The following is a 56,761-nucleotide window of genomic DNA, read 5'->3' on the forward strand; positions in this document are numbered from 1 at the left end:
CTGCACCGCACGGTCTACGGTTCGGCCAACGCCAAGGCCCTGGAGCTGTGCAAGGAGATCAACCGCCGGGTGATCGACCGCATCTGCGACTTCGTCGCCGACGGCGTGCCCGACGGCACCTTCGCGCCGGACGCCCCCACGGCGTTCCGGATCGTCTACCACGGCGTGGACGGCCTCCTCGACGAACTGATCGCCACCGGGGCGGAGATCGACGTCGCGGATCTGACGAAGCGGACCCAGGACCTGACCCGCCGAACCCTGAGCCCTCGGCCCTGAGGGGTTCAGGATCCGCTGTGCAGATCCCGCGCCAGCAGCGCGACGTGCAGTGACACCAGGGATTCCGGCGCGCTCAGCGACACGCCCAGCAGCTGCTCGATGCGTGCCAGCTGGGCGTAGTAGGCGGTCCGGGAGAGGTGCGCCGCCGCCGCTGCCGCGGACTTGTTCCCGCCGTGGCGGCACAGCGATCGCAATGCGTCCAGCAGTCGTTCGTTGGACATGATCGGCCCGAGCTCCCGTTCCGCGAACGCGATCAGTCGCTCGTCGCCGCGCAGCAGGTGCAAGAGTCCGCGCAGCCGCACGTCGTCCAGCCGGTGGAACTCGCGGTCTCCGTCGTCGATGTGCAGCGCCGCCTCCGCGACCTGCGCGGCCTCGGTCAGCGTCCGGCGCGCCCCGGCGATCGAGCCGACGACGCTGCCGGCCGCCACCACCACTTGCAGCGACTGCGTGCCCGTGGACCGGCGGACATCCGCCGCCAAGCGGGTCAGCACGGCATCGGCGTGGGGCGTCCGCAGCGCCACCAGGGCTTGGACGGTGACGTCGTCGACGACGCCCACCAGCACCGGCAGCTTCGCCTTGCGCGCGGCGAGCGCCGTCGCCTCGGCGAGATCCCGCAGCGCCTGCTGGGTTTCCAGCGCCGGCGCGACCGTCGTCGTGGTGCGCGGGCGGACCGCGATGCCCACCAGCGGGCCGTCGAGCGGCACGCCGACGCCCGCGGACCGGGCCGCCAGATCGGCGGTATCGGCGTTGCCCGCGAGCAGTTCGGTGATCAGCGTGCGGTGCGTCTGGCGCTCCAGGCTCTCCCGGTCGCGGGTCGCCAGCCGGTTCACCGCCAGCGCCGACGCCGCCCGCTCGGCGACCACGACGTGCCGGTGCGGCGGCTCCGGCCCGAGCATCACCAGCCGCCCCCAGTCGTCGCCGCGAGCCCCGACCACGGTGGTCAGCCACCGCTGGTCCGGGTCGTAGGAGGTGCGGCCGGACTGCACCACCGAGCGGGACCGCTCCGCCCACTCCGCCAGCAGCGCCCCCGGGTCCTGACCGGCTGAGTCGTAGGCCAGCACCTGGTGGGCGAGCGTCTCCAGCACCACCGGGCGGCCGGCGATCCGCGCCGCTTCCCGCAGCACCGACGCGGGTTCGGCGCCCGAGGTGGTCAGCGCGGTGAACGTTTCGTGGATGGCGTGCGTCGCGCGCAGCTCGGCCAGCTGGGCGTCGCGGATCCGGGCGATCACCGCCTCGGTGACGGCCACGAACTTCGTCTCCTCCGACAGCGTCACCAGCGGCAGGTCGTGCCGGTGCGCCGCGTCCACCAGGGCCGTCGGCACCCGGTCGCGCCACCGGCGCACCAGCTCCACGACCAGCCCGCACGCCCCGACCGCGGCGAGCTCGTCGACGTAGCGCACCAGCTGCGCGGGCTCCTCGGGGAGCGCGATGCCGGTGGTCAGCACCAGCTCGCCGCCGCTGAGCAGCGGGGCGATGTCGGCGATCTCCGCGACGTGCACCCAGCGCACCCGCCCGTCCAGGCCGGAGGCACCGGCCACCACCCGCGGCTTGCCGCGCCGCAGGACCGGCAGCTCCAGCACCTCGGACACGGTCGGCAGCGCCAGCACGTCCGGCGAGGTCGGTTTCATCGCGGCATCCATGGTGCACAAACCGTAATGCCTGCGGCACCAGATGAGTACAGGTTGTCCGTGGAAGCGGCCGCCGCGGCCGACCAGACTGGCCGCAGCGGCACGCACGACCGCCGCGGAAGAACCGGCCGCCCTGGAGGGAAGAGGACGCTGATGACGGAATCCTTGCTGGCCAGGCACCGCGCCGCCATGCCCAGCTGGCTGGCGCTCTACTACGACGAGCCCATCGAGATCGTCGCGGGCGAGGGACGGCACGTCACCGACGCCGACGGCAACACCTACCTGGACTTCTTCGCCGGGATCCTGACCAACGCCATCGGCTACGACGTCGCCGAGATCAGCGACGCGATCCGCCGCCAGGTCGACACCGGCATCCTGCACACCTCGACGCTCTACCTGATCCGGCAGCAGGTGGAGCTGGCCGAGCGGATCGGCGAGCTGTCCGGGATGACCAACCCCAAGGTGTTCTTCACCGGCTCCGGCACCGAGGCGAACGAGACCGCGCTCATGCTCGCCACCCAGTACCGGCGCAGCAACCAGGTCCTCGCGCTGCGCAACTCCTACCACGGGCGGGCCTTCGGGACCCTCGGCGTGACCGGCAACCGCGGTTGGTCGGCCAGCTCGTTGTCGCCGGTGAAGGTCAGCTACGTGCACGGCGGCTACCGCTACCGCAGCCCGTTCCGGGACCTCTCCGACGCCGACTACATCGCCGCCTGTGTCGACGACCTGCGCGAGGTCATCGAGACCACCACCGCCGGCGACGTGGCCTGCATGATCGCCGAGCCGATCCAGGGCGTCGGCGGCTTCGCCACCCCGCCCGACGGGCTGTTCGGCGCCTTCGCCGAGGTCCTGGAGGAGTACGGGATCCTGCTGATCTCCGACGAGGTGCAGACCGGCTGGGGCCGCACCGGCGAGCACTTCTGGGGCATCCAGGCGCACGGCGTGGTGCCCGCGGCGATGACCTTCGCCAAGGGCCTGGGCAACGGGCTGGCCATCGGCGGGGTGGTCGCGGAGGCGGAGCTGATGGACTGCCTGACCGCCAACTCGATCTCCACCTTCGGCGGCAACCCGATCTCCACCGCCGGCGCCGGGGCCGCCCTGGCCTACCTGCTCGACCACGACCTGCAGGGCAACGCCGCGAAGCTCGGCGCCCAGCTGCTCGACGGCCTGCGGGCGCACGCCCAGCGGTGCCCGCTGATCGGCGACGTGCGGGGCAAGGGCTTGATGATCGGCGTCGAGCTCGTCGAACCCGGCACCCGCACGCCCGCCGCCGCGTCGGCCACGCGGGTGATGGACCTGGCGAAGCGGCACGGGCTGTTGGTAGGCAAGGGCGGGCTGCACGGGAACGTCCTGCGCCTGGCGCCGCCGATGACGCTGACCGAGGAGGAGGCGGCGCAGGCGCTGCAGATCCTCACCGAAACAATCTCGCTGGCCGAGCAGGAGCTCCACGCATGACAGAACTGATCAGGCACTGGATCGCGGGCAAGCCCGCCGACGTGGCCCCGCAGCGCAGCGGGGAGGTCTTCGACCCCGCCACCGGGCAGGTGACCAAGCGGGTCGCGTTCGCCGGGGAGTCCGATGTGGACGCCGCGGTCACGGCGGCCGCCGAGGCGCTCAAGAGCTGGCGGCGCGCGTCGCTGGCGAAGCGGTCCAACGTGCTGTTCGCCTTCCGCGAACTGCTCAACCAGCGCAAGGGCGAGCTGGCCGAGATCATCACCGCCGAGCACGGCAAGGTCGTCTCCGACGCCGCCGGCGAGGTGCAGCGCGGCTTGGAGAACGTCGAGTACGCCTGCGGCATCCCCAACCTGCTCAAGGGCGGCTTCTCGGAGAACGCCTCGACGAGCGTGGACGTGCACTCGGTGCGGCAGCCGGTGGGCGTCGTCGGGGTGATCTCGCCGTTCAACTTCCCGGCCATGGTGCCGCTGTGGTTCGTGCCGGGCGCCATCGCCTGCGGCAACGCCGTGGTGCTCAAGCCAAGCGAGAAGGACCCGTCGGCGGCGAACTTCATCGCCGGGCTGTGGCAGGAGGCCGGGCTGCCCGACGGCGTGTTCAACGTGGTGCACGGCGACAAGGTCGCGGTCGACGCGCTGCTGGCGCACCCGGTGGTGAAGGCGGTGTCGTTCGTCGGCTCCACGCCGGTGGCGCGCTACGTCTACGAGACCGGCACCGGCAACGGCAAGCGGGTGCAGGCGCTCGGCGGGGCGAAGAACCACATGGTGGTGCTGCCCGACGCCGACCTCGACCTGGCCGCGGACGCCGCGGTGTCGGCGGGGTTCGGCTCGGCGGGGGAGCGGTGCATGGCGATCTCCGCGGTCGTCGCCGTCGACCCGGTCGGCGACGAGCTCGTCGCCAAGATCGCGGAGCGGATGGCCAAGCTCAGCGTCGGCGACGGGCGCCGCGGCTGCGACATGGGCCCGCTGGTCACCGCCGCCCACCGGGACCGCGTGACGTCCTATGTGGACGCCGGTGTCGAGGCGGGTGCGGAGCTGGTGGTGGATGGGCGCGGCGTGCGGGTCGACGGCGGGGACGACGGGTTCTGGCTGGGGCCGACGCTGTTCGACCGCGTGGGCACCGACATGTCGATCTACACCGACGAGATCTTCGGCCCCGTCCTGTCGGTGCTCCGGGTGCCGGGCTACGACTCGGCGATCGAGGTGCTCAACAACAACCCGTACGGCAACGGCACGGCGGTGTTCACCGAGAACGGCGGCGCCGCGCGGCAGTTCTGCGAGGAGGTCGAGGTCGGCATGATCGGCGTGAACGTGCCGATCCCGGTGCCGGTGTCGTACTACTCGTTCGGCGGCTGGAAGGACTCGCTGTTCGGCGACGCGCACGCCTACGGCCCGGACGGCATCCAGTTCTACACCCGCACGAAGGTGGTCACCACGCGGTGGCCGGACCCGTCCCACGGCGGCGTCAACCTCGGGTTCCCGCAGAACAGCTGAAGTCGGGCCGCGCGCCCTCCCGGCAGGTGTCGTGAGTGGCAGTGGTCGCCCCGGCGGCCACGTCCACTCACGACACCTGCGCGACAACGGTGCAACAGCTGAATAAAGGAGTGGCATGTCGGAGCTGATCTACCTCAGTGCGACCGAAGCGCGCGCGTTGTTCGCCAAGCGCGCGTTATCACCGGTGGAGCTGCTGCAGGCGCTGATCGAGCGCACCGAGCAGGTCGAGCCCACGGTGAACGCCTTCACCGAGCGGCTCTTCGACGAGGCCCTGGCGGCCGCCGCGCAGGCCGAGGCCCGGTACCTGGGCAAGGGGCCCGCGCCCCGGCCGCTGGAGGGGATCCCGGTCGCCGCCAAGGAGAAGCACGCCATCGCGGGCCGGTCGCTGACCGAGGGATCCTTGATCAACAAGGGCGGCGTGGCCGCCGAGAACGCCCCGGTCATCGACCGAGTCCTGGACGCGGGCGGCATCATCCACGCCCGCACCACCACGCCGGAGTTCAGCATCTCAGCGTTCACCCACACGCCGATGTGGGGCGTCACCCGCAACCCGTGGAACCCGGACTACACGCCCGGCGGCTCCTCCGGCGGGTCCGCCGCCGCGCTCGCCGCCGGAACGGCACTGCTGGCCACGGCCTCCGACATCGGCGGCTCCACCCGGATTCCCGCCGCCTTCACCGGAATCGTCGGGTTCAAGGCCCCCTACGGCCGGATTCCCGGCACTCCGCCGCTGTCGATGGACTTCTACCGCGGCGACGGCCCGCTGGCCCGCACCGTCGACGACGCGATCCTGTTCGCCAACGCGCTGATCGGCCCGGACCCGCGCGACCACACGTCGTTGCGGCCCCGCATCGCGCTGCCCACCGAGTACGAACCGGCCGCCGGGATGCGGGTGGCGCTGTGCGTGCGCCTCGGTGACTACGACGTCAAGCCCGACGTCGAGCGAAACACCCGCGCGGTCGCCGACGCGCTGGCGCAGGCCGGTGTGGTCGTGGAGGAGATCGAACTGCCCTGGACCCGCGCGGAGATCGGCCGGGCCACCGGCAAGCACTTCGGCACCATCTTCGGCGCGCTGGTCCAGGACGTCGTCGGCGACCGGCGCGACCTCGTCGCGCCCTACACCGCGGCGTTCCTGGGCTGGGCGGCGAAGGCCGCGGACCGGGGCGGCTTCCTCGACGGGCTGCGGATCGAGACCCGCATGCAGCGCGAGCTCGCCGAGGCGATGTCCGGTTTCGACGCCCTGCTGTGCCCGACCGCGGCGATTCCGGCGCTGCCGGCCGGGGACGACCTGATCGGCGAGTTCGAAGTGGACGGTCACCGCTTCGCCCGGTACTCCGACGCGACGCTGACGACCCCGTTCAACATCAACAACCGGTGTCCCGTGCTCGCGGTGCCGAGCGGCCACGGCGACAACGGCGTGCCCACCGGTGTGCAGATCGTCGGCCACACCTACGACGACGCCACGGTGTTCCGGCTGGGCAAGGAACTGGAGCGGGTCCGGCCGTGGGCGTACACGGAAAGCCACCGCCCGGCGCTCTAGCGCGACGCCGATCGCTCGGCGGAGGCGATGCCGGCCTCGCCGGGCGGATCGTCGGAACGAGTCGAGGGCCCCGCCCGGGACGATCGGCAACCGGTGATCTCCGGCGAGATCGCGGTACCCGGCGCGGGGGCTCGGGGCATCTCCTACGCTCGCGGGCATGCCCGCACTCAGTCCTCGGTCCGTCCTGGAAGGCCGCAGCACCAACCGCGCGCCGATACCGCTGATCATCGGCTTGGTCGTGTCCGGTTTCTGCCTGCTGCTGGCGCTGGCCTTCTACCTGCTGCAGGGCGGGCCGGTGAACGTGGTGATCGGCACCGCGCTGGCGCTGCCGACCGCCGTCGTGCTCATCGGTCTGATCCTGCTCATCGACCGGCTGGAGCCGGAGCCGCAGCTCAACCTGTGGCTGGCGTTCGGCTGGGGCGCCGGGGTGGCCATCATCGGCGCACTGGTCGTGAACACCGGCAGCGAGATCCTGATGGCTCCGGCGCTGGGCGCGGAGGCCGCCTCGGTGGTCACGGTGTCGATCGTCGCGCCGGTGGTCGAGGAGAGCTTCAAGGGTGCGCTGCTGCTGTACCTGCTGTGGGTGCGGCGGCACGAGATCGACGGGCCGACCGACGGCATCGTCTACGCCGGGATGTGCGGGCTGGGCTTCGCGCTGGTCGAGAACGTCCTCTACTACATGCAGGGCCTGGGCGCCGAGACCGGTGAGATCTGGGGCACGGTGCTGATCCGCGGCGTGATCGCGCCGCTGGGACACCCGATGTACACCGCGATGACCGGGCTCGGCGTCGCCTACGCCGCGACGCACCGGGGCGTGGGCCGGTTCTTCGCCGTGGTCGGCGGTTGGTGCGGGGCGGTCTTCCTGCACGCCCTGTGGAACGGCAGCCTGACGTTCGCGGGCTTCCCGGGCATGGTGGTGGCGTATCTGGTGCAGTTCCTGGTGCTGATCGCGCTGGTCGTGATCGTGGTGCTGGACCGCAAGCGGCTGGTGCACCTGATCCGCAAGTACCTGCCCGCCTACATCCCGAGCGGCCTGGTGCAGCCGCGGGACGTGCAGATGCTCGGCAGCCTCGCCGGCCGCCGGCAGGCGAGACACTGGGCGCGCGCGCAGGCGGGCGCGACCGGGGCGCGGGCGATGGGCGACTACCAGCTGGCGGCCACCGAACTCGCACTCTTGCACGCGCACGCCGAGAAGGAGACGATCCCGCCGGAGAAGTTCTTCGCCAGGCGGGAGGCGATCTTGGGGTTGATGCGGGCTGCACGGGACGCCTTCTTCCGGCGGCTGCCGCAGGCGCCTCCGCCGCCGTGGGCCCGCCAGGAGCGGTCGGGCTTCTTCGCGCCGCCCGCGCAGCTCGCGGCGGGCCAGCTGCCGGCCTACCAGCCGCGCGCCCGCAGCCGCCCGGGCCCGCAGCCGCCCGGCGGGCACCGGCCGCCGGGACGTCCGCCGCAGCCGCCGGGGCCGAACGGCCCGCGCCCCGGCGGTCCCTGGGGCCCGAGGTGAGCGTCAGATCGTGCGGATTCGCGGCCACAGCGCGGGCCACGGCTGCAACGGGTCCTGGTAGAGCGTGATCGTGTTGCCCTCCGCCACGTTCACCAGGCCCGTCTCGACCTCGCCGAGTTCCCGCGATCGTCCGAAGTGGACCGAAAGCGGGTTCCCGCTCCCGACGTAGAGCACGGAGTCGGCGGTTTCCGGTGGTGCCCCGAAGAACCAGTAGCCGCGGTGCGGGCTGTAGGCGCGGGGCAGGCCCGCTTTCCGGCCGAGGACGTCGAGCGCTCCCGCCAGGTAGTAGTTCTCGGCGACGATCGCCGTGCGGCGCTGCTGCTCGGCCGGGAGCGCTCGGTAGGCGCGGGCGACCGCTTCGGTGAGTTCGGGCCAGCCGGTTTCGTAGAGGCGGACGTAGCTCGGCAGCTCGGGATGGCGGGCCAGGAAGCCCAGCGGGTAGACCGGCAGCAGCGACAGCGGCAGGACCGCCGAGAGCAGGTAGGCGGGCCACAGCAGCTTTCCCATGCGGCGCTGCAAGCCGGTGGCCGCCGCGGCGAACAGCAGCCCGAACAGGCCCGCGACGTAGTTCGGTCGGCCGCCAGCGGCCAGGAAGAACAGGAACACCGCGATCGCGGCCCAGCCGAGGAATCGGAACGGCAGCAGCTCCGGGGCCCGCAGGAGCCGCAGGGCGCCGTAGCAGCAGCACGCGGCGCCCACCAGCAGGCCCGCGTAGAACAGTGCCGTCGGCACCATGAGCAGCCGGTCGTTCTCGTTGTTCACCGCGGTGCCCATCGCGAGGGCGGGCCAGCCGTGGCGGGCCTGCCACCACAGCGTCGGGGCCGCCGTGACCAGCGGGATCGCGGCGGCGAGCCACAGCGCCGGCCGGGCGAAGAGGGATCGCGGGCCGGTGATCGCGATGCTCACCAGCAGCGCCGCGATCAGCACGAGCACCTGGAACTTCGTCTGCACCGCCAGGGCGGTGATCAGGCCGACGCCGAGCAGCAGCCGGTCGCGGTCGACACCGCCGTGCCGGAGCCGCGCCCAGCGGGCCAGCAACCAGAGGACGGTCGTCCACTGGAGCAGCTCCATCGTGGACGCCGTGAGCCAGTGGCCGTTGAGCAGGATCCACGGCGAGAGCGGATACGCCGCTGCGGCGAGGACCTGGGCACGCCGGCTCCCGCCCAGCTCCCGCGCCATGAGCGCCGTGACGATCGCGCCGAGCGCCGTGGCGACGGCCGGGAGCAGCCGGAAGGCGAACAGGGAACCGGGGAACGCCCGGTCCAGGAACGCGGCGAGGAGCGGGACCAGCGGCTGCTGGTCCATGTACCCCCAGTCGGGGTAGTACTTCCCGGCGGCCAGGAAGTAGAGCTCGTCGGTGACGTAGTCGTAGCGGGTCGCCAGGGCGAGCAGGAGCGCGAGGGTCGACGCGGCGACGACCGGCACCGCGGCGCGGGCGAACGGCGGGAGGGCGCGGGGGATGCGGTCGGTGGTCTCCGCGGCGGCGGTGCTGGAACTCGCGCTCATCTGCCCCCCTGGCCTCGCGCGTTTCGCGACGCAGTTTAGTTGCGGCACCGGGCCGCGGTGCCGATCTCGGGTTCCCGCGCGCGGCGCGGGCACGCCTGTTCGAACCGGCGGGCAACGACGTGCCGGGATTGCCGGATTGGGCTACAAACGGGCGCATGGCGGAAAACCCGAACGACGACCTGTCCGCCCTTCAGCCGGGCCAGGTCGAGTCCAAGGACAACGGGGAGCGGTTCGGCCGCTCGGCGGGCGGGTGCCTGGTGCAGCTGCGCCGCCGGATCTCCGAGCCGGGGTTCGTCGTCACCGTGGACGCCGAGCCGCGGCCGGACGTGCCGACCGAGCTGATCACCCACGAATGGGCGGCGGCCAACGCCGCGTTCGACCGGTACATGCACGAGTACTGACGCAACAGTCCACAAAGGAATTCTGGGTTCGAGCGCAAGTCTTCCTGTCGCCCGCAGGCGCGATGACTCGCGCTGGAGGTCTTGCGGCCACACCTGAGTTGGATTCAATATACGTTCCACTTCTGCCGCTTGTTGTATCCGCGCGTGTGGTGGGCTTGGGAGTTGGAAGTTTGTCATCGGCCGCGGTGGCCGGTCGACGGTTGATCTCAGCCGGCATGGGTAAGAGCCCTTGCCCGCACCCCAGCCTGATCATCTCCATGTGGCGCGGGGTCTACCGGTAGGTGTCGGGTGGAGGCGCATTGTGAGGAAGACCATCGTTGAGATCGCAGCCTTGAAAGCTCGGCAGGCTCGCCGCCGTGCGGACTGGAATCACAAGCTCACCACCGATCTGGCCCACAACCACGGCTTGATCGCGGTAGAGGACTTGAACGTTCGCAATATGATCCGCTCGGCACGCGGCACTGTCGAACAGCCCGGCCGCAACGTCCGTCAGAAGGCCGGACTGAATCGCACGATCGTTGATCAGGGATGGTTTGAGATCCGCCGTCAGCTTGGCTACAAGACCTGTGGCCGCGGTGGTGAGCTGGTCTTGGTACCGGCCTGTGGGACTTCGCAGACCTGCTCGAAGTGTCAGGTACGGGACCCCGAATCGAGGCAAGGATGTGGCCGCTTGTTTGCTTGTGTCCGATGTGGACACACCGAGCATGCCGACCGCAATGCCGCACTCAACATCCTTGACCGAGCTCTTAGCGCCGCCGGTCGGGCGGGATCTTCCACGAGCGGTCGCGGAAGATCGCAGAGCACGCGCAGTCCACTCTGTGGGCGAGGCTCCCGCATGGGTGGTCGGTTGCGTGAACCATCCCCCTGGTCACCGAAGGGTGGCTAGGAGGAATCTCTTGCTCTCGGGCGGGAGAGGACGTCAAGGGAAGGGGGCTGTCGCGTGAGCACCCCGCTGGTGAAGCTCAGGGACGTGCGCAAGTCGTTCGGTTCGGTGGAGGTGCTGCGCGGCATCGACCTGGAGGTCGACTCCGGCGAGGTGTGCTGCATCATCGGCCCCAGCGGTTGCGGCAAGTCGACGCTGCTGCGCTGGAACGTGTCGGGTTGGCGGCCCGGGAGGACGCCTACCCGGGCCAGCTCTCCGGCGGGCAGCAGCAGCGGGTGGCGATCGCCCGGGCGCTGGCCATGCGCCCCAAGGTGATGTTGTTCGACGAGCCGACCTCGGCGCTGGACCCCGAGCTGGTCGGCGAGGTGCTGGCGACCATGCGCGACCTGGCCGCCGACGGGATGACGATGCTGCTGGTCACCCACGAGATCGGCTTCGCCCGCGAGGTCGGCACCACGCTGGTCTTCATGGACGAGGGCACCATCGTCGAACACGGCGACCCGCGCGAGATCATCGCCGCCCCGAGCCACGAACGCACCAGGTCGTTCCTGTCGAAGGTGCTGTGACCCTGCGATCTCCAGCGAGGTTTTTCCAACCTCGTTCTGCGCGGCGGTGCGGGTAGCGGAACCTCAGAGGCTCCCTGGTCTGTGGGTGCCCTGACTTATGTATGTCCAATACACGGCGTCAGGGCCGTCCTCGCCAGGAAGCCTCTGAGAACCCGCGGCGGTGCCGGTTGCAAGGGTGGGCTATGCGCCTGCGGCGCATGCGACACCCCATCGACGTGCACCTTTGCGGCCCGCAGCTGCGGGTCGACCAGGATGAAAAGCGCTCATTGAAACCGGACCTCTGATTTCCCTTGAGATCGCGGGGTCCGACCATCCGGTGCAAATTCACGGACAGGGGCCGAGAGAATGACCGCAAGCAACCTGGACGCCCAGGTCGGCATCATCGGGACCGGCACGATCGGCAGCATGCTCGCCTGGCAGCTGGCGCGCCGCGGAGTCGACGTGCTGGCCTTCGAGCAGTTCTCGCCCGGCCACGACCGCGGCGCGGTGGGCGGCGAGACGCGCCTGTTCCGGCTCGCCTACGCCGAAGGCGCGCAGTACGTGCCACTGCTGCGCGATTCGCTGCGGCTGTGGCGGGAACTCGAAGCGGAGTCGGGGGACGGCATCCTCACGCAGTGCGGCGGTCTGGCGATCGGCGACCCCGCGGAGGATTACATCTCCGGGCTGGTCGAGAGCGCCCGCGAGACCGGGGTCGCGGTCGAGGTGCTGTCGAAAGACCAAGCCGCCCAACGGTATCCGCAGCACCGGCTGTGCGACGGCGAGGTCGCGGTGCTCGACGAGCAGGCCGGTTTCCTGCGCTGCGAGCAGGCTGTGCTGAGCGCCACCCGGGTAGCGGAAGGGGCCGGGGCGGGGGTGCTGCGCTACACGGAGGTCACCAGCATCGCCGAAGACGGCGACGGCGTTCTGGTGCACACCACGGGTGGCACGCATCGGGTCGGTGAAGTCGTGGTGTGCGCGGGCTCGTGGGCATCGCGGTTCCTGCCCGGGGCGCTGGCCGCGGCGGTGGAGCCCCGGCGGGTCCTGCTCACCTGGTTCGGGGCCGAGGCCATCGACGACTACCGGCCGGAGCGCTTCCCGATCTTCATCCACCACGACGGCGGAGTGCACGTCTACGGAACGCCCACAGTGGACGGTGTCATGGTGAAGGTCGCCGGGGCGGTCACCTCGCACGTGGTGCCGGAACCGGCGGCGGTCGACCGGCGGCACAGCCTCCCCGAGATCCGCACCATCGCGAGCGCGGTCCGGCAGATGCTGCCGGGCCTGCACCCGGAGCCGGTGCGGACGGACGCGTTCACCGACCTGTTCACCACCGACGGCAAGCCGCTGGTCGGCCGCATCGGCGATGGACGGGTCGTGCTGGCCACCGGGCACTCCGGGCGCGGCTTCAAGTACGCACCCGGCATCGCCGCGGTGGTGGCCGACGCGCTGACCGGCAAGGCCGACCTGCCGGGATTCCTTGCACCGGAACGGTTCTGAGGCCGTGACCCGCGTGCAACGGGCAGCCGACAGCGGCCACCTCCTCTCGGCCCAGGGCATATTGGCCGGGCGCCGGTTCGTGCTCCGCGACGTTCGGAGCCCGAGCCGAGCGGGCCTGGCGGCCATCCCCGAGGTATCGCGGGTGCCGGTCGGGCCGGGACACCGCAGACGCCCCGCGTGCTCCGGGCATTGCGCCTGACCTGTGGAAGCGGGACCGAGCCGGCAGCGGTTTCGCCGGGGACCGGGGCGGGTAGTGCGAGGGCAGCCCAGGACCGCAGTCGAAAGGATCAGCCATGACCACTGCGCGCGACATCATGCATGCGGGGGCTCAATGCATCGGCGAGGACGAAAGCCTGTACAAGGCCGCGCAGATGATGCGTGACCTGAAGGTCGGGTCGTTGCCGATCTGCGGCCGGGACGACCGGCTGCACGGCATCATCACCGACCGCGACATCGTCCTGCGCTGCTGCGCCGAAGGCCGCGACCCCGCCGGGATGAAGGCCGGCGAGCTGGCCCAGGGCAAGCCGTACTGGGTCGACGCCGGCTCCGACGTCGGCAAGGTGCTCTCGATGATGGAGGAGCACCAGATCCGGCGGCTGCCGGTGATCGCCGAACACCGGCTGGTCGGCATGATCAGCGAGGCCGACCTCGCCCGGCACCTGACCGACGAGCAGCTGGCGCACTTCGTGGAGAGCGTCTACGCGATGAAGTGAGCTCCCCCTCACCCGGCGCCCGGTCGCGGCCGGGTGCCGGCGTTCGCCCAGCTCCGACGCGTTCCGGCCAGCGCCCCGCAGACGAGCTATTTATCCTGGTCAGTGCCCTCCCTAGGAGTTCGGCGCGAAGGGGGCGGGGATACCAGATGACCACACGCGTCTTCGTGGTCGACGACCACGACGTGATCCGGCGGGGAATCGCCGCGCTGGTGGCCGCGGAGGACGACCTGGAACTGGTCGGCGAGGCCGCGACGGTCGCCGAGGCGCTGGCCTGGGTACCGAGGGCGCAGCCGCAGGTCGCCGTCCTGGACGTGCGGCTGCCCGACGGCAACGGCGTCGAGCTGTGCCGCGAACTGCAGTCGCAACTGCCCGAGCTGCGCTGCCTGATGCTGACCTCCTTCGACGACCACGACGCCCTGATGGACGCGATCATGGCCGGTGCCGCCGGGTTCGTGCTCAAGGGCGTGGTCAGCGAGGAGCTGGTCACCGCCATCCGCACCGCCGGGGCCGGGGAGTCGCTGCTGAGCCCCAAGAAGACCGAGGCGATGCTGGCCTGGCTGCGCCGCGAGCAGGAGCAGACCGACCCGCTGCGCGAGCTGACCGCCCGCGAGCGGCAGGTGCTGGAACTGATCGGCGAGGGGCTCACCAACCGGGAGATCGCCAGCCGCATGTTCCTCGCCGAGAAGACCATCAAGAACTACGTGTCCCAGATGCTGGCGAAGCTGGCCATGCGGCACCGCAGCGAGGCCGCGGTCCTGGCCACCGAGCTGCGGCTGGACCGCGATTCGCGCGGCAAGCGCTGAGCGGGGCGGAGGCCGTCATGTCGTCACAGCCGTCGGACGTCCCGTCCGCGGAGCTCGCCCTCGCCGGGCAGGAGAGCGATGAGGTGCTGCTGACGCGCCTGCTGATCGGGCTGCGCGAGCTGCGGGACGGCAACTTCCGCCGCCGCCTGGTGTTCTCCGGCGGCGGCCTGGCGACCGAGATCGCCACGGTGTTCAACGAGCTCGCCGAGCGCAACCAGTTCCTGGTCGGCGAGCTGCAGCGGGTCGGCGTCGCCGCGGAGCAGGGCGACTGGCCGATCCCGCAGATCGACTTCGACGGCTCCTCGCAGGGCGGCTGGACGATCGCCGCGAACTCGGTGAACGGGATGATCAGCACCCTGCTGGCGCCGATGGCCGAGCTGAACCGGGTGCTGGGGGCGCTGACCCGCGGCGACCTGTCGCAGCGGATGCCGCGGCGCGCGGCGGACGCCGCGCTGCCCGGCGAGCTGGCCGGGCTCAGCGGGGCCGTCAACGACATGCTGGACCAGCTGTCGCTGTTCGCGCAGGAGATCACCAGGGTCGCGCGGGAGATCGGCACCGAGGGCAAGCTCGGCGGCCAGGCGCAGGTACCGGGCCTGGTGGGCACCTGGCGGGACCTGGCCGACGCGGTGAACGGGATGGCCGCCGACCTCACCGGCCAGCTGCGCGACATCTCGCACGTCGCGAAGGCGGTCGCCGCCGGCGACCTGACCCGCAAGATCACCGTCGAGGTCTCCGGCGAGACGCGCGAGCTCAAAGAGACCATCAACACGATGGTCGACCAGCTGTCGGCGTTCGCCGAGGAAGTCACCCGGGTGGCCCGGGAGGTGGCCAGCGAGGGCAGGCTGGGCGGTCAGGCCGAGGTGCCCGGCGCGGCCGGTACCTGGCGCGGGCTGGTCGACTCGGTGAACTTCATGGCCAACAACCTCACCGTGCAGGTCCGCAACATCGCGCAGGTCGCCACCGCGGTCGCCCAGGGCGACCTGACGCAGAAGATCGACGTCGACGCCCGCGGCGAGATCCTGCAGCTGAAGAACACCATCAACACGATGGTCGACCAGCTGTCGGCGTTCGCCGACGAGGTGACCCGGGTGGCCCGCGAGGTCGGCACCGACGGCAAGCTCGGCGGTCAGGCGCGGGTGCACGGCGTGGCGGGAACGTGGAAGGACCTCACCGACAACGTCAACATCATGGCCGACAACCTGACCATCCAGGTGCGCAACATCGCCCAGGTGACCACCGCGGTGGCGCGCGGCGACCTGTCGAAGAAGATCATGGTGGAGGCCAAGGGCGAGGTCGCCGCGCTGGCCGAGACGATCAACGGGATGGTCGAGACGCTGCGCGCGTTCGCCGAGCAGGTCACGCTCGTCGCCCGCGAGGTCGGCACCGAGGGCATCCTCGGCGGCCAGGCCAGGGTGCCCAACGTGGCGGGCACCTGGAAGGACCTCACCGACAACGTCAACATCATGGCCCGCAACCTGACCAACCAGGTGCGCAACATCGCCCAGGTGACCACCGCGGTGGCGCGCGGCGACCTGTCGAAGAAGATCGACGTGGACGCCCGCGGCGAGATCCTGGAGCTCAAGACCACCATCAACACGATGGTCGACCAGCTGTCGGCGTTCGCCGCCGAGGTCACCCGGGTGGCCCGCGAGGTCGGCACCGAGGGCAAGCTCGGCGGCCAGGCCGAGGTCGCCGACGTCTCCGGCACCTGGCGGCGGCTGACCGAGAGCGTCAACCGGCTGGCCCTCAACCTCACCACCCAGGTGCGCGCCATCGCGCAGGTCGCCACCGCGGTCACCGAGGGCGACCTGACCCGGCAGATCACCGTGGACGCCTCCGGCGAGGTCGCGGAGCTCAAGGACAACATCAACGCGATGATCAGCAACCTCAAGGAGACCACCAAGGACAACCAGGAGCAGGACTGGCTGAAGACGAACCTGGCCCGGATCTCGGCGCTGATGCAGGGCCAGCACGACCTGGACGCGCTCGCCCAGCTGATCATGACCGAGCTGGCGCCGCTGGTGTCGGCCCAGTACGGCGCGTTCTTCCTGCGGAGGGCTGGGGAGGACGGCCGCAGCATCCTGGAGCGCACCGCCGCCTACGGCCGCCCCAGCGACCGCAACGGCCGCCCGCCGCTGCGCTTCGAGCTGGGCGAGTCGCTGGTCGGGCAGGTCGCGGCCGACCGCAAGTCGATCCTGGTCAGCGACGCGCCGCCGGGCTACATCCGGATCAGCTCCGGGCTCGGCGGCAGCGCGCCCACCAACGTGGCGATCGTGCCGGTGCTGTTCGAGGGCGAGGTGCTGGCGGTCATCGAGCTGGGGTCGGTCAACACGTTCACCCCGGTGCACCTGGACCTGCTGGAACGGTTGAAGGAGACCATCGGCGTCGACGTCAACACGATCGTGGTGAACTCGCGCACCGAGGCGCTGCTGGCCGAGTCCCAGCACCTGGCGAAGGAGCTGCAGGCGCGGTCCGAGCAGCTGCAGCAGCAGCAGACCGAGCTGCAGCGCTCCAACACCGAACTGGAGGAGAAGGCGGCGCTGCTGGCCAGCCGCAACCGGGACATCGAGCTGAAGAACATCGAGATCGAGCAGGCCCGGCAGGAGCTGGAGGAGCGGGCCCGGCAGCTGTCGCAGGCGTCGGCCTACAAGTCGGAGTTCCTGGCCAACATGTCGCACGAGCTGCGCACCCCGCTGAACAGCGTGCTGATCCTCGCCAAGCTGCTGGCCGACAACATGGAGGGCAACCTGACCTCGCAGCAGGTGGACCTGGCCAAGACCGTGCACCAGGCGGGCACCGATCTGCTGCAGCTGATCAACGACGTGCTGGATCTGTCCAAAGTGGAAGCGGGGCAGATGCACCTGCTGCCGGAGGACGTCGAGCTGGCCGACCTGGCCGCGCACGTGGAGTCGCTGTACCGGCCGCTGGCGGCGGACAAGGGCCTGGACTTCCGGGTTTCCGTGGCGCCATCGGTGCAGCAGACCCTGCGCACCGACCGCAACCGGCTGGAGCAGATCGTGCGGAACCTGCTGTCCAACGCGGTCAAGTTCACCGACCGGGGCGGCGTCGAGCTGCGGATCCGCCCGGCGCAGCCCTCCGAGGTGCACACCCAGGCGCTGCGCCACGCCCGGCAGCGGCTGGCGTTCTCGGTGCGCGACACCGGGATCGGCATCCCGGCCGACAAGCTGAACCTGATCTTCGAGGCGTTCCAGCAGGTGGACGGCACGACGGTGCGCAAGTACGGCGGCACCGGCCTGGGACTGTCCATCAGCCGCGAGCTGACCACGCTGCTCGGCGGCGAACTCCAGGTGCAGAGCGAGCCCGGCGAGGGCAGCACCTTCACGCTGTACCTGCCTGTCGAGCCGCCGCTGAGCAGGCCCGCGGAGCTCGTCGAGCCGGTGGCCGAGCCGGAGCGCCTGCCGCGTCCCCACGTGCCGAGCGCGGCGGAGACCAGCCTGGACGTGTCGGCCGAGGGCATCGACCCGCCGATGCGGTCCACCGAGCTGATCCGGCAGGAGGGCCACCAGCACATGCTGCACACCGAGGAGCCGGAGGAACACGCGTCACTGCAGTTCAACGGGGAGAAGGTGCTGGTCGTCGACGACGACTACCGGAGCGTGCAGGCGATGACGCTGCTGCTGGAGCAGCACGGCCTGCAGGTGGTGCACGCGGACAACGCGCTGGCCGGGCTGAACGCCCTGCAGCAGCACGGCGACATCGTGATCGTGCTGATGGACGTGATGATGCCGGAGATGGACGGCAACGCCACCATCCGGATCATCCGGGAAATGCCGCGCCACCGGGACCTGACGATCGTCGCGATCACGGCGAAGGCGATGAAGGGCGACCGGGAGGCGAGCATCACGGCAGGCGCCAACGAGTGCCTGAGCAAGCCGGTCGACGTCGGCAGGCTCCTGGAGCTGCTGGCCGAGCACCTGCCGGCCGGCCGCGCCCCCGAGACCGGCGGCTGAGAACCCGCGGCGGTGCGAGTTGCGTAGGTGGGCTAAGCGGCTGCGCCGCTTCAAAACCCGCCCTACCGCACCAAGCCCAGCCAGGAGCTCTAGTCGACCTGCTCCGGTTCCTCGATCGTCGGCATGTCGGCGAGCTGCTCGCGGAGCCGCTGGGCCCAGGCGAGGTCGCGCGCGAACGTCGCGTCGAAGTGGTCGATGCCGTGTGGATCAGCCATGGCGGTGTCCCAACTCTGATAGCTCGCAGGCTGTTGCCGACCACCATAACCGCAGGTGGAAGACCTGCCGACGGCCCGGGGTCGCCCTACCGGGCAACGGCTGGGGCGGCTGTTGCCGGTGTGCCGCCAGGGGCGTTCCAGCGCCCCCGGCGGCCGACGAACGTCACACTTCCGGGTCTTTCGGCACTGTCGCGACCGCCACCGGTTCCTTCTTCTCCGGCGCCGCTGCGATCAGCGGGTCCTGGCGCAGCTCCCGCCACAGCGAGAGCGCCAGGGCGAGCATCACCAGCACGAACGGCGCGGCCGTGACGATCACCGTGTTCTGCAGCGCGTCGAGCCCGCCGGCGACCAGCAGCACGATCGCGGTCACGCCGGTGAGCCCGCCCCACAACGCCAGCACCGACGTCCGCGGCCGGGCGTGCCCGTCGGAGGACAGCATGCTCAGCACGAAGGTGTTGGCGTCCGCGCCCGAGACGAAGAACAGCAGCACCAGCGCCATCGCGATCAGCGACGTGATCGTCGGCCACGGCAGCGTCTCCAGCATCGCGAAGATCGCGTTGTTGGAGTCCGCCGCGGCGGCCTGCGCCACCTGCCCGCCGCGGAAGGCGTCCTCGAAGATCGCCGTACCGCCGAAGGCGGTGAACCAGAGGAAGAACACCGCGCTGGGCACGCCGAGCACGGCGATCACGAACTCGCGGATGGTGCGGCCCTTGGAGATGCGGGCCAGGAACACGCCGACGAACGCGCCCCAGGAGATCCACCAGGCGAGCATGAAGTAGGTCCAGCTCTGCATCCACTCCAGCTCGCCGAAGATCCCGGTGCGCAGGCTCATCGGGATGAAATCGCCTGCGTACTGGCCGAGCGACTCCACCAGCAGGTTGAGCACGAAACCGGTCGGCCCGAGCAGCAGCACGAAGCCGAACAGCAGCACCGCCAGGCCCATGCTGGTCTCGCTGAGGAACCGGATTCCCTTGTGCAGCCCGGTGATCGCGGAGAGGGTGAACAGCAGCGTGACGACCGCGATGATCAGGATCTGCGTGCCGGTGCCGCCCGGGATGCCGAACAGCCTGGACAGCCCGCCGTTGATCTGCAGCGCACCGAGCCCCAGCGACGTGGTCGTGCCGAACAGCGTCGCGAAGATCGCCAGCACGTCGATGGCCTTGCCGAGCGGGCCCTCGACGCGGTCGCCGAGCAGCGGCCGCAGCATCGGGCTGACCAGGCCCTTGCGGCCCTTGCGGTGGGTGGAGTAGCCGAGCGCGATGCCGAACACCGCGAAGATCGCCCAGGCGTGCAGGCCCCAGTCGAAGAACGAGTACTGCATCGCGACCACGGCCGCGTGCTTGGTGCCCGGCTGCGCCAGCCCGTGCGGCGGCGTCACGAAGTGGCTGATCGGCTCGGACACCCCGTAGGAGACCAGGCCGATGCCCATCACCGCGGCGAGGATCATGGCCAGCCAGCTCAGCGTGCTGAACTCCGGTCGGTCGGTGTCGGCGCCCAGCCGGATGCGGCCGTAGCGCGTGGTGGCCAGCACCACCAGGAAGCCCAGCATCGCCAGGCTGGCGACCAGGTAGACCCAGCCGAACGAGCCGGTGATCCAGTTCAGCGCGGCTCCGGTGACCGCGTCGAGGCTGTCGGTGAACAGGGTGGCCCAGCAGACGAACAGGGCGCAGAGCGCCACCGATGTGTAGAAGACCGCGCCCAGCCGGTTGGCCGGGGGCGTGCTGGCTCGTGCCATGAGGTCGACTCCAGTGGAAAGGTTCGGACCCGGCCCGGGCGCGCGCATCCGGCGCAGCGACCCGAGCGGGAAGAGTGAGGGGAAGCACCCCGGACGCGCGGAGCGCGTGCGACGGCGGGCGCAGAGGTGGAGGCTTTGCGGAGGCTCTTCCTGTAGGAGATCGCGGCCGGAGATCCCGTCGGACCTCGATGCTGGCGGCCCGGGCAACTGCCGCGCGGAAAAAGCCCGCCGCCGAAACGAGAACTATACCGCACCCGGGTGCGACCACAGTGGAGGCGACCGGTCGTGTGGCGGAGCACACGGCCGGTCGTCAGCGTCCCGCCACGCGCAGTCGCAGCATATATTCCTTGCGGTCCAACGGATTTCGGCCCGTCCTGGGTCGGTTCGGGATCGCGCCGCGGACCGGTTCGTAGCGGTCGAAAGTGGAATCGGGCACGCCTTCGCCGCGCGTCAGCCCCGGCAGCTGCTGCTGCAGCCCGTACACCTGCGCCGCCGGGATCTCGCCCTCCAGCAAGCACGACGAACCGCGCATCGTCGTCGTCCCGGGCGCAGCGCGTAGTCGCGCGAACACGGGCAGCACCGTGCCGAGGAACGGGTTGCCGCCCTTGCCGATCATCTCGACCGCGCCGGCGTGAGCTTCGCGGAAATGCCTTGCCGCACTTGTTCGTACGTCGCGCCGCGGCGGTCGATCTTGTTCGCGAAGATGAGCGTCGGAATGCCGAGCCGCCGCAGGGTTCGCGGCAAAGGGCAGGACCGCACGGCGATCGGTTCTCGACGTCCTGCGCGTTGTGCTCATCATCCTGCGCGCTATTGCGTGATTCGCGCAGCAATCACTATCGTGTAGCTCGCGGCACCGGCCGCGCGACGGGCGGCCGGATGTGTTCCGGCGAGCGGAAGAGCAGGTGATCATGGGATCGCGAGTCTTGGTCGTGGCCGATGACCTCAGCGGTGCCGGTGATTCCGGCGTTCCCTTCGCGTTGCGTGAAATGCGCACACTGCTGGCCCTCGACGACACCGGTGACGCGGAGGTGTTCGTCGCCGACACCGATAGCCGACACCTCGAACCGGTGCAGGCGGCCGAGCGCGTCGCGTCGGCGCTGCGCGGGCACGCCGCCGGGCGGGTGGTGTTCAAGAAGATCGACTCGACGCTGCGCGGGAACCTCGCCGCCGAGATCGGCGCGCTCGTCGAGCACGCCGACGGCGCCGGGGTGCTGCTGTGCCCGGCGTCCCCGGCGACCGGGCGCACGGTGCTGGGCGGTGTCGTCCACATCGGTGGAATCGCGTTGCACCACACCAATTCCTGGGCCGCGGAGGTGACCGATCCGCCCGTCGACATCGCCTCGGCGCTCAAGCCGCTGGCGGTGCGGCACGTGGCGCTCGCGTCGATCCGCGGCAACGCGGCGGCGCTGCGGGCGAAGCTCGCCGAACTGCTCGCCGAGGCCGACGTCGTGATCTGCGATGCCGTGGCCGAGAACGACCTCCGGGCCGTGGTGACGGCCGGGACGGCCGGCGGTCGCCTGCCGTACTGGGTGGGCTCGGCCGGGCTGGCGGATGCGCTGGCCGAGCAACTGCGGCCGGGCCGCGAGGTCGAGCCCCCGCCGCCGGTCGGCGGCCGCGTGCTGGCGGTGGTCGGCAGCGCCAACGACGTCTCGCGCGAACAGGCGGACTTCCTGGCCGAGCGGGTAGCGCACACCCGCCGATTACCGGTCCGGAACCTGCTCGACGCGAACGCCGCCGCACTGGCGCGGATGTCCGAGCAGCTGCGCGACGAGCTGGCCACCGGCGACGTCGTCGTCACCGTGGACGGCCCGGTCGACGCCGGCTCGGCCCGCCGGGTCAACACCGCCCTGGCCGAAGTCTGCGCACCGGCGTCGGAACACGCCGGGCTGCTCGTGCTCACCGGCGGCGAGACCGCCCGCGCGGTGCTCAGCAGGCGCGGCGTCACGGGCCTGCGGCTGCTCAACGAGCTGGAACCGGGCGTGGTGCTCGCGCGCACCGAGCCGCAGCCCGGCTACGTCATCACCAAGGCCGGCGGCTTCGGCACGCCGGAGACGCTGCACCGGGCCATCGCGGCGGTGCGTTCCGGAAGGGGACTCGGATGAACCTGCCCACCATTGCCGTCACGATGGGCGATGCGGCCGGCGTGGGACCCGAAGTGGTCGTGCGCGCGCTCGTGGAGCCCGAGGTGCGCGGGCTGGCCCGCTGCGTGGTGGTCGGCGACGCCGCGCGCCTGGCGAGGGCCGCCGAGATCTGCGGCGTCGACGTGCGGTTCAAGACCGTCGGCTCGCCGGCCGAGGCGACCGGCGAGGCGGGCGTGATCGACGTGCTGGACCTCGGGATCATCCCGGCGGACCTGCCGTTCGGCGAACTGTCCGAAGTGGCCGGTGAGGGCGCCTTCCGGTACGTGGCGAAGGCCGCCGAGCTGGCGATGGCCGGGGAGGTGCAGGCGATCTGCACGGCGCCGCTGAACAAGGCGGCGCTGCACGCCGCGGGGCACCGCTATCCCGGGCACACCGAACTGCTCGCCGAGCTGTGCGGCGTTCCGGAGGTGTCGATGATGCTGTCCACCGGCAAGGTGCGCGTCATCCACGTGACCACCCACATCGGGCTGGTCGACGCCATCGAGCGCATCGATCCGGGCCTGGTGGAGCGCACCGTCCGGCGCGGGCACCGCACGATGGTCGATTCCGGCATCGCGGAGCCGAAGATCGCGGTGTGCGGGATCAACCCGCACGCCGGGGAGAACGGGCTGTTCGGCCGCGGCGAGGAGGAGGAGAAGATCGTCCCGGCGCTGGAGGCCTGCCGCGCGGACGGCATCGACGCGCAGGGGCCGCTGCCCGCCGACACGGTGTTCTTCCGCGCCGGCCGGGGGGATTTCGACCTGGTGGTGGCGATGTACCACGACCAGGGGCACGGGCCGGTGAAGATCCTCGGGCTGGAGGCCGGGGTGAACATCACGGTGGGCCTGCCGGTCATCCGCACCTCGGTGGACCACGGCACCGCCTTCGACATCGCGGGCACCGGCCGGGCCGAGGCGGGCAGCCTGGTCGAGGCCCTGCGCCAAGGCGCGGCACTCGCCCGCCGCCCCTGACCTTGGTCTGTTACCAAGAACTTCCTTTTTGAAAGGATGGCGGGGTGAGCACTGATTTCGGGCAGCGGATGTCCGCGGGCCAGCGGCGCGCGTTGATCGAGCGGCTGGTGACCGAGCAGGGCGCGGTGCAGGTGGAGGAGCTCGCGGCATCCCTGGCGGTCACCCAGTCCACCATCCGCCGCGACCTCTCGCTGCTGACCGAGCAGGGCAAGCTGGCCCGCACCTACGGCGGCGCGATGCCCGCGACGGCGACCGAACCGTCGCTCGGTCAGCGCACCGCGCTGGCCACCGCGGAGAAGGACCGCATCGCGCGGTGGGCGGCGGCGCGGATCGGCCCGCCGGACACGGTGCTGCTGGACGCCGGGACGACCACCGGCCGCCTCGCCCACCACCTGCGCGACCGCGCCGGGCTGACGGTGATCACCAACGGCATCCCGGTGCTCACCGAGCTGGCCGACGCCGACGCGGTGCAGGTGATCGCGCTGGCGGGGGAGATGCGGCACATCAGCCAGGGGTTCGTCGGACCGCTGGCGGAGCTCACCCTGTCCCGGCTGACGGCCGACAAGGTCTTCCTCGGCGCGGACGGCCTCGATCCGCGGCTGGGCATCTGCGAGGCGAGCCTCCTGCAGACCCGGCTGAAGGAGCAGATGATGGCCCGCGCCCGCGAGGTCTTCGTGCTCGCCGACAGCAGCAAGCTGGGTGCGGCGCCGTTCAACGCCTGGGCCCCGCTGCCGGCGATGTGGACGCTGGTGACAGACGACGGCGCGACCGACGACGACCTGGCGCCGTTCCGGGCGTTGCCGGGTGCTGAGATCGTCGTGGTGTGAGGCGGAAGCCGCTGGTGCTGCGTCAGATGAGGAACTAGCCGAGCTCGCGGGCGACCGCTTCGGGCTCGTCGAGCATCGAGAGCACGTACGCGCCGGGCACCTGGAAGGCGGATTCCTCCTGGCCAGGGGGCAGCGCAGCACCGAGCCCCTGCTCGCCGCGGGTCGCGCCATGGCCGCGTACGTGGCGTCGCTGCCGGTGGCGGCCGCGGCGGACGGGTAGGCGCGGCCCGCGCGTCAGTCGCGGTGCAGGAAGTCCTGGATCCGCTTGCGGAGGTCCGTTCGGTCGTAGGTGTTCACCAGGGCTCCCGCCATCCGGACCGGGTCGCCGAAGAAGAAGTGCTCGTAGAGGTTCTGGCGGCCGGCGAACGACGAGGCGCTGGCGTCGAAGGCCAGCTTGAACAGGCGGACCCGCTCCGGTCCGTCGATCGCCTTGCCCTGCAAGTACTTCTGCACGTCCGCCGCCGCCGCGCCGAAGACGTCCTGCTCGCCCGGCAGCGCCATCAGGCCGCTGGCGGCGAACTTGCGGACGATCTCCGGGAACCGCTGCGATGCCTTCGGGTACCAGTTGCGGGCCGTGTTCAGCGGCGCCCACAGCGGGGTGTGCACGCCGAACTCGTTCGTCGTCGCCTGGGATTCCGCCGACTGCAGCAGGGCCTTGCCGATCTCCACCGCACCGATCACCTCGGCGATGTCCTGCTGGATGTGCTGGAAGCCGTCGATGCCGATGGCGTCGGCCAGTTCCGAGAGCAGTCCCAGGAAGAACTCGCTCTTGGCCACCGTCCGCGTCACCACCTGGTGCGTCATGTGGGTGGTCGCGCCGGTCCGCGAGTAGAAGCCGTTGCACAGCTCGGGATCGCGCAGCACGAACACCCGCTCGTAGGGCACGTGCACGTCGTCGAAGACCACGACGCAGTCGCTCTCCTCGAACCGGGACGCCAGCGGCTCGTCGAACGCGCTGCGGTTGCCGTGCAGCGGTTGGCGCGCCACGAAGCGCAGGCCCGGGGTGTCGGTGGGGATGGCGAAGGCGAACGAGTAGGGCTCGTCCTCGGGGGTGCCGCGCAGCACGGTGGACGGGAACACCAGCAGCTCGTCGGAGATCGGGGCGATGGTGGCCAGCATTCGCGCGCCGCGCACGACGATGCCGTTGTCGTCCTCGCGCACCACGTGCGCCATCAGCGCGCCGCCGCCCTGCTGGCCGCCGCTGACGCTGCGGTTGATCTGCGGCGGGATCAGCGTGTGGGTGAGCAGCAGGTCTTCCTCGCGGACCTGCCGGTAGTAGCGCTCGATGTTCTCGCCGAAGGCGGGATCGGCCTGCGCGAACCAGGATTTCGCCCGGCCGAGCGCCATCAGCGAGCTGTTCAGGTAGTCGCCGGTGCGGCCGAGCATGCCGAAGGAGTGGTTCGCCCAGGTGCGGAACGCTTCGCGCCGCCGGGCGAGGTCCGCGCCGTTCTCGGGCACCAGGAACGAGGTGCCCACCCGGTCGCCGGAGGTCGGCGACGGGTAGGTGAGCACGTCCCGGAACTCGGGGCTGACCTGCATGTCGAACAGTTCGGCGTAGCTGCGGGCGACGCCGGCGAACGCGGGGTGGTGCGGGGTGCCGCCGATGGTGGTGTCGCCGTCGATCTGGACGTGGATGCGCCGCCGCGCGAGGTCGTCGAGGTACTGCCGTCCCGAACGAGCGCCCATGGTTCCTCCAAGGTTGCGTGGGTTGCTGCCGATCTGGGCAGCGCCTGTTCTTGATCCTGGTCTGCGCTTTTCTTTTGCAGCGGCGTAGCCGCTTAGCCCACGTACGCAGCTTGCACCGCCGCGGGTTCTCAAGCGTCGTCTGGCGAGAACAGCTGGTCATACACGAGTCGGGGATCCCGGAGTTCAGGCGGCGTCTGTAACTCCCGCAGGGGGGCCGCCACCCGCACCGCTACGCGAAATGAGTTCGGAGACAGGTACTTCAGAGCAGGTGTTCCAGGCCGAGGGAGGGTTCGGCGATGGTGACGAAGCGGCCGGCCGCGAAGCCGAGCAGGTCGCCGCCGCGGTAGTCGAAGTCGACGACCTCGCCGATGTGCAACGTGTGGTCGCCCGCTTCGCAGGTCTGCCACGGGCGGCACTCGAAGTGCGCCAGCGCGTCCGCCAGTCGCGGGGCCGCCCCCGCGTCCAGCCAAGCAGGTTCCAGTTGCGGCCGCCCGGCGAAGTGCATGGCCAGCGCCTGCTGTTCCGCGCCGAGCACGTTGATGGTGAACGGCCGGCCGGGCAGCTCGCCGTGCGCCTTGGCGGCGCGCGCAACGCTCACGAGCACCAGCGGCGGGTCCATCGACACGGAGGTGAAGGAGTTGGCGGTGAAGCCGTGCCGCCCGGTCGCGCCGTCGAAGGCGACCACCGTGACGCCGGTGGCGAACCTCCCGAGGCAGGAGCGGAACCGGCGGTGGTGGACATCGCCGGGTGAACGCGCCGTTTCCGGTCTTGGCATCTCGACCACCACCTCGTGCTCGACCGCGTTTCCGAAAGCTATGCTCTACGATTGCCGTGTTCTTGTTCTATAATCGAATTCGTTGTTCTCTTTTAGAACGCTAGTGGCGTGTGAGCGGCGGCACAAGGGGTGGGCGGCTATGTTCGCCGACATGGTCGAACGGGCGAAGAACGACGGGGCGCGGTCCCAGACGCTGTCGCGCGGCATCCAGGTGCTGGAGCTGCTCGCCGCGGCGGAACGGCCGCGCAGCATCGACGAAATCGCCGCGGACCTCGGCGTGCACCGCTCGATCGTCTACCGGATCGTGCGCACCCTGGAGGATCACCGCCTGGTGGCGCGGGATTCCGCCGGGCGTTGCGCGCCGGGCGCGGGGCTGGCGGTGCTGGCGCACGGCGTCGCCCGCGACCTGCAGAGCGTCGCGGTGCCCGAACTCGCCGCCGTGGCAGCGGATTTGGCGATGACCAGCTTCGTGGTGGTGCACGACCACGGCGAGTGCATCACGCTCGTCAGCGTCGAACCCCGGCGCGCGGCCGGGACCGTGGCCGAGCACCCGGGCACCCGGCACCCGCTGGAGCACGGCGCGCCGGGGGTTGCGCTGCTCGCGCTGCTGGGGGCGGAAGGGCTGGGGGAGGACGTCGCGGCGCGCGTGGCCGAGGCCCGTCGACGGGGGTACGCGACGAGCCGTGACGAGGTGATCCCGGGCCTTTCCTCGGTGGCCGTGCCGATCCCGTCGCGCGGTGCGTGTGCGGCCGTGGCCGTGGTCTACGTGTCGAGCGACCGGGAGCCCGACGAGCTGGCGGAGCGGCTACAGGCCGCCGCGAACGCGATCGGGGCCCAGGTCGGGTGACGGCAGCGTCTTCGGCAGGCCGGGGCGGCGAAGCGCTGCGCACAGGGCCGAAGCGACCAGCGAAAGCACCGCTGCGGCCAGCAGTGCGGCCGGGGATCCCCACTGCGCGAGGACGATGGCGGCCAGACCGATGCCGACCACGCCGCTGAGCGCCTTCGCGCTGTAGACCAGCCCGTGCACCTCGGCGCTGCGCTGCTCGCCGAAGTACTCGCGGGCCAGCGCGGCGAACAGCGGGTAGAACGCGCCGCCACCGATCCCCGCCGCGGTCGCACCGGCGATCACCAGCGCGACCGATTCCTGCGAAACCGCTGCCAGCAGGAGGATCTGGCCGATGGCCTGGATCGTCACCACCCAGCGCAGCGTGCGCCGGCAGCCGATCCGGTCGGCAACCGGGATCGCCAGCGCCCGCCCGGTGCCGTTGGTCGCGACGAACGCCACGGCGGCCGGAGCGGGCGCCAGAGCCGCGGCGAACAGCACCAGGAACGCCGCGTTGAACAGCGAAACCGTTGCGGCGCAGAACAAGCACGCGGCCATCGCCGGGAGCACCGGCGTGCGCAGCGCCTCGGCCGCCGAGTACTGCCGCGCTGCCGGCGGTCTGGTGCGGGCCAGGGCCCATTCGCGGGGATCCAGGTGCGCGGGCCACCAGTGCCGCGGCGGGTCGGCCAGCGGCAAGCCGCAGCCGAGCACCGCGGCGAACAGCACGAGCGCGAAGACGTCCAGTGCCGCGGTCACGTTCCACGGCCCGGTGAGCAGGGCGAGGACGAACGGCACCGATCCGTACGCGAATGCTCCGGTGACGAACCCGACCCGGGAGGCGGCGCGCTCGGGGAACCACTTGGCCGCCGTCGAAGTGCACGCGGCGTAGACCAGCCCGGCGCCCGTGCCGCCGAGCACGGAGTACCCGGCGAGCAGGCCGGGGAAGGCGTGCGCGTGCGCCAGGCTGAGCACGCCGAGCGCGCAGAGGAAGGCGCCGGCGATCATCGCCGAGCGCGGGCCGGCGCGGTCGCGCTGCCGCAGGTGCGCCACCGGAAATCCGGCGCCCGCCTGGAAAACCGCCCATCCGGCCAGCGCCCAGAACAGGCTGTCGGTGTCGTGGCCGCCGGCGGCCAGCGCGGGAACCGCCGCGCCGTAGGCGTACTGCGTGGCTCCGACGAGGAGCATCGGCAGCCAGCACAGCCACAGCACCGTCGCGCGGGAACGCCCGATGAGCTCGCGCGGCACCTCGCCCACCCGGTACCTGCGGCCGTGGTGGTCGCGGACCTCGAGGTTCGGCGTGTGCAGGCCGATCATCGCCCACCGCCCGCTCATGCTGGCACCAGCCCCAGCCGGTGCGCCCCGGCGTAGACGTTCATGCTGGTGCCGCGCAGGAATCCGACCAGCGTCAAGCCGGATTCCGCAGCGAGGTCCACGGCCAGCGACGAGGGCGCGGAAACGGCGGCCAGCACGGGGATCCCGGCCATCACGGCCTTCTGCACCAGCTCGAAGGACGCCCGGCCGCTGACCATGAGCACCGTCGCGGACAGCGGCAACCGGTCCTCTCGCAGCGCCCAGCCGACGACCTTGTCGACCGCGTTGTGCCGCCCGACGTCCTCGCGCAGGCACAGCAGTTCGCCGCCGAGGCCGAACAGGCCGGCGGCGTGCAGGCCGCCGGTGCGGTCGAAAACCCTTTGTGCGGCGCGCAATCGGTCGGGGAGTGCGATCAGCACGGCCGGGTCCAGCGGGGCGGGATCGTCGCGGACCGGCCAGGTCGCGACGGTGCGGACCGCGTCGAGGCTCGCCTTTCCGCAGACGCCGCAGGAAGAAGTGGTGTAGAAGTTGCGCTGCAACGAGATCTCCGGCGGGGCCGTGCCGGGCGCGAGCGCCACGTCGAGCACGTTGTAGGTGTTCGCGCCGTCGCTGGTCGCGCCCGCGCAGTAGCGGATGCCCAGCAGGTCGCCGGTGCGGCGCACCGCGCCTTCGGAGACCAGGAATCCGGCCGCCAGGTCGAAGTCGTCGCCGGGCGTGCGCATGGTGATCGTCAGAGGTCGCCCGCCGAGGCGGATCTCCAGCGGTTCCTCGGTGACGAGCGTGTCCGGGCGTGCCCGGCGCGCGCCGTCGCGGAGGCTGATGACAGGTCGTCTGCTGGTCACGCGGCCCACCGGGCATCACCCATCCAGGTGCTACTGATCACATGAGCTTCACTATTCGGACAAATGACGGGATACTGTATGCACGAAAGGAGGTGCATCTGAATGCGGATACTTCGTTCCGTGCTGCGGCATTTCGCCGACCTGCCGCGCGGTTACGCGGCGGACGGGCGCATGCTGGGGCTGGCCACGTCCGCCGCGATCGATTCCAGCCGCGCGGATCGTCAGCGATCCGGCGGCGCGCGGTCCGAGCCGGCTGCCCGGGAGCGCTGAGCCGCGGGCGCCGTCATCTCGGGGCACCGCGAGGCAGCAGCCGCTCGTGCACCCACACGAACCCGATCGCGAACCCGACGCTGATCAACGCCTGGTACGCCAGGAAGGCCAGCGGCTGCGGCGGCCAGTCGAACCGCTCGTCCAGGACCAGGCGGGTGCCCACGTCCTGGACGAGCCGGGCGACCGGGAAGGCGATCGCCCAGTACAGGGCCACCGGGGCGAAAGCGCCGCCGCGCAACACGCCGTGCTCCCGCAGGGCGCTGCAGCCCGCCCCGAGCGCGGCCAGCGGCAACGCCAGCATCAGGCCGGTGACCGCGGCCCACCCCGGCGGCGCCCCGCCGGCCAGCACGAGCGTCCCGGCGAACAACCCCGCTACCGCCCCGATCACCAGGCCCGGCGCGGACGTCCGGCTGCTGAATGGCATGTCAGCTCACGACCACTCCGTACTCGACGAGGCTGTAGAACAGCATTCCGAGGTAGAACACCGCGCCGAAGCCGATGATCACGTTGCTCCACCACCGCGGCCGGATCGGGCGCGGCAGCATCCGGTTGTTCACCAGCAGCAGCACCACGCAGTAGGCGCCCATCGCGAAGGTGGACAGGAACGCGAGGACGTCCAGGATCGCGCCGGGGCCGTCCGCCGGGCCGAACAGCAGGATCAGGATGCCGAAGGCGATGACGCCCCACAGGAACGCCGCGTACAGGTGCGACATCCGGAAGCGCCGCGCGCCCGGCACGAAGTGGTAGGTCATGTCGGCCTGGCCGCGGGAGAACGAGTCGAACAGGCCCAGCGTGGCGTTCAGCCCGATCAGCGCGATGAACCCGAGGAACACCGAGCCCAGCACCGGGCCGCCCGCCGCCGAGAACGCGTCGGCCATCGCGCCCAGCGCGGCCTCCCGCTCCCCGGACTCGATCAGGTCGCGCACGCCGGGGTTCTCCCGCGCAGCGGACTGCGCCAGCACGGTGAACGAGATCGTCACCAGCATGGTGATGCCCCAGAACAGCAGCAGCGCGTCGAAGGTGACCCAGCGCCGCCAGCCCTTCCACTTGCGCATCTCGTCGGGATCGGTGGTGTCGAACATGAACCCGCGCGAGGGCATCGCTTCCTCGTCGCCCGCGTGCCGCAGGCCGCGGATGCGGGGGATGTGCACACCCATCCCGGCGCCCTTGTCGCGCAGGTGCAGCGTGTACCACATCTGCTGCATGCCGGACGGCCCGGCGAAGGCGATCGAGCCCACCACGATCGGGAACCACGACGGCGACATCGCCTCCGCCGGGAAGTACCCGAAGTGGAACATCCCGGTGATGGTGGCGGCCAGGTCCGAGAGGTCCCCGACCATCGCGGCGACCACCGCGGTGCCGACCACCAGCAGCCCGATCAGCACCGACAGCACGTTCTCCAGCAGGTTGTAGATCACCTTGGCCAGCGTGAACACCACGCCGACCAGCAGCAGGCCGACGCACGCCGACACCACCCACGGCACGCCGGTGATCTCCTCCAGCGCCGCCGCGCCCGCCGACAGGTGACCCGGCCAGATGTAGACGGCGATCGCGGTGACGAAGAAGAACCACATCACCGGCTTGGCCAGGCGCGCCGCGCCGGAGAAGATGCTCTCGCCGGTGGCCATCGCGTAGCGGGCCATCTCCAGCATCACCACGGCCTGCAGCGTGACCCCGATGAGGAACAGCCAGCGGATCTCGGGGCCGAAGACCAGCACCAGCCTGGGCCACATGTACGACTCGCCCATGCCGACCCCGAGCGCGACCAGGAACACCGTGGGGCCGAGCAGGTGGACCGACGGCGGCGACTCGGGCAGCTTGCGGATCGGCATCGGCTCCAGCCCGCCGGCCCGCCACACCTCGTCTCGTCCTATTACAGGTTCTGGATCTCTCCCGGGCGCTCTCTCAGCGTCCACATCGGACCTCCTTGCCCTGGTTGGACTTCTTCACGCCGGTGCGATGCCCGGACTCAGCCGAGGAGGCCGGCGGCTCGGGCCCACTGGTACTTGGCGCCCAGCACCGCGACGGGCTTCTCGGTCGTGTAGGGGTAGGCGACGATGCCGTGGTCGAAGAGGTATTCGGCGGCCTTCTCGACCTCCGTGTCGCCGGCCAGCGACACCACGACCGGCTTGTCGACGCCGTCGGCGCGGGCCTCCTCGGCGACCCGCGCGGCGAGTTCCGCGAACACCATCGGCGGGGTGACGATGGTGTGCCAGTAGCCGAGGACGAGCGCGTGGATGCGCGGGTCCCGCAGCCCCAGCCGGATGGTGGCCTCGTAGGTGCTCGGCGGCTCGCCGCCGGTGATGTCGATCGGGTTGCCCGCCGCCCCGAACGGCGGGATGTAGCGCCGGAACTCCTCGTCGAGGTCCGGCGGGATGTCCATCAGCCGCAGCCCGGCCGCCACGCAGGCATCCGACAACAGCACGCCGGAGCCGCCTGCGCCGGTGATGATGACGACGTTCTCGCCCTTCGGCGTGGGCAGCACCGGGATGCCGCGCGCGTACTCCAGCATCTCGTTGAGCCCGGGCGCCCGGACCACGCCGGACTGCCGCAGGATGTCGTCGTAGACCTTGTCGTTGCCCGCCAGCGCGCCGGTGTGCGAGCTCGCGGCCCGGGCACCCAGATCCGTGCGCCCGGCCTTGAGCACCACGACCGGCTTCTTCTTGGTGACCCGCTGGGCGGCCTCGACGAAGGCCCGGCCGTCCTTGAGGTCCTCCAGGTGCATCGCCACGCAGTGCGTGTTGTCGTCCTGCTCGAAGAACGTCAGCAGGTCGTCCTCGTCCACATCGGACTTGTTGCCGAGCCCGACGATCGCCGACACGCCCATCTTGGTGGTGCGGCTGAAGCCCAGGATGGCCATGCCGATGCCGCCGCTCTGCGACGTCAGGGCCACGCCGCCGCGCACGTCGTAGGGCGTGCAGAACGTCGCGCAGAGGTTCTGCGGCGTGTAGTAGTAGCCGTAGATGTTCGGCCCCAGCAACCGGATCCCGTGCTTGCGCGCGACTTCCACCACCTCCGCCTGCAGCTCGTGGTTGCCGGTCTCGGCGAAGCCGGACGGGATCAGCACGGCGGCGGCGATCTGCTTCTGCCCGCATTCCTCCAGCGCCGCGGCCACGAACTTGGCCGGCACGGTGAACACCGCGACGTCGACCTCGCCGGGCACGTCGGTGATGCTGCGGTGGGCCTTGCGGCCCAGGATCTCGTCGGCCTTCGGGTTGACCGGGTGGATCTCGCCCGCGTAGCCGCCGTTGATCAGGTTCTTCATCACCGAGTTGCCGATCTTGCCGTCCTCGTTGGAGGCGCCGATCACAGCCACGCTGCGGGGATTCATCAGCCGTTGCATCGCGTGCAGGATCTCCTCCGGCGAATGCCGGACCGGCGGGGCGCTCTCCTCGGTCGCCAGGACGATCCGCACGTCGGCGGCGGTGGCCCCGGCGGCGGTGGCGAACACCGGGTTGAGGTCGAGCTCGGCGATCTCCGGGAAGTCGTGCACCAGGTCCGAGACCCGGCGCAGCACGTCGGCCAGGGCGTCGGCGTCCACCGGCTCGCTGCCGCGCGCGCCGCGCAGCACGTCGGCGGCGGCGATGTCGTCGAGCATCGAGCGCGCCTGCTCCGCGGACAGCGGAGCGAGCCGGAACGTGACGTCCTTGAGGACCTCGACGAGCACCCCGCCGAGGCCGAACGCGACGACCTTGCCGAAGGTCGGATCGGTGGTGGCGCCGGCGATCACCTCGTGGCCGCCGACCATCTGCTGCACCTGAACTCCGGCGATCGCCGGGTTGTCGGTGAAGGCGTGCGCATTGGCGAGGATCCGCGCGTAGCCGGCGCGGACCGCCTCGTCGCCGCTGACGTCCACGAGCACGCAACCCGCGTCGGTCTTGTGCAGGATGTCCGGCGAGACGATCTTCAACGCCACCGGCCCGCCGAACTCCCGTGCCAGCGACACCGCCTCGTCGGCGCTGGTCGCGAGGCCCTCCCCGGCGGTCGGGATGCCGTAGGCGTCGCAGAGCGCCTTCGCCTCCGGTGCGGTGAGCGCCGCCCGGCCTTCCGCCCGGACCGCGTCGAGCACCTCCCGCACGCGGGCACCGTCGTAAGCCATGCTCAGATCACCCCGTTCGCCTTCAAATCGGCCAGTTCGGTTTCGCCGATGCCCAGCCGGTCCCGGAAGATCTCGGCGGTGTGCTCGCCGAGCAGCGGGGAGCGGTCGACCCGCACCGGGGAATCGGACAGCTTGATCGGGCAGCCGACGGTCTTGAACGCGCCGCGCTCCGGGTGGTCGACCGTGACGATCATGTCGTTGTCGGCCAGCGACGCGTCCTCGATGATCTCCTGGGTGGACAGGATCGGCCCGCACGGGATGTTGTGCTCGTTCAGGGCCGCCAGCACGGACCACTTGTCCAGTCCGAGCGTCCACTCCTCGATCATGCTGAACATCTTGTCCAGTTTGGACAGCCGTGCCTCCGGCGTGGCCCAGTCCGGGTCCTCGACCAGCTCGGGCCGCCCGATCAGCCGGGCGATCGGCGCCCAGCCCTGCGGCTGCACGATGACGTAGATGTAGTCGTTCGGGCCGCCGGGCTTGCAGCGCACCGCCCAGCCGGGCTGGCCGCCGCCGGAGGCGTTGCCCGAGCGCGGCACCTCGTCGCCGAAAGAGGCGTTCGGGTACTCCCGCAGCGGGCCGTGCGCGAGCCGCTGCTGGTCGCGCAGCTTGACCCGGCACAGGTTGAGCACGGCGTGCTGCATCGCCACCGAAACACGTTGCCCCCGGCCGGTTTCCGCCCGCTGCAGCAGCGCGGCGAGGATGCCGGCGACGGTGTGGATGCCGGTGCCGGAGTCGCCGATCTGCGCGCCGGTGGCCAGCGGCGGCCCGTCCTCGAAGCCGGTGGTGCTCATCGACCCGCCCATCGCCTGGGCGACGACCTCGTAGGCCTTGTAGTGCGTGTACGGGCCGTCGCCGAAGCCCTTGATGGAGGCGTAGACCAGCCGCGGGTTGATCTCGCGCAGCCGCTCCCAGGTGAAGCCCATCCGGTCGACGGTGCCGGGCCCGAAGTTCTCCACCAGCACGTCGGAGCCGGCGACCAGCTCCGCGAAGATCTCCTTGCCGCGCTCGGACTTCATGTTCAGCGTGATGCTGCGCTTGTTGCAGTTGAGCATGGTGAAGTACAGGCTGTCGGCGTCGTCGACGTCGCGCAGCTGGCGGCGGGTGATGTCGCCGGTCGGTGCCTCCAGCTTCACCACGTCGGCGCCGAGCCAGGCCAGGATTTGCGTCGCGGACGGTCCGGATTGGACATGCGTCATGTCCAGCACCCGGACACCTTCCAAAGCGCTCATGCCAAGCACCTCTTCTTGTTCCTTGAAGCGGCGAAGCCGCTTAGCCCACCCTCGCAACCGGCACCGTCGCCGGTACCGCTAAGAAAAATGAGTCTGGAAACCGTGTTTCTCACTTGTACATGGTCTGATTCATGGTTCCGGGTGCGTAGACGTCGGGGTCGACCCAGACGTTGATCAGCGACGGCAGGCCCGACTCCCTGGCTCGGCGCAGGGCCGGGCCGATCTCGTCGGGGTCGCGGACCTCTTCGCCGTAGCCGCCGAGCATCTGGGCGAACTTGCTGTACTCGACGTCGCCGAGGGTGTTGCCGACCCGGCCGCGGTCCTCGCCGTACTTGGCGATCTGGCCGTAGCGGATCTGGTTCATCGACGAGTTGTTGCCGACGATGCCCACGAACGGCAGGCCGAAGCGCACCATCGTCTCGAAGTCCCAGCCGGTGAGGCTGAACGCGCCGTCGCCGAACAGGCACACCACTTCCTGGTCGGGGCGGGCGTGCTTGGCCGCCATCGCGAACGGCACGCCGACGCCGAGGGTGCCCAGCGGGCCGGGGTCCATCCAGTGCCCGGGCGCCTTGGGCTGGACGACCTGGCCGGAGAAGGTGACGATGTCGCCGCCGTCGCCGATGTAGATCGAATCCTCGGTGAGGAACTCGTTGATCTCGTGCACCAGCCGGTACGGGTCGATGGGGGAGGCCGTGGAGTGCTGGCGCGGCAGCCGCTTCTCGTAGGCCGCGGTCTCGACCTCGCGCAGCTCCTGCACCCACCCCTTCCGGCCGCTCGCGCCGTTGTCCAGCCGCCCGGAGGTGGCCTGGGCGAGCGCGGTGAGCACCGCGTCGGCGTCTCCGACGATGCCCAGGTCGATGTCGCGGTTGCGCCCGACGGTGCGGTAGTCCAGGTCGATCTGCACCACGGTGGCCTCGGGCGAGAGCCGGCGGCCGTAGCCCATCCGGAAGTCGAACGGGGTGCCCAGGATGATGATCAGGTCGGCGTTGTCGAAGGCGTAGCGGCGGGCGAGCTGGAAGTGCAGCGGATCCCCGGGCGGCAGCGTGCCGCGTCCGGCGCCGTTGCAGAACGCGGGCAGGTTCAGCTCGCGGACCAGCTGCACCGCCGAGTCCGTCGCCCGGCAGGTCCAGGTCTGGCTGCCCAGCAGGATGCACGGCTTCTCCGCCTTGACCAGCAGGTCGGCCAGCTTCTCGACGGCGTCCGGATCGCCTGCGGAGCGGGTGGTGGCGCGGTATCCGCCAGTGCCGGGGATGCGCGCCTTCGCCAGCGGCACCGCCCCGTCGAGGATGTCGCGCGGGATCTCCAGGAACGACGGGCCGGGCGCGCCGTGGAAGCATTCCCGGAACGCCATCGACACCATGTCGGCGACGCGTTCGGTGTGCGGCACGGTGGCGGCGAACTTGGTGATCGGGTTCATCATGTCGACGTGCGGCAGGTCCTGCAGCGAGCCCATCTTGTGCTGCGACAGCGCGCCCTGGCCGCCGATGAGCAGCATCGGGCTCTCGGCGCGGAACGCGTTGGCCACGCCGGTGACCGCGTCGGTGGTGCCGGGGCCGGCGGTGACCACGGCGCACCCGGGGCGCCCGGTGATCCGCGCGTAGCCGTCGGCGGCGTGCGCGGCGACCTGCTCGTGCCGGACGTCGATCACGTCGATGCCCTCGTCGACGCAGCCGTCGTAGATGTCGATGATGTGCCCGCCGCAGAGCGTGAAGATGGTGTCCACGCCTTCGGCCTTGAGCGCCTTGGCGACGAGGTGACCGCCGGAGATCAGCTCGGTTCCGCCTGCTTGGTCGGGTGTCGTCTGGGCCATCTGCGCTCTCCTCCAAGCCGGTGCCTACGGTCGGCTCCATACTGCATACCGTATGAGGTGCTTTTCAGGCTTACCGCAGAACCGGGTGGGTGTCCATAGCCGGATCCGGCTCTCTGCGTGGCCCACCATTGTCCACAATGGAATTTTTTGGCGGAGTTCGCGCTGGTCAGGAGCTCGTCATGAGGCAGTCGGGCGCATTGTGGGATGAGGTGAGGTCGGCGCAATCTTGCCGCGAGTGTCACATACTGTATACACTGCTTGGTGATGGTCGCCCCGGAGCCGCCGCCGAACGGGCCGGCGAGCACGGGTTTCCCGCAGCGGGCAGCCGTTCGGCATCGGCTCTCCCGCTCGAAACCGGAAACGCCGACCGCGGCCGACCGCTTCTGCCGAACGCCGGATTGCGTTGTTGCAGAAGAGAACCCGCTCGACCTTCGGTATCGAGGAGGCGGCAGGAATGGGGTACACGAGGCTGACCGAGCCCTTGGTGCGCGACGGCGGCGACCTGCGGCCCGCGTCGTGGGAGGAAGCGCTCGACCGGGTCGCCGGGGGAATCGCGCGCACCGTCGAGGAGCGCGGGCCAGACGCCTTCGGCGTCTTCTCCTGCGCCCGCGCCACCAACGAGATGAACTACGTGGCGCAGAAGTTCGCGCGCGCCGTGATCGGCACCAACAACGTCGACTCCTGCAACCGGACCTGCCACGCGCCGAGCGTGGCGGGCCTGGCCCAGGTCTTCGGCAGCGGCGGCGGCACGTCGTCCTACCAGGAGATCGAGGACGCCGACCTGATCGTGCTGTGGGGCTCCAACGCCCGCGAGGCGCACCCGATCTTCTTCCACCACGTGCTCAAAGCCGTCAACCGCGGCGCCAAGCTGTACGTGGTGGACCCGCGGCGCACGAGCACCGCCAAGTGGGCGCACCGGTGGCTGCAGCTGCACGTCGGCACCGACATCGCGCTGGCGCACGCGATCGGCCGGGAGATCATCGCGTCCGGGCTGGTCAACCGCTCCTTCATCGACCGCGCCACCGGCGGTTTCGACGCCTACGCCGCCGAAGTGCGGCAGTGGACGCCGGAAGTCGCGGCGCTGGAAACGGGAGTGCCCGCCGAGCTCATCGAGGAACTCGCCCACGCCTACGCGCGCGCCGACCGCGCCCAGCTGTGCTGGACGCTGGGCATCACCGAGCACCACAACGGCACCGACAACGTGCTGTCGCTGATCAACCTGTCCCTGCTGACCGGGCACGTCGGCCGCTACGGCAGCGGCCTGAACCCGTTGCGCGGCCAGAACAACGTGCAGGGCGGCGGCGACATGGGCGCGATCCCCAACCGGCTGCCCGGCTTCCAGGACATCCTCTCGCCCGAGGTCCGCGAGCGGTTCGACGCGGCCTGGGGATCGAGCATCCCGCCGCGCTACGGCTGGCACCTTACGCAGATGTTCGAGGCGATGGACCGCGGCGACCTCACCGCGGTGTACGCGATCGGCGAGAACCCGGTGCAGTCCGAGGCCGACTCCGGCCGCACCCTCAAGCGGATGCGGAACCTGGAACACCTGGTGGTGCAGGACATCTTCCTCACCAAGACCGCGCAGCAGGCGCACGTCGTGCTGCCCGCCTCGGCCGCCTGGTGCGAGACGGACGGCACCTTCACCAACAGCGAGCGGCGGGTGCAGCGGGTGCGCAAGGCACTGGACCCGCCCGGCGGGGCGCGCAACGACATCGACATCATCTGCGAGATCGCGCGGCGCCTCGGCCACGACTGGCACTTCGACACCGCAGAGCAGGTGTGGGAGGAGGTGCGGGCGCTCTCGCCGATGCACCACGGCATGTCCTACGAGCGGCTCGCGGAGCTCGGCGGCATCCAGTGGCCCTGCTTCTCCGAGGATTCGCTGGAACCGACCTACCTGCACAGCAGGCTGTGGGCGGACGACCCGATCGCGCGCGGCGAGCCCGCGGTGTTCGCGCCGGTGCGGCACAGCCCGCCGGTCGACGAGCTCAGCGAGGAGTACCCGCTGCGGCTGACCACCGGCCGCCGGCTGGACTCCTACAACACCGGGGTGCAGTCGCAGGGCTTCAACTCGCCGATGCGGCGCGGCGAAACCCTCGACCTGTGCCCGGCCGACGCCGAGGCCCTGGGAGTGGCGGAGGGGGAGCGGGTGCAGATCTCCTCGCGCCGCGGCTCGATCGTCGCGCCGGTCCGGCTGGACGCCGGGCTCCGGCCGGGCCTGGCGTTCATGACGTTCCACTTCCCGGACGAGGTGGACGTCAACCTGATCACCATCGAGGCCACCGACCCGGTGGCGGGCACGGCCGAGTACAAGGCCGCGGCGATCCGCGTCGACAAGCTGCCGGCCGGAGCCCACCAGGAGGCGCTGTGGATCTGAAGCTGCTCAACGCCGCACCGACGGATGCCGAGCGAGCGGCGGTGGACGCGCTGCTCGGCCCGCCCGGAGGCAACGGGCATGGCCCGCCGGCGGGCCGGGATCAGCTGCTGCCCGCATTGCACGCGGTCAACGACCGGGTGGGCTGGATCAGCACGGGCGCGTTGAACCACATCTGCGAACGGCTGGCCATCCCGCCTGCCGATGCCTACGGCGTGGCCAGCTTCTACGCGCTGTTCGCGCTGGGCCCGCGCCCGCCGCGGGTGGTGCACGTCTGCGACGACCTGGCCTGCAAGGCGGGCGGATCGGCGCAGGTGTGCGCGGCGCTGGAGGCTTCGCTGGGCGCGGCGGGCAAGGATCACGACGGCGTGATGTGGCTGCGCAGCCCATGCCTCGGAGTATGCGAACGCGCTCCGGCCGCGCTGGCGTTCCAAGCCGGTGACCCGGCCCGCGCGCAACTGGTCGCCCCGGCCACCGGAGAGTCCACTGTGGATCTCGTGGGAACCGGTCCGGTCGACGGTGATCGCGAGCCGCCGGTGCGGGACTCGGTGCCGCAGGCCGGCGATCCGCAGCTGCGCCTGCTGCGCCGGATCGGCGTGGTCGACCCGGAAAGCCTGGACGACTACCGGGTGCACGGCGGCTACGAGGCGCTCCGGAGAGCTCTGGACATCGGCGCGGCAGAAGTGATCCGGCAGCTCACCGAGGCGCGGCTGACCGGGCGGGGCGGCGCGGCGTTCCCGACCGGCCGCAAGTGGGAGGCCACCGCGGGCCAGCCGGCGCGACCGCACTACCTGGTGTGCAATGCCGACGAGAGCGAGCCGGGCACCTTCAAGGACCGGGTGGTCATGGAGGGCGATCCATTCGCCGTGATCGAGGCGATGACCATCGCCGGCTTCGCCACCGGCTGCGCCCGCGGCTACCTCTACATCCGCGGCGAATACCCGCGGGCCACCCGCCGCCTGCGGAACGCGATCGCCCAGGCCCGCGAGCGCGGCCTGCTCGGTCGCGGCATCTTCGGCCGGGACGGCTTCGACTTCGACATCGAGCTGCGCCGCGGCGCGGGCGCCTACATCTGCGGCGAGGAGACCGCGATCTTCAACTCGATCGAGGGCTACCGAGGCGAGCCGCGCAGCAAGCCGCCGTTCCCGGTGGAGCGCGGCCTGTTCGGCAAGCCGACGGTCGTCAACAACGTCGAGACGCTGATCAACGTGCCGCTGATCCTGACCGGCGGCGGAGCGGAGTACGCGCGCACCGGCACCGAGCAGTCGACCGGGACGCGGCTGTTCTGCCTCTCCGGCAGCGTGCGGCGGCCTGGGGTCTACGAGGTCGCGTTCGGCACGACCCTCCGGGAACTGCTGGAGCTGGCCGGCGGAGTGCGCGACGGGCGGCGGCTGCGCGCGGTGCTGCTCGGCGGCGCGGCGGGCGGGTTCGTCGGGCCCGACCGGCTGGACCTGCCGCTGAGCCTGGAGGCCGTGCGGGAGGCCGGTACCACGCTGGGGTCCGGGGTGGTGCTGGTCTTCGACGGCACCGCCGACCTGCCCGCGTTGTTGCTGCGCATCGCCGCGTTCTTCCGCGACGAATCGTGCGGGCAGTGCGTGCCGTGCCGGGTCGGGACGGTGCGGCAGGAGGAGGCGTTGCAGCGGCTCGCGCGGGGCCGCGGCGACGGCGCGGACGACCTCGCGCTGCTGCGCGAAGTCGGCCAGGTGATGCGGGATTCATCCATCTGCGGGCTCGGGCAGACGGCCTGGAACGCGGTGGAGTCCGCAGTGGAGCAGCTCGGCGCGTTCGCAGCTGGAGGGTCGCATGAGTGACGATTTCACCGCCGCCCAGGCGGATGCCGGGGGAGGCGCGGCATGACGGCCGTCGACATCGGGCTCCCGCGCCGCCTGGTCGAGTTCACTTTGGACGGTCGCACCGTCAGCGTGCCGGAGGGCTCGACGATCCTGGACGCGTGCACGGCGCTGGGCATCTCGATCCCCACGCTGTGCTGGGGAGACACGCTGCAACCCCGCAACGCCTGCCGGGTCTGCATGGTGGAGGTCGAGGGCTCGCGCACGCTGGTGCCGTCGTGCTCGCGGCAGGTCGCTCCCGGCATGGTGGTGCGCACCGACTCCGAGCGCACCCGGCGCAGCCGCAAGGTGGTGCTGGAACTGCTGGCGTCCTCGGCGGATCTGTCGACCACGCCGCAGGTCGGCGAATGGATGGCCGAGTGCGGCGCGCGGCCGGAGCGGTTCGGCCCGCCCGAGCCGCCCGCCGACGACCACGACGAACGCCGGCCGGGAGAGCACGAGGAGCCGGACGGCAGCGCGGCCGCGACGGTGCGGCAGGACGCGAAGGTCGACAACGACCTCTACGTCCGCGACTACGGCAAGTGCATCCTCTGCTACAAGTGCGTGGACGCCTGCGGGCAGCAGTGGCAGAACACCTTCGCCATCGCCGTCGCCGGGCGCGGCTTCGACGCGCGGATCTCCACCGAGTTCGCCCGGCCGCTGCCGGAATCCGCCTGCGTCTACTGCGGGAACTGCATCGAGGTCTGCCCGACCGGCGCGTTGAGCTTCAAGACGGAGTTCGACATGCGCGGCGAGGGAACCTGGGACGAGTCGCGGCAGCAGCAGACCACGACGGTGTGCACGTACTGCGGTGTCGGCTGCAACCTCACACTGCACACGCAGGACAACGAGATAGTCCGGGTCACCTCGCCGCACGACAGCTCGGTCGGCCACGGCAACCTGTGCATCAAGGGCCGGTTCGGCTGGCAGCACGTGCAGAACCGGGAGCGCGAGGGCGAGCCGTGACCGGGTCCGCCTGCCCGATCCGCTACTTGTCGCGGGGCTTCGCGCGGGTGTGCATCCGCTCGCCCTGCGGCCCGAACAGGCTGAGGATCTCCACCGGCGCCTCCCCGGTGCTGCCGAACCAGTGCGGCAGCCGCGTGTCGAACTCGGCCGCCTCGCCGGCCTTGAGCACGACGTCGTGGTCGGCGAGCACCAGCCGCAGCTTGCCGTTGAGCACGTACAGCCACTCGTAGCCCTCGTGCGTCCGCGGGTCGGGGTCGCTGCGGTCGGCACCGATGACCATCTTGAAGGCCTGCAGGCCGCCGGGGTGCTGGGTGAGCGGCACCACCGTCATGTCGTGCTGCCGGATCGGCTTCAACCGCACCCGGGGATCGCCGACCGGCGGGGCGCCGACGAGCTCGTCCAGCGGCACCTGGTGGGCGTTGGCGATCGGCAGCAGCAGCTCCAGGCTGGGCTTGCGCTGCCCGGACTCCAGCCGGGACAGCACGCTGATCGAGATACCGGTCGTCTCCGACAGCGCCGCGAGGGTGCAGTCGCGCTCTTGGCGGATGCGTTTGAGCCGCGGTCCGACGGCGGCGAGGACGTCTTCCATGTCCTTATTGCAGAAACAGCAACAAGGTTTGTCAAGTTCGCCGGGCCGGGCGCATGGTGGGTGCCATGAGGTCGGAAACGGTAGACGTACTGGTCATCGGCGGTGGCGCCGCCGGGTTGAACGCCGCGCTCGTGCTTGCGCGGGCCCGCCGCCGGGTGCTCGTGATCGACTCGGGCGAGCCGCGCAACGCGCCGGCGCACCAGGTGCACGGATTCATCTCGCGGGACGGCACGCCGCCGGCGGAACTGCTGGCCACCGGTCGAGCGGAGGTCGAGAGCTACGGCGGCCGCGTCGAGGCCGGCGAGGTGCGCGCGGTGCGGCGCGACGGCGGGGAGTTCGACGTCGAGCTGGCCGATCGCGTGGTGCGGGCGCGCCGGTTGATCGTGGCCACCGGACTGCGCGACGAGCTCCCGGAGGTCCCCGGCCTGCGGGAACGCTGGGGGCAGGACGTGCTGCACTGCCCGTACTGCCACGCCTGGGAGGTCCGGGACCAGCGGTTCGGCGTGCTCGGCTGGCAGCAGGGGGCCGTGCACCAGGCCCTGCTGGTGCGGCAGTGGTCGGACGACGTGGTGTTCTTCGCCGAGACCCTGGACGACGACAGCCGCGCGAAGCTGATCGCGCGCGGCGTCCGGATCGTCGAAGGCGCGGTCGGCGGCCTGGAGGTGGTGGGCGACGAGCTGCGCGGCGTGCGGCTGGCGGACGGGACCGTCGAGGCGCTGGCCGTGTTGTTCGTGCCGCCCCGGTTCGTGCCCAACGACGCCTTGCTGACCGGGCTGGGCTGCGAGCGCGGCGACGACGGCTGGGTGCGGGTCGATCAGGGCGGGCTGACCAGCGTGCCGGGGGTGTGGGCCGTCGGCAACGTGGTGGACCCGCGTGCCCAGGTGGTGAACGCGGCGGCGGCCGGCGGGAAGGCCGCGATCGCCGTGAACGGGGATCTGGTGGAAGCGGATCTGCTGGAGGTGGCGCGGTGAAGGACGTCGACTGGGCGGCGATGGCCGACCTGCTGGAGCAGGAGGGCGAAACGCACGACCCGTACGTGCGGCAGGCCATCGGTGAACTGGAACACCTTGCGCCGCAACGGATCCTGGACATCGGCAGCGGTCCGGGGGTGGCGGCCTGCCTGCTGGCGGCGGCGTTCCCGAAAGCCGAGGTCACGGCGGTGGACGGGACGCCTGAACTGCTGGCGCGCGCCGAGCGGCGGGCCGAGCGGTCCGGCGTCGAGGTGCGCACGCGGGTGGCCGAGTTCCCGGCGGGCCTGGACGGCCTGGAACCGGCTGACCTGGTGTGGTCGGGGCAGGTCGTGCACCACGTCGGCGATCAGCAGGGCGCGCTGGACCAGCTGGCCGGGCTGCTCACGCCCGGTGGCGTGCTGGCCATCGTCGAGGGCGGGCTGCCGGAGCGCTCGCTGCCGCGAGACCTCGGCTTCGGGCGTCCCGGCCTGCAGACCCGGCTGGACGCGGTCACGGCGGACCGGTTCGCCCAGATGCGGGCCGAGCGGCCCGGATCGGTGCGGGTGCTGGAGGACTGGCCCGGCATGCTGCGCGCGGCGGGCCTGACCGACACGCGCAGCAAGACCTTCCTCGTCGACCGCCCGGCGCCCCTGGCCGACGGGCCGCGACGGTTCGTGCGCCGGTTGCTGGAGCGCCAGCGCGGAGCTTTCGCCGAGGTCCTGGACCCCGAGGACGTGGCCACGTTGGACAGGTTGCTGGACCCGGCCGATCCGGCGGGCATCGACCGGCGGCAGGACCTGTTCCTGCTGACCGCCAAGACGGTGCACTACGGCCGCAGGCCCGAATCCTGATGCGCGCTCCGGGTGGCTAACGCGACCCGGAGCGCTCGTCGAGCGGGGTCGGACGCCAGGCACGGGCGAGCTGGTCGCGCAGCAGCGGTTCGGGGCTGTCGTCGTCGCCGTTGAGCCGGTCGTCGAGCCGGATGACGGTGTCGCAACGGGCGAGCACGAGTCCTCTGGCGACGACGTCCTCGCCGTACCCCGCTCGCTCGGCGACGCGGGCGGCGGCGGGTGCGCCGACCGAGATGACGAACCCGGCGACATCCGTTGCCGGATCGCCCGCTTCGGCGTCCGTCCAGTCCAGCACGCCGGAAATCGCGCCGGATTCGTCGACGAGCAGGTGCTCACCCTTCAGATCGGCGTGCAGCAGGACCTGCGCCCGCGGAGGGCCGGTCGGCAGAGCCAGCCGCTCCAGGGCGCATTCCGCCCGCAGCCGGTCCTGCGCCGCGAGCCGGTCGGCGGCGGCCGCCGCTTCGCGCACCAGCTCAGGGACATCGCGCTCGGCAGCGGTCGGGACGCCCAGCCCGGCGGCGGTGGCGATGGGCACCGCCCGCAGCCCGGACAGCATCACCGCCAGGTCCCGTTCGCCCGTCGCGGACACGGGCTGCGCCTCCGCGGAGGTTCCGGGCAGGCGTTCGTCCACTGTGAACGCCAGGCCGGGTGCCCATTCGCCGGCGGCCGCCGAGCGGGGCAGCGCCACGCCGATGCGGTCGCGGAGCAGATCGCGGACCGCGAGCTCGCGGCGTTGCCGGCGCGTCGATCCGGCGTCCGCGGCGAACCGCGCCACGTGCCGTTCGCCCACCGACCACGACAGGTGCTCCCCGCCCTCGTCGATCGGGCGCACCGCGAGCGGGCCGCGCAGCGCCAGCGCATCCGCGACCAGCGAAGCCACCTGCCGCGCGGTCAAGTTCGTCGAAGCGGTCACGCCGACTCAGCCCTCGGAGTTCTGCGCCAGGTAGGTCTCGCGGGTGTGCTCGGTGTGCTCGCGCATCAGCCGGGCCGCCCGGTCGGCCTCGCCCTTGCTGATCGCGTCGATCAGGGCCGAGTGCTCGTCCCAGGACTTCTTGCCCCGGGACTTGGCCACCGGCGTGTGGTACCAGCGGACCCGGCGGGCCACCTGGGCCGCGATCTCCTTGAGGATCTTGTTGCCGGACATCTCGGTGATCAGGTGGTGCAGTTCGGCGTTGGCCGCGACCACCGCGTCGACGTCGTCGGCCTTGAGGGCCTGGACGCCGCGCTTGTAGACCTGCTTGAGGCCGGCCACGCCCTCCTTGGTCGAGTTCAGCGCCGCCAGCCGGGCGGACTCGGCCTCCAACAGCGTGCGGACGCTCAGCAGCTGGTCGGCCTCGTCCGGCGTGGGGCTGTGCACGAACGCGCCGTAGCCCGGCCGCAGGTCGACCCATTCATCCTTCTTCAGCCATTGCAGCGCTTCGCGCACCGGCTGCCGGGAAACGCCGAGCAGCTCGGCGAGTTCCTTCTCGACCAGGTGCTGGCCGGGCTTGAGCTCGCCGGTGATGATGAGTTCCAGGATGGCTTCGTAGACGGTTTCCCGGAGCGGGACCGGGCGCGCGACCTGGCGCGCGGCGATGCCCTGCGGCAGTTTCGAGGTCAGCGACATGCGGTCAACTCCGGGGCTGGGCCAGGTCCGCCCGGCGGTCCTGGTCGATCGGTGCGCTTGCGGCGGCGGGTGTTTTGCCCGATGGCTTTAGCATACAGTATGCGTCGCTCCGGAACCTGCGGCGAAGCCCCGCCGGAGGTGATCGTCCACAAGGGATGGAGCGCTGGGCCGAACGGATGGAACGGCCTGGTGCTGCTGGACATGGCGTGCGCGGCGGGACTAGAACCACTGGTGCTGGGCCGGACAACGGCCTGCGGGGGACCAGCGATCCTCCCAGCCGGAGGCGCTCATGCACGTGCCTGCGTTGTTGTGGTTCGCGACGGCGGGAATCCTGCTCGCGCTGATAGCCCGCGATCTGGCCTCGGGCTGGCGTGCGCGGCCCGAACCGTCGCCGCGCGCCGACGCACTCGCCGTCGGCGGCTACCTCCTGCTCGCCGCGCTGTTCGGCGCTGCGGTGCTCGCCGTCGGCGATGCCCGGAGCGCCGGGGCGTTCTTCGCCGGGTGGGGCAGTTCGCTGGCGGTGACGGTCGACGCGCTGGTGGTGTTCGTGCTGATCACCAGCGGGGCGCGGGACCGGCACCGAGTCGTGGTCCTCGGGGTGGCCGCTTCCGCGCTGGCCCGGTGCGGGCTCATCGCGTTCGGCATCCCGGGTGCCTCCGCCAGCGCCTGGATCTCCGCGCTGTTCGGCGCCTGCGTGCTCGCGGCGGCGTGGCCGGTCTTCCGCCACGATGACGCGGCGACGCTCCCGGCCGTGCTGGGCAGGCCCGGGGCCGCACCGGCCGCGGCGGTGCTGGCGGCCGTTGTTCTCGCGCTGTTCTCGGTGTCGGCGGCGGTGACCGGCGGGGCGTACCTGGCGTTCTGCGCCGGCATGTTCTCCCTGCTCGGCTTCCACCGGCTGTTCCGCCTGGTCGCCGGCCTGGTCGACCGGATCCCGGACGCCTCGGCAGGGCTCGCGGTGGTGCTGGTGTTCATCGGAGTGAAGTCGGTGCTGGCCGGGGTGACCGGAACCGGGCCGGACGCGCAGGTGACGGTGCTGACGCTCGGGATGATCGCCGTGGTCGCAGCGCTGAGCGCGATCACCGCGGCGCGCGCACCCTCGCCCTGACCCGGAATTCCCGCGGGCCGCCCGGCGTTCCGGAAGAACCACGAGATTCCGGTTGGAGGCCCGCGATGGCTTCGGAGGATCGGTTCGACGAATTGGACGTCTACTCGCGGACGGTGGCCGCCGTCGCGGCGGCGATCACGCCCAGCGTGGCGAGCCTGCACTCGTCCGGCGAATGGGGCGAGGCCGCCGGATCGGCGGTGGTGTTCACGGCCGACGGCTTCATGCTGACCAACGCGCACGTCATCGGCCGGGCCGGCGGCGGCACCGCGCGCTTCGCTGACGGCACCAGCGCCCCGTTCACCGTCGTCGGCACGGATCCGCTCTCCGACCTGGCCGTGGTCCGGGCGGCCGGGGAAACGCCGCCGCCGGTCCGGCTCGGCGACAGCGACCGGCTGGTGGTCGGGCAGCTCGTCGTCGCCGTGGGCAATCCGCTCGGGCTGGCCGGATCGGTCACCGCCGGCGTGGTCAGCGGGCTGGGCCGGTCGCTGCCCGTGCGCAGCGGGAACGCGGCCCGGATCATCGAGGACGTGATCCAGACCGACGCCGCCCTCAACCCCGGCAACTCCGGCGGCGCGCTGGCGGACGCGCGGGGCGTCGTGGTGGGCGTGAGCACCGCGGTCGCCGGGGTCGGCCTGGGCCTGGCGATCCCGATCAACGCCACCACCCGGCGCATCGTCGACTCGCTGGTCCGCGATGGCCGGGTCCGCCGCGCCTTCCTCGGCCTGGTGACCATCCCGGCGCCGCTGCCGGACGACCTGGCCGAACGCACCGGGCAGAACACCGGGCTGCGGGTGGTCGACGTGGTGCGGCAGAGCCCGGCGGCCCGGGCCGGACTGCACCGCGGCGACCTGGTGCTGACCGCGGGCGGCAGCCCGGTGCGCGACGCGCAGGGCCTGCAGCGGCTGATGTTCGCGGAGGCCATCGGCCGACCGCTGCAGATCACGGTCACCCGCAACGGCGCGCTGGTCGATGTGATCACCGAACCAGTGGAGCTCCAGGACGGCCGGAGCCAGGCGGGCGGAGCGGGCCCGGCGGCATAGAGTCGGGCAGTGCTCTCCGGATCCATCCCGGTCACGCCGGCGCTCGGCGTGGCCATCGCGTTGCTGCTGGTCACCGCTGCGGCGGTCGCCGGCCTGGGCGGGCTGGCGCGATACCGCGACGTGCTGCTCGCCGGCCTGCGCGGCGCCGTGCAGCTGCTCGTCGTCTCGCTGCTGATCGCCTACATCGTCCGGTGGACCGCCCTGGCGGCGCTGTTCATCGTGCTGATGTTCGCGATCGCCGCGCACACCGCCGGGCGGCGGATCACCGGCGACCGCACGTGGCTGTGGGCAGCGCTGCCGATCGCCGCCGGCGTCGCCCCGGCGGTGCTGCTGCTCGTCGTCACCGGCGCGGTCCCGCTGACCGGGCTGGTGCTGATCCCGCTGGTGGGGCAGCTGATCGGCGGCGCGCTGGTGGCGACTGCGCTGGCCGGGCGGCGGCTGCTGGACGAGCTGCAGCAGCGGCGCGGAGAGGTGGAGGCCGCGCTGGCGCTGGGACTCGTGGATCGCGCGGCGCGGCTGGAGATCGTTCGGCCGGTGGCCGGCAGCGCCCTGGTGCCCGCGCTGGACCAGACCCGCACCGTGGGCACCGTGACGCTGCCGGGCGCGTTCGTGGGGATGCTGCTGGGCGGCGCGAGCCCTGTCCAGGCCGGGATCATCCAGCTGTACGTGCTGGTGGCGCTGCTGGCGGTGGAGTCGGTGGCGATCCTGGTCGTGCTGGAGATCGTCGCCCGCGGCCTGCTGACGCGCACCGGAGCGCGCCTATTCTCCCGGGTATGACGGACTACCGGCGATGGCCCCTGCACGGCCGGGCCGCCGATGCGGCGCTCGCGCTGGTGGTCGCGGCGATGGTCGTGGGTTCCGGGCTGCTGCGGTTCCCCACCACGTTCGCCGACTTCCACCTGCTGGACGGCCTGCTGATCGCCGCCGCCTGCGCCGCCCTGCTCCTCCGCCGCCGGTTCCCGGTGCCGGTCGCGCTGGTCACGCTGGTGGCGTGCGGTTCCTACTACCCGCTGAGCACCTTCGACGGGCCGCTGGTGCTGGCGTTCGCCGTCGCGCTGTTCACGGTGGCGGCCGAGGGGCGCACCGCGGTGGCGGCGGTCCTCGCCGTCGCGGCGATGCTCCTGGTCGGCTACGGCGAGCTGGGCTCCGGCCGGCGGCACCTCGACAACACTTCGGCGTACCTGCTGGCCGGGTGGCTGGTCGCGGCGGTCGCGATCGGTGGCCTGGTCCACAACCGCCGTGCCTACCTGCGCGAGGCCGAGCAGCGGATGCTGGCCGCCGAGCGGGAGAAGGACGAGGAAGCGCGCCGGCGCGCCAGCGACGAGCGGTTGCGGATCGCGCGGGAGCTGCACGACGTGCTCGGCCATCACATCTCGCTGATCAACGTGCAGGCCGGAGCCGCGCTGCACCGCCTCGACGCCGATCCGGGCCAGGCGGAACCGGCGCTGGTGTCCATCAAGCAGGCCAGCAAGGACGCGCTGCGCGACCTGCGGGCCACGCTCGGCGTGCTGCGCCAGGTCGACGAGGCGGCACCGACCGCGCCCGCCCCGAGCCTGGCCCGGATCGACCCACTGGTCGAGCAGGCCGGGGTCACCGGGCTGGCGGTGCGCACCGAACTCGCCGGGCCGGTCCGGCCGCTGCCGCCGGAGGTCGACCTCGCCGGCTACCGGATCGTGCAGGAGGCGCTGACGAACGTGACCCGACACGCCGACGCGCGCACGGCTTGCGTGCGGATCCGGTATTCCGATCATGATGTGCGGGTGGAGATCGACGACGACGGAGCCGGCGCGGCGGACCGGAACACCCACCGGGGCAACGGGATCCGGGGGATGGAAGAACGCGTGCAGGCGCTCGGCGGGGAATTCTCGGCCGGGCGGCGCCCGGCCGGCGGTTTCCGGGTGCACGCTCGCCTGCCTTGGAGGAATGCCACGTGATCCGGGTGCTGCTGGCCGACGACCAGACGCTGGTGCGCGCCGGTTTCCGGTCGATCCTGGGCAGCGAGGACGACATCGAGATCGTGGCGGAGGCGCCCGACGGCGCCGAGGCGGTGCGCCGCGCCGCGGAGCTGCGGCCCGACGTGGTGCTGATGGACATCCGGATGCCGCACCTGGACGGGCTGGAGGCGACCCGCCGGATCGCCGCCGACCCGAAGCTGGCGGCCGTGAAGGTGATCATCCTGACCACCTTCGACCTGGACGACTACGTCTACGCCGCGTTGCGCGCCGGGGCCAGCGGTTTCCTGGTCAAGGACACCGAGCCGACCGAGCTGATCCACGCGGTGCGGGTGGTGGCCCGCGGCGACGCGCTGCTCGCCCCGGCCATCACCCGGCGGCTGATCGCGGAGTTCGCCGACCGCGCCGACCGGCCGGCGCCGCACCCTCGGCTGAACTCGCTCACCGACCGGGAGCGCGAGGTGCTGACGCTGGTGGCGCGCGGCCTGTCCAACGACGAGATCGCCGCGCGGCTGGTGCTCAGCCCGGCAACGGCGAAGACGCACGTGAGCCGGATCATGAGCAAGCTGGCCGCGCGAGACCGGGCGCAGCTGGTGGTCTTCGCCTACGAATCCGCGTTGATCACGCCGAGCTGGCTGGAGTAGCGCAACTCCAGGTGTAAGGGATCGCCCCTAGGGCGCAACCGCGGTGGTAGCCGAAGTGTCCGCTCAGGACTGACGACCCGGGGTGCACCTCGCCGCCAGTGTTGTCGGCGTGAATCCCGAGACCCTCGACCTGGCGCGCCTGCAGTTCGCCCTGACCGCAGGCGGCCACTTCCTGTTCGTCGCCCTGACCATCGGACTGGCGACGCTGGTGGCGTGCATCCAGACCAGGGCCACGCTGTCCCGGAATCCGGTGCACCAGCGGATGACCCGGTTCTGGGGACAGCTGTACGTGATCAACTACGCCGTCGGCATCGTCACCGGGCTGGTGATGGAGTTCCAGTTCGGCCTGGCCTGGAGCGGGCTGACGCACCAGGCCGGCAACGTCTTCGGCGCGTCGCTGGCGATGGAGACGCTGGTCGCGTTCTTCGTCGAGTCGACGTTCCTCGGGCTGTGGATCTTCGGCTGGGGCCGGCTGAACCGCTGGGTGCACCTCGGGCTGATCTGGGGCGTCACGATCACCGCGTACGCCTCGGCCTACTGGATCATGGTCTCCAACGGATTCCTGCAGAACCCGGTGGGCTACGAGCGGGTCGGCGACGAGCTGCGGCTGACCGATTCCTGGGCGGTGCTGACGAACCCGGCGTCGATCGCGGCGTTCTGGCACATCCTGGGCGGAGCGCTCGTCACGGCGGGCTTCTTCGTCGCCGGGATCAGCGCCTACCGCCTGTTCCGGCGCGACTCGGAGGCGGACCTGTTCACCAAGTCGCTGCGGATCGGGGTGTTCACCGCGCTTCCGGCGTTGTTCGCGACCGCGACCGCGGGCGGGATCCAGTTCGACGTGCTCGGTGACTACCAGCCGATGAAGCTCGCGGTGTGGGGCGGCCGGCAGGCGGAGATCGCCCGGCTGCAGGCGGAGCAGGTCGCCCGCTTCGGTGCCGGTGACTACGTGCCGCCGGAGGCGTGGGTGAGCGCCGGCGGTTCGGCGATGATGGCGGCGTTCGGGTTCATGTTCCTGCTGCTGTTGCCGAGCGCGCTGCTGGCCCTGTTCCGGCCGGTGGTCCGGCGCTTCCGGCTGTGGCACCTGCTGCTGGTGGCGGCGATCCCGCTGCCCTACGTCGCGATGCTCGCCGGCTGGGTGTTCCGCGAGATGGGCCGTCAGCCGTGGGTGATCAACGGCGTCCTGCTCACCCGGGACGCGGTCTCCGACGTGTCACCGGCGGCGATGCGGGCATCGCTGGTGGCCTTCACCGTCCTCTTCGGACTCCTGCTGGTGGTGAACTGGGTGCTGCTGCTGCGCCAGGCCGGTCGCGCGCCCGACCAGGTCGCCCTGGGCCGCCCGGAGGCCGGAACCCGCCCGACCCCGATCACCGCGTCGCTGTGAGGAGACCGCTCGTGGAACTGCTGGCCGTCGTGGCGCTGGGCGTTTTCGCCCTCGGTTACTTCTTGTTGGGCGGTGCGGACATCGGGGTGGGCATGCTGCTGCCGGTGCTGGGCCGGGACGCGGCGCAACGCCGCCTGGTGATCGCCGCCATCGCCCCGTTCTTCCTCGGCAACGAGGTCTGGCTGGTGGCCACCGCCGGCGTCCTCGTCGGCAATTTCCCCGAACTGGAAGGAGAACTGCTCAGCGGCCTGTTCCCGGCGGTGGTGCTGCTGCTGTGCGGCTGGATCCTGCGCGACATGGGGCTGTGGCTGCGCGGCCGGGCGGATGCCCGGGCCTGGTGGGCGATCTGCGACGCGACGATCACCGGCGGCAGCTGGGCGGTCGCGCTCAGCTGGGGCTGGATGTTCGCGGGCCTGCTGGTGGGCCAGATCCACGCCGCGGCCACCGGGCCCGGCGCGGTGCTGGCGGCGGTCGCGATCGCGGCGGTGTTCGCGGTGCACGGGCTGGCCTTCGCCGCGCTTCGGCTGTCCGGGCCATTGCACCAGCGGGCGAGGGCGTTGTTCGGGCGCGGCGACGAGCGGCGGGCGTTCGCGCTGACGTCGGCGGCGATGGTGGTGCTGTGCCTGGCGGTGGGCATCCGGCTACCGCTGCTGGACAACGCCGCTGATCCCGGCACGCTGAGCCTGCTGCTCCCGGCGATGCTGGTGATCACGCCGCTGTTGATCGCCGCGCAGGCCTACGCGTGGTGGGTCTTCCGGGGCCGGGTGGAAAGGCCGTCGTACCTGTGAACGAGCGACTGCTGGGCCTGCTGCCCCGACCCGTCCTGATCGGCCTGGCGTGCCTGGCTCTGGCGCAAGGCGCGCTGATCATCGCGCAAGCCGATCTGCTGGCCCGCGCCATCGCCCGGCTCGACCCCGGCTACCTGCCGTGGCTGGCGGGCGCGGTCGCGCTGCGGGCCTGCGCCGCGTGGGCCGGTGGCGCGCTGATCCAGCGCGCCGCGGCGGGCGTGAAGGCGGCGGTGCGTCGCGATTTGTTGGCCCGCTCGGGCTCGCAGCGGTCGAGCGGATCGTTCACCACGCTCGTCACCAGGGGGCTCGACGCAGTGGATCCGCTGCTCACCGGCGTGGTCCCGCAGTTGGTGGTGGCGGTGTCGGTGCCACCGCTGGTGCTGGTGCGGCTGGGCTTCGCGGACTGGTCCTCGGCGCTGATCGTCGCCGCGACCATGCCGCTGATCCCGTTGTTCGGCGCGGTGATCGGGCTGCGCACCCGCGACGTCACCCGGCACCAGTGGGCGCACCTCCGGCGGCTGGGCGGGCACTTCCGGGACGTCCTGGCCGGGCTGACGACCCTGCGGGTCTTCCGGCGGGCCGAGCACCAGGCGGCGGTGATCGGGCGGATGGCCGACGAGCACCGCCGGGCGACGATGGGCTCGCTGCGGGTGGCGTTCCTGTCCGGCTTCGTGCTGGAAGTCGTGTGCTCGCTGGCGATCGCGCTGGTGGCGGTGCCGATCGGCCTGCGCCTGCTCGCCGGCGGCCTCCACCTCGAAACCGCCCTGCTGGTGCTGCTGCTGACGCCGGAGGCGCTGATCCCGCTGCGCGCGCTGGGCACCCGGTTCCACGCCGGGGCCGAGGGGATGGCCGTGGTCGAGGAGGCGTTCGAAATCCTCGACCGCCCAACGGGTGCGCCGGGCGGCCGACGCCGCGCGACGGCGGGCGAGATCAGGTTCGACGAGGTGACGGTCCGCTTTCCCGGCCGGGAAACCCCGGTGCTGGACCGGGTTTCGTTCGTGGTCCGCCCGGGCGAGCGGGTCGCGCTGGTCGGGCCCAGCGGCGCGGGCAAGTCCACGGTGCTCCACCTGCTGCTGGGCTTCGTGGCGCCGGAGAGCGGGCGGATCCTCGTCGACGGCGTCGACCTGCGGGAACTCGACATCGACCGGTGGCGACGCGGGGTGGCATGGGTGCCGCAGCACCCGCACCTGTTCGCCGCGACCGTGGCCGACAACATCCGCCTCGGCGCACCGGAGGCATCGATGGAGCAAGTGCGCGCGGCTGCCCGCGCCGCGCACGCCGCGGAGTTCGTCGAACGGCGCCCGGAGGGCTACCGGTCCCGGCTGGGCGAGCGCGGGGCGGACCTGTCGGCGGGGCAGCGGCAACGCATCGCCGTCGCCCGCGCTTACCTGAAGGACGCGCCGATCGTCCTGCTGGACGAGCCCACGGCGCGGCTGGACCTGCACAGCGAATCGGCCTTGGCGGCATCGGCGGCGACGGTGCTCAGCGGCCGCACGGCCATCGTGGTCGCGCACCGCCCCGCCCTGCTCGCGGCGGCCGACCGGGTCATCCGGATTCGCGGCGGCGTCGTCGAATCCCCGGCGGAGGTGGCGGCGTGATCGCGATGCTGCGCCTCTTCCGCGCGCCGCGGCTGCTCGCCGCGGTGGCGTGCGGAATGGCTGCCGAACTCAGCGCCGTGGGCCTGATGGCGTTGGCGGCCTGGCTGATCACCCGCGCCGCGGAGCAGCCCGCGCTATCCGCGCTGAGCCTGGCGATCGTCGGCGTCCGCGCCTGCGCGCTGGCGCGCGGCACGTTCCGCTACCTGGAGCGGCTCGCCGGGCACGACGCCGCGCTGCGCGTGGTCGCCGAGCTTCGGCCGAAGGTGTTCCGGTCGAGGCTCGGGCGACCGCCGATGCGTGACGGTGACGCGCTGGCGCGACTGATCGCCGACGTGGACAGCGTGCAGGAGTTGCTGCTGCGCTGCCTGTCACCGGCGGCGATAGCGCTCGTCGTGGGCGCGTCGTCGGCGCTGGTGTGCCTCGCGGTCGCCCCGGCGGCCGGGTCGGTGCTGGTCGCGGGCCTGCTGCTGGCTGGTGTGGCGTTGCCGCTGCTCGCGCTGCCGATGACGGGCAGGAATCTGGCTGCGGCAGCGGAGGATCGTGCGGTGCTCGCGGTGGCCAGTGCGGATCTCGTCGACGGCGCAAGGGAATTGGCCGCGTTCAACGCCACCGCCGGGGCGACGACCCGAGCCGGGGAGCACACGGCGCGGATCGCCCGCCGCGAGCGGGCTTCCGCCCGGGCGGCCGGCTTTCTGGCCGCGGCCGGGATCGCGGTCCAGGGCCTGACCGCGGTGGGCGCGACGTGGCTCGTGCTGCTCGACGGCCGTCAGCAGGTCACGGCCGCGGTGGTGGGATTCCTGGCGCTGGCGGCATCCGAGCCGGTTCTGCCGCTCATCGAAGCCGCGCGCAAGTACGCCGAACACCGTCCGGCGTTGCGGCGGGTCGCCGAGCTGGTGACCGTCGCGCCGAAGCCGGATCCGCAGGCGAACGCGGGAAGGCTCGCCCTCCACGACGTGTCGGTGCACTACGCGGCTCCGGCGCTGAGCGGCATCGACCTGGTCATCGAGCCGGGCCGGACGGTCGCGATCGTCGGCGCCAGCGGGGCGGGCAAGAGCACCGCGCTCGGCGTCATGGCCGGGCTGGTCGAGCCGTCGACCGGCCGGGTCGAGCGCCCGGAAACCCGTGCGGTGACCCAGGACGCGCACGTCTTCGACACCACCATCCGGGAGAACCTGCGGCTGGCCGCGCCGGATGCCACCGATGAGCAGCTGGCGCGCGCCTCGGCGCAGGCCGGACTGCTCGGCTGGATCCGCAGCCTGCCTGCGGGGTTCGACACGCTCGTCGGCGAAAGCGGTCAGGACATCTCGGGCGGCCAGCGGCAGCGCCTGCTGCTGGCCCGGGCGCTGCTGGCCGACCCGCCCGTGCTGCTCCTGGACGAACCGGGCGAATCCCTGGAGACCCGGCTGGCCGACGAACTGCTCGCCGGTGTCCTGCGCGCGCGATCCGGCCGCACGACCGTCGTCGTCACGCACCGGCTGGCCTGCCTGCCGGAGTTCGACGAGGTGCTCGTCCTGGATCGCGGCCGGATCGTGCAACGCGGCCCGCACGACGAACTGGTGGCGGTCCCCGGCCCCTACCTCGACCTCTGGGAGGCGGAGCTGCTCGTCGGCACCCGGTGATCGTTTGGTTGAAACGTTGACTGAATCGCCGCCGCGGCGCAGGATGATCGTTCACCGGACGCCGGGAAGAGGGGTGCAGCCGCGTTGACCCAGCAACGCCCAGCGGGCTTCTTCGCCGACCGCACGATCGGCGGGCTCGCCGAAGCACTGCGCGGCGGCGAGGTGACCGCGGTCGAACTGGCCCGTGCCGCCTTGGCGTCCATCGGAGAGCTCGACGGCGAGTTCAACGCCTTCGTGACCGTCGACCACGACGGCGCGCTGAAGGCCGCCGAGAAGGCCGACGCCGAGCTGGCCGAAGGCGTCGACCGGGGGCCGCTGCACGGGATCCCGGTGGCGGTGAAGGACATCATCGACGTCGCCGGCCTGCCCACGACCATGGGATCGGCGCACTTCGCGGCGAACGTGTCCACATCGGACGCCGAGTGCGTGCAGCGGCTGCGCGATGGCGGCGCGGTGCTGGTCGGCAAGACCACGACGCACGAGTTCGCGTTCGGGGCCAGCGGTGACAGCTCGCACCAGGGGCCGTCCCGCAACCCGCACGACCCGA

49 protein-coding genes and 1 pseudogene (2 of these 50 running past the window's edge) are annotated in these 56,761 nt (G+C 71.6%); 33 read left to right on the top strand and 17 right to left on the bottom strand.

All coding sequences use genetic code 11. The features are described 5' to 3' along the window. Positions 1–276 carry the end of a TetR/AcrR family transcriptional regulator gene (locus ACWEV3_RS13270; protein ID WP_452614077.1) on the top strand. 333 nt of this gene lie to the left of the window's left edge, so 276 of the gene's 609 nt are visible here — the last part of the coding sequence; its start codon lies off the left edge, out of view; it ends in the stop codon at positions 274–276. A gap of 5 nt (positions 277–281) precedes the next feature. Here the strand turns inward: ACWEV3_RS13270 and ACWEV3_RS13275 are convergent, their stop codons facing one another. Beyond that, a complete protein-coding gene (locus ACWEV3_RS13275) occupies positions 282–1,904 on the bottom strand; it encodes a PucR family transcriptional regulator (RefSeq protein ID WP_452614078.1) in 1,623 nt (540 codons plus the stop codon). Positions 1,905–2,057: 153 nt separating this feature from the next. Between ACWEV3_RS13275 and ACWEV3_RS13280 the strand changes: the two genes are divergently transcribed. From ACWEV3_RS13280 to ACWEV3_RS13295, 4 genes are all read left to right on the top strand, one after another. Beyond that, complete coding sequence (locus tag ACWEV3_RS13280) at positions 2,058–3,359, top strand: aspartate aminotransferase family protein (protein ID WP_452614079.1); 1,302 nt, start codon at positions 2,058–2,060, stop codon at positions 3,357–3,359. Then, positions 3,356–4,849 carry a CoA-acylating methylmalonate-semialdehyde dehydrogenase gene (locus ACWEV3_RS13285; RefSeq protein ID WP_452614080.1) on the top strand — a complete coding sequence of 498 codons (1,494 nt, stop codon included), beginning with the start codon at positions 3,356–3,358 and terminating at the stop codon, positions 4,847–4,849. The genes ACWEV3_RS13280 and ACWEV3_RS13285 overlap by 4 nt, the downstream gene beginning before the upstream one ends. Positions 4,850–4,964: 115 nt before the next feature. Beyond that, positions 4,965–6,389, top strand: a complete 1,425-nt coding sequence (locus ACWEV3_RS13290; protein ID WP_452614081.1) for an amidase — start codon at positions 4,965–4,967, stop codon at positions 6,387–6,389. 157 nt (positions 6,390–6,546) lie between these two features. Further along, positions 6,547–7,890, top strand: a complete 1,344-nt coding sequence (locus tag ACWEV3_RS13295) for a PrsW family intramembrane metalloprotease (RefSeq protein WP_452614082.1) — start codon at positions 6,547–6,549, stop codon at positions 7,888–7,890. Positions 7,891–7,893: 3 nt separating this feature from the next. Here ACWEV3_RS13295 and ACWEV3_RS13300 read toward each other — a convergent pair whose 3' ends face one another. Next, the gene (locus ACWEV3_RS13300; protein ID WP_452614083.1) at positions 7,894–9,396 is read right to left on the bottom strand and encodes an ArnT family glycosyltransferase; all 1,503 of its coding nucleotides are present in this window, start codon (positions 9,394–9,396) and stop codon (positions 7,894–7,896) included. A 155-nt stretch (positions 9,397–9,551) separates the two neighbouring features. On the opposite strand from ACWEV3_RS13300, the gene ACWEV3_RS13305 reads away from it, so the two are divergent. From ACWEV3_RS13305 to ACWEV3_RS13335, 7 genes and pseudogenes are all read left to right on the top strand, one after another. After that, positions 9,552–9,797 carry a hypothetical protein gene (locus ACWEV3_RS13305; protein WP_452614084.1) on the top strand — a complete coding sequence of 82 codons (246 nt, stop codon included), beginning with the start codon at positions 9,552–9,554 and terminating at the stop codon, positions 9,795–9,797. A gap of 301 nt (positions 9,798–10,098) precedes the next feature. After that, on the top strand, positions 10,099–10,683 hold the full coding sequence (locus ACWEV3_RS13310; RefSeq protein ID WP_452614085.1) for an RNA-guided endonuclease InsQ/TnpB family protein: 585 nt from the start codon (positions 10,099–10,101) through the stop codon (positions 10,681–10,683). 54 nt (positions 10,684–10,737) lie between these two features. Next, positions 10,738–11,246 (top strand): annotated as a pseudogene (locus ACWEV3_RS13315) (amino acid ABC transporter ATP-binding protein). A 345-nt stretch (positions 11,247–11,591) separates the two neighbouring features. After that, a complete protein-coding gene (gene solA / locus ACWEV3_RS13320) occupies positions 11,592–12,722 on the top strand; it encodes an N-methyl-L-tryptophan oxidase (RefSeq protein WP_452614086.1) in 1,131 nt (376 codons plus the stop codon). A 293-nt stretch (positions 12,723–13,015) separates the two neighbouring features. Further along, positions 13,016–13,435 (top strand): CBS domain-containing protein, encoded by a 420-nt coding sequence (locus tag ACWEV3_RS13325; RefSeq protein ID WP_452614087.1) that lies wholly within the window; start codon positions 13,016–13,018, stop codon positions 13,433–13,435. Positions 13,436–13,581: 146 nt separating this feature from the next. Beyond that, a complete protein-coding gene (locus tag ACWEV3_RS13330) occupies positions 13,582–14,238 on the top strand; it encodes a response regulator transcription factor (RefSeq protein ID WP_358568731.1) in 657 nt (218 codons plus the stop codon). 17 nt (positions 14,239–14,255) lie between these two features. Continuing rightward, positions 14,256–18,209 (top strand): HAMP domain-containing protein, encoded by a 3,954-nt coding sequence (locus ACWEV3_RS13335; protein ID WP_452614088.1) that lies wholly within the window; start codon positions 14,256–14,258, stop codon positions 18,207–18,209. Positions 18,210–18,298: 89 nt separating this feature from the next. On the opposite strand, the gene ACWEV3_RS13340 is transcribed toward ACWEV3_RS13335, so the two are convergent. The 3 genes from ACWEV3_RS13340 to ACWEV3_RS13350 all read right to left on the bottom strand — a co-directional run bounded on the left by ACWEV3_RS13340 (position 18,299) and on the right by ACWEV3_RS13350 (position 20,958). Then, positions 18,299–18,424, bottom strand: coding sequence for a hypothetical protein (locus ACWEV3_RS13340; protein ID WP_268951827.1), 126 nt, complete (start codon positions 18,422–18,424; stop codon positions 18,299–18,301). A gap of 163 nt (positions 18,425–18,587) precedes the next feature. After that, positions 18,588–20,159, bottom strand: coding sequence for a BCCT family transporter (locus ACWEV3_RS13345; protein WP_452614089.1), 1,572 nt, complete (start codon positions 20,157–20,159; stop codon positions 18,588–18,590). A 310-nt stretch (positions 20,160–20,469) separates the two neighbouring features. Further along, entirely contained in the window at positions 20,470–20,958 is a 489-nt protein-coding gene (locus tag ACWEV3_RS13350; RefSeq protein ID WP_452614090.1) for a hypothetical protein, read from the bottom strand. A gap of 109 nt (positions 20,959–21,067) precedes the next feature. On the opposite strand from ACWEV3_RS13350, the gene ACWEV3_RS13355 reads away from it, so the two are divergent. Genes ACWEV3_RS13355 through ACWEV3_RS13370 form a run of 4 tightly spaced genes read left to right on the top strand, consistent with a single transcriptional unit; the run spans position 21,068 to position 24,297 of the window. After that, positions 21,068–22,261: a four-carbon acid sugar kinase family protein gene (locus ACWEV3_RS13355; protein WP_452614091.1), complete on the top strand. Its 1,194-nt coding sequence runs from the start codon at positions 21,068–21,070 to the stop codon at positions 22,259–22,261. After that, on the top strand, positions 22,258–23,250 hold the full coding sequence (gene pdxA / locus ACWEV3_RS13360; protein ID WP_452614092.1) for a 4-hydroxythreonine-4-phosphate dehydrogenase PdxA: 993 nt from the start codon (positions 22,258–22,260) through the stop codon (positions 23,248–23,250). The genes ACWEV3_RS13355 and pdxA overlap by 4 nt, the downstream gene beginning before the upstream one ends. Before the next feature lie 44 nt (positions 23,251–23,294). Further along, positions 23,295–24,077 carry a DeoR/GlpR family DNA-binding transcription regulator gene (locus tag ACWEV3_RS13365; protein WP_452614093.1) on the top strand — a complete coding sequence of 261 codons (783 nt, stop codon included), beginning with the start codon at positions 23,295–23,297 and terminating at the stop codon, positions 24,075–24,077. After that, entirely contained in the window at positions 24,055–24,297 is a 243-nt protein-coding gene (locus tag ACWEV3_RS13370; RefSeq protein WP_452614094.1) for a hypothetical protein, read from the top strand. Before ACWEV3_RS13365 ends, ACWEV3_RS13370 begins: the two co-directional genes overlap by 23 nt. Positions 24,298–24,311: 14 nt before the next feature. Here ACWEV3_RS13370 and hpaB read toward each other — a convergent pair whose 3' ends face one another. Together hpaB and ACWEV3_RS13380 are read right to left on the bottom strand one after the other, a co-directional pair. After that, positions 24,312–25,763, bottom strand: coding sequence for a 4-hydroxyphenylacetate 3-monooxygenase, oxygenase component (hpaB, locus tag ACWEV3_RS13375; protein WP_452614095.1), 1,452 nt, complete (start codon positions 25,761–25,763; stop codon positions 24,312–24,314). Between the two features lie 259 nt (positions 25,764–26,022). Then, a complete protein-coding gene (locus tag ACWEV3_RS13380) occupies positions 26,023–26,538 on the bottom strand; it encodes a flavin reductase family protein (RefSeq protein WP_452614096.1) in 516 nt (171 codons plus the stop codon). Between the two features lie 151 nt (positions 26,539–26,689). Between ACWEV3_RS13380 and ACWEV3_RS13385 the strand changes: the two genes are divergently transcribed. Continuing rightward, a complete protein-coding gene (locus ACWEV3_RS13385) occupies positions 26,690–27,385 on the top strand; it encodes an IclR family transcriptional regulator (protein ID WP_452614097.1) in 696 nt (231 codons plus the stop codon). Here ACWEV3_RS13385 and ACWEV3_RS13390 read toward each other — a convergent pair. Together ACWEV3_RS13390 and fdhD are read right to left on the bottom strand one after the other, a co-directional pair. Further along, positions 27,344–28,693, bottom strand: a complete 1,350-nt coding sequence (locus ACWEV3_RS13390) for an MFS transporter (protein WP_452614098.1) — start codon at positions 28,691–28,693, stop codon at positions 27,344–27,346. The two genes, ACWEV3_RS13385 and ACWEV3_RS13390, sit on opposite strands and share 42 nt — an antisense overlap. After that, positions 28,690–29,523, bottom strand: a complete 834-nt coding sequence (gene fdhD / locus ACWEV3_RS13395) for a formate dehydrogenase accessory sulfurtransferase FdhD (protein ID WP_452614099.1) — start codon at positions 29,521–29,523, stop codon at positions 28,690–28,692. Before fdhD ends, ACWEV3_RS13390 begins: the two co-directional genes overlap by 4 nt. A gap of 93 nt (positions 29,524–29,616) precedes the next feature. Between fdhD and ACWEV3_RS13400 the strand changes: the two genes are divergently transcribed. Then, a complete protein-coding gene (locus ACWEV3_RS13400; protein WP_452614100.1) occupies positions 29,617–29,784 on the top strand; it encodes a hypothetical protein in 168 nt (55 codons plus the stop codon). Between the two features lie 13 nt (positions 29,785–29,797). Here ACWEV3_RS13400 and ACWEV3_RS13405 read toward each other — a convergent pair whose 3' ends face one another. From ACWEV3_RS13405 to ACWEV3_RS13425, 5 genes are all read right to left on the bottom strand, one after another. Further along, a complete protein-coding gene (locus ACWEV3_RS13405; RefSeq protein WP_452614101.1) occupies positions 29,798–30,208 on the bottom strand; it encodes a hypothetical protein in 411 nt (136 codons plus the stop codon). A 1-nt stretch (position 30,209) separates the two neighbouring features. Then, positions 30,210–31,616, bottom strand: coding sequence for an Nramp family divalent metal transporter (locus tag ACWEV3_RS13410; protein ID WP_452614102.1), 1,407 nt, complete (start codon positions 31,614–31,616; stop codon positions 30,210–30,212). A 137-nt stretch (positions 31,617–31,753) separates the two neighbouring features. After that, positions 31,754–33,883 (bottom strand): acetate--CoA ligase family protein, encoded by a 2,130-nt coding sequence (locus ACWEV3_RS13415; RefSeq protein ID WP_452614103.1) that lies wholly within the window; start codon positions 33,881–33,883, stop codon positions 31,754–31,756. 2 nt (positions 33,884–33,885) lie between these two features. Beyond that, on the bottom strand, positions 33,886–35,112 hold the full coding sequence (gene frc / locus ACWEV3_RS13420; RefSeq protein WP_452614104.1) for a formyl-CoA transferase: 1,227 nt from the start codon (positions 35,110–35,112) through the stop codon (positions 33,886–33,888). Between the two features lie 109 nt (positions 35,113–35,221). After that, positions 35,222–36,922 carry a thiamine pyrophosphate-binding protein gene (locus ACWEV3_RS13425; RefSeq protein WP_452614105.1) on the bottom strand — a complete coding sequence of 567 codons (1,701 nt, stop codon included), beginning with the start codon at positions 36,920–36,922 and terminating at the stop codon, positions 35,222–35,224. A gap of 454 nt (positions 36,923–37,376) precedes the next feature. Between ACWEV3_RS13425 and ACWEV3_RS13430 the strand changes: the two genes are divergently transcribed. From ACWEV3_RS13430 to ACWEV3_RS13440, 3 genes are read left to right on the top strand one after another with little or no spacing between them, the layout of a single operon-like run. Then, positions 37,377–39,299, top strand: coding sequence for a molybdopterin oxidoreductase family protein (locus ACWEV3_RS13430; protein WP_452614106.1), 1,923 nt, complete (start codon positions 37,377–37,379; stop codon positions 39,297–39,299). Continuing rightward, complete coding sequence (locus tag ACWEV3_RS13435; RefSeq protein ID WP_452614107.1) at positions 39,290–41,107, top strand: NAD(P)H-dependent oxidoreductase subunit E; 1,818 nt, start codon at positions 39,290–39,292, stop codon at positions 41,105–41,107. The genes ACWEV3_RS13430 and ACWEV3_RS13435 overlap by 10 nt, the downstream gene beginning before the upstream one ends. Before the next feature lie 42 nt (positions 41,108–41,149). Continuing rightward, the gene (locus ACWEV3_RS13440) at positions 41,150–42,091 is read left to right on the top strand and encodes a 2Fe-2S iron-sulfur cluster-binding protein (RefSeq protein WP_452614108.1); all 942 of its coding nucleotides are present in this window, start codon (positions 41,150–41,152) and stop codon (positions 42,089–42,091) included. Positions 42,092–42,113: 22 nt separating this feature from the next. On the opposite strand, the gene ACWEV3_RS13445 is transcribed toward ACWEV3_RS13440, so the two are convergent. Next, positions 42,114–42,680: a helix-turn-helix domain-containing protein gene (locus ACWEV3_RS13445; protein ID WP_452614109.1), complete on the bottom strand. Its 567-nt coding sequence runs from the start codon at positions 42,678–42,680 to the stop codon at positions 42,114–42,116. 53 nt (positions 42,681–42,733) lie between these two features. Here ACWEV3_RS13445 and ACWEV3_RS13450 point away from each other — a divergent pair, with 53 nt between their 5' ends. After that, entirely contained in the window at positions 42,734–43,651 is a 918-nt protein-coding gene (locus ACWEV3_RS13450) for an NAD(P)/FAD-dependent oxidoreductase (protein WP_452614110.1), read from the top strand. Continuing rightward, positions 43,648–44,481: a class I SAM-dependent methyltransferase gene (locus tag ACWEV3_RS13455; protein ID WP_452614111.1), complete on the top strand. Its 834-nt coding sequence runs from the start codon at positions 43,648–43,650 to the stop codon at positions 44,479–44,481. The genes ACWEV3_RS13450 and ACWEV3_RS13455 overlap by 4 nt, the downstream gene beginning before the upstream one ends. A gap of 16 nt (positions 44,482–44,497) precedes the next feature. Here ACWEV3_RS13455 and ACWEV3_RS13460 read toward each other — a convergent pair whose 3' ends face one another. Further along, a complete protein-coding gene (locus tag ACWEV3_RS13460) occupies positions 44,498–45,394 on the bottom strand; it encodes a phosphotransferase family protein (protein ID WP_452614112.1) in 897 nt (298 codons plus the stop codon). A gap of 6 nt (positions 45,395–45,400) precedes the next feature. Next, positions 45,401–46,087, bottom strand: coding sequence for a GntR family transcriptional regulator (locus ACWEV3_RS13465; RefSeq protein WP_452614113.1), 687 nt, complete (start codon positions 46,085–46,087; stop codon positions 45,401–45,403). Positions 46,088–46,376: 289 nt separating this feature from the next. Between ACWEV3_RS13465 and ACWEV3_RS13470 the strand changes: the two genes are divergently transcribed. From ACWEV3_RS13470 to ACWEV3_RS13515, 10 genes are all read left to right on the top strand, one after another. After that, positions 46,377–47,192 carry a TerC family protein gene (locus ACWEV3_RS13470; protein WP_452614114.1) on the top strand — a complete coding sequence of 272 codons (816 nt, stop codon included), beginning with the start codon at positions 46,377–46,379 and terminating at the stop codon, positions 47,190–47,192. Between the two features lie 65 nt (positions 47,193–47,257). Next, the gene (locus ACWEV3_RS13475) at positions 47,258–48,232 is read left to right on the top strand and encodes a S1C family serine protease (RefSeq protein ID WP_452614115.1); all 975 of its coding nucleotides are present in this window, start codon (positions 47,258–47,260) and stop codon (positions 48,230–48,232) included. Between the two features lie 9 nt (positions 48,233–48,241). Beyond that, positions 48,242–49,009, top strand: coding sequence for an ABC transporter permease (locus ACWEV3_RS13480; protein ID WP_452614116.1), 768 nt, complete (start codon positions 48,242–48,244; stop codon positions 49,007–49,009). Further along, a complete protein-coding gene (locus ACWEV3_RS13485; protein WP_452614117.1) occupies positions 49,006–50,166 on the top strand; it encodes a sensor histidine kinase in 1,161 nt (386 codons plus the stop codon). The genes ACWEV3_RS13480 and ACWEV3_RS13485 overlap by 4 nt, the downstream gene beginning before the upstream one ends. After that, complete coding sequence (locus tag ACWEV3_RS13490; RefSeq protein ID WP_452614118.1) at positions 50,163–50,828, top strand: response regulator; 666 nt, start codon at positions 50,163–50,165, stop codon at positions 50,826–50,828. The genes ACWEV3_RS13485 and ACWEV3_RS13490 overlap by 4 nt, the downstream gene beginning before the upstream one ends. A gap of 109 nt (positions 50,829–50,937) precedes the next feature. Next, positions 50,938–52,209, top strand: a complete 1,272-nt coding sequence (locus ACWEV3_RS13495; RefSeq protein ID WP_452614119.1) for a cytochrome ubiquinol oxidase subunit I — start codon at positions 50,938–50,940, stop codon at positions 52,207–52,209. Positions 52,210–52,220: 11 nt separating this feature from the next. Next, positions 52,221–52,997 carry a cytochrome d ubiquinol oxidase subunit II gene (locus ACWEV3_RS13500; protein ID WP_452614120.1) on the top strand — a complete coding sequence of 259 codons (777 nt, stop codon included), beginning with the start codon at positions 52,221–52,223 and terminating at the stop codon, positions 52,995–52,997. Continuing rightward, positions 52,994–54,595 carry a thiol reductant ABC exporter subunit CydD gene (cydD, locus tag ACWEV3_RS13505; RefSeq protein ID WP_452614121.1) on the top strand — a complete coding sequence of 534 codons (1,602 nt, stop codon included), beginning with the start codon at positions 52,994–52,996 and terminating at the stop codon, positions 54,593–54,595. The genes ACWEV3_RS13500 and cydD overlap by 4 nt, the downstream gene beginning before the upstream one ends. Positions 54,596–54,600: 5 nt before the next feature. Further along, positions 54,601–56,214, top strand: a complete 1,614-nt coding sequence (cydC, locus tag ACWEV3_RS13510) for a thiol reductant ABC exporter subunit CydC (protein ID WP_452614182.1) — start codon at positions 54,601–54,603, stop codon at positions 56,212–56,214. 84 nt (positions 56,215–56,298) lie between these two features. After that, positions 56,299–56,761, top strand: the 5' portion of a protein-coding gene (locus ACWEV3_RS13515; RefSeq protein ID WP_452614122.1) for an amidase. The gene runs 884 nt beyond the window's last position; 463 of the gene's 1,347 nt are visible here — the first part of the coding sequence; the start codon lies at positions 56,299–56,301; its stop codon lies off the right edge, out of view.

This window comes from Saccharopolyspora sp. NPDC003752 (assembly GCF_053605825.1).

Excerpts from the sequence above, each read along its gene's own strand:
- ACWEV3_RS13340 (WP_268951827.1), bottom strand. The coding sequence starts at position 18,424 with ATGGCTGATCCACACGGCATCGACCACTTCGACGCGACGTTCGCGCGC.
- ACWEV3_RS13380 (WP_452614096.1), bottom strand. The coding sequence starts at position 26,538 with ATGCCAAGACCGGAAACGGCGCGTTCACCCGGCGATGTCCACCACCGC.
- ACWEV3_RS13445 (WP_452614109.1), bottom strand. The coding sequence starts at position 42,680 with ATGGAAGACGTCCTCGCCGCCGTCGGACCGCGGCTCAAACGCATCCGC.
- hpaB (WP_452614095.1), bottom strand. The coding sequence starts at position 25,763 with ATGGGCGCTCGTTCGGGACGGCAGTACCTCGACGACCTCGCGCGGCGG.
- ACWEV3_RS13450 (WP_452614110.1), top strand. The coding sequence starts at position 42,734 with ATGGTGGGTGCCATGAGGTCGGAAACGGTAGACGTACTGGTCATCGGC.
- ACWEV3_RS13350 (WP_452614090.1), bottom strand. The coding sequence starts at position 20,958 with ATGATGAGCACAACGCGCAGGACGTCGAGAACCGATCGCCGTGCGGTC.
- ACWEV3_RS13440 (WP_452614108.1), top strand. The coding sequence starts at position 41,150 with ATGACGGCCGTCGACATCGGGCTCCCGCGCCGCCTGGTCGAGTTCACT.
- ACWEV3_RS13425 (WP_452614105.1), bottom strand. The coding sequence starts at position 36,922 with ATGGCCCAGACGACACCCGACCAAGCAGGCGGAACCGAGCTGATCTCC.
- ACWEV3_RS13300 (WP_452614083.1), bottom strand. The coding sequence starts at position 9,396 with ATGAGCGCGAGTTCCAGCACCGCCGCCGCGGAGACCACCGACCGCATC.
- ACWEV3_RS13465 (WP_452614113.1), bottom strand. The coding sequence starts at position 46,087 with ATGTCGCTGACCTCGAAACTGCCGCAGGGCATCGCCGCGCGCCAGGTC.
- pdxA (WP_452614092.1), top strand. The coding sequence starts at position 22,258 with ATGAACCTGCCCACCATTGCCGTCACGATGGGCGATGCGGCCGGCGTG.
- frc (WP_452614104.1), bottom strand. The coding sequence starts at position 35,112 with ATGAGCGCTTTGGAAGGTGTCCGGGTGCTGGACATGACGCATGTCCAA.
- ACWEV3_RS13415 (WP_452614103.1), bottom strand. The coding sequence starts at position 33,883 with ATGGCTTACGACGGTGCCCGCGTGCGGGAGGTGCTCGACGCGGTCCGG.
- ACWEV3_RS13430 (WP_452614106.1), top strand. The coding sequence starts at position 37,377 with ATGGGGTACACGAGGCTGACCGAGCCCTTGGTGCGCGACGGCGGCGAC.
- ACWEV3_RS13325 (WP_452614087.1), top strand. The coding sequence starts at position 13,016 with ATGACCACTGCGCGCGACATCATGCATGCGGGGGCTCAATGCATCGGC.
- ACWEV3_RS13410 (WP_452614102.1), bottom strand. The coding sequence starts at position 31,616 with ATGCCGATCCGCAAGCTGCCCGAGTCGCCGCCGTCGGTCCACCTGCTC.
- ACWEV3_RS13305 (WP_452614084.1), top strand. The coding sequence starts at position 9,552 with ATGGCGGAAAACCCGAACGACGACCTGTCCGCCCTTCAGCCGGGCCAG.
- ACWEV3_RS13275 (WP_452614078.1), bottom strand. The coding sequence starts at position 1,904 with ATGAAACCGACCTCGCCGGACGTGCTGGCGCTGCCGACCGTGTCCGAG.
- ACWEV3_RS13355 (WP_452614091.1), top strand. The coding sequence starts at position 21,068 with ATGGGATCGCGAGTCTTGGTCGTGGCCGATGACCTCAGCGGTGCCGGT.
- ACWEV3_RS13345 (WP_452614089.1), bottom strand. The coding sequence starts at position 20,159 with ATGGCACGAGCCAGCACGCCCCCGGCCAACCGGCTGGGCGCGGTCTTC.
- ACWEV3_RS13400 (WP_452614100.1), top strand. The coding sequence starts at position 29,617 with ATGCGGATACTTCGTTCCGTGCTGCGGCATTTCGCCGACCTGCCGCGC.
- ACWEV3_RS13280 (WP_452614079.1), top strand. The coding sequence starts at position 2,058 with ATGACGGAATCCTTGCTGGCCAGGCACCGCGCCGCCATGCCCAGCTGG.
- ACWEV3_RS13290 (WP_452614081.1), top strand. The coding sequence starts at position 4,965 with ATGTCGGAGCTGATCTACCTCAGTGCGACCGAAGCGCGCGCGTTGTTC.
- ACWEV3_RS13405 (WP_452614101.1), bottom strand. The coding sequence starts at position 30,208 with ATGCCATTCAGCAGCCGGACGTCCGCGCCGGGCCTGGTGATCGGGGCG.
- ACWEV3_RS13285 (WP_452614080.1), top strand. The coding sequence starts at position 3,356 with ATGACAGAACTGATCAGGCACTGGATCGCGGGCAAGCCCGCCGACGTG.
- ACWEV3_RS13335 (WP_452614088.1), top strand. The coding sequence starts at position 14,256 with ATGTCGTCACAGCCGTCGGACGTCCCGTCCGCGGAGCTCGCCCTCGCC.
- solA (WP_452614086.1), top strand. The coding sequence starts at position 11,592 with ATGACCGCAAGCAACCTGGACGCCCAGGTCGGCATCATCGGGACCGGC.
- ACWEV3_RS13485 (WP_452614117.1), top strand. The coding sequence starts at position 49,006 with ATGACGGACTACCGGCGATGGCCCCTGCACGGCCGGGCCGCCGATGCG.
- cydC (WP_452614182.1), top strand. The coding sequence starts at position 54,601 with ATGCTGCGCCTCTTCCGCGCGCCGCGGCTGCTCGCCGCGGTGGCGTGC.
- ACWEV3_RS13330 (WP_358568731.1), top strand. The coding sequence starts at position 13,582 with ATGACCACACGCGTCTTCGTGGTCGACGACCACGACGTGATCCGGCGG.
- ACWEV3_RS13475 (WP_452614115.1), top strand. The coding sequence starts at position 47,258 with ATGGCTTCGGAGGATCGGTTCGACGAATTGGACGTCTACTCGCGGACG.
- ACWEV3_RS13390 (WP_452614098.1), bottom strand. The coding sequence starts at position 28,693 with ATGAGCGGGCGGTGGGCGATGATCGGCCTGCACACGCCGAACCTCGAG.
- ACWEV3_RS13295 (WP_452614082.1), top strand. The coding sequence starts at position 6,547 with ATGCCCGCACTCAGTCCTCGGTCCGTCCTGGAAGGCCGCAGCACCAAC.
- ACWEV3_RS13385 (WP_452614097.1), top strand. The coding sequence starts at position 26,690 with ATGGTCGAACGGGCGAAGAACGACGGGGCGCGGTCCCAGACGCTGTCG.
- ACWEV3_RS13470 (WP_452614114.1), top strand. The coding sequence starts at position 46,377 with ATGCACGTGCCTGCGTTGTTGTGGTTCGCGACGGCGGGAATCCTGCTC.